Origin of the sequence: Halobellus captivus (assembly GCF_007655485.1) — an archaeon.
Taxonomy (GTDB): Archaea; Halobacteriota; Halobacteria; order Halobacteriales; family Haloferacaceae; genus Haloquadratum; species Haloquadratum captivum.
Genome location: NZ_VJXQ01000001.1, coordinates 316,556 through 374,226, shown reverse-complemented (window position 1 = coordinate 374,226; position 57,671 = coordinate 316,556). Strand labels below are relative to the sequence as shown.

Annotated in this window: 49 protein-coding genes (1 of these 49 cut by a window edge); 29 read left to right on the top strand and 20 right to left on the bottom strand. The window is 62.1% G+C overall.

What is annotated here, in order from left to right:
- Positions 1-653 carry the 5' portion of a 2-keto-4-pentenoate hydratase gene (locus FJT57_RS01735; RefSeq protein WP_144901083.1) on the bottom strand. It extends 133 nt beyond the left edge of the window, so the window shows 653 of its 786 coding nt (coding positions 1-653); the start codon lies at positions 651-653; the stop codon falls past the left edge of the window.
- Between the two features lie 174 nt (positions 654-827).
- Here FJT57_RS01735 and FJT57_RS01730 point away from each other — a divergent pair, with 174 nt between their 5' ends.
- The 3 genes from FJT57_RS01730 (at position 828) to dmpG (ending at position 4,547) form a co-directional block, all read left to right on the top strand.
- Complete coding sequence (locus FJT57_RS01730) at positions 828-2,312, top strand: aldehyde dehydrogenase family protein (RefSeq protein WP_144901082.1); 1,485 nt, start codon at positions 828-830, stop codon at positions 2,310-2,312.
- 248 nt (positions 2,313-2,560) lie between these two features.
- Complete coding sequence (locus FJT57_RS01725) at positions 2,561-3,505, top strand: acetaldehyde dehydrogenase (acetylating) (protein ID WP_144901081.1); 945 nt, start codon at positions 2,561-2,563, stop codon at positions 3,503-3,505.
- Entirely contained in the window at positions 3,498-4,547 is a 1,050-nt protein-coding gene (dmpG, locus tag FJT57_RS01720; protein WP_144901080.1) for a 4-hydroxy-2-oxovalerate aldolase, read from the top strand. Before FJT57_RS01725 ends, dmpG begins: the two co-directional genes overlap by 8 nt.
- Before the next feature lie 60 nt (positions 4,548-4,607).
- On the opposite strand, the gene FJT57_RS01715 is transcribed toward dmpG, so the two are convergent.
- Positions 4,608-4,994 carry a VOC family protein gene (locus FJT57_RS01715; RefSeq protein ID WP_144901079.1) on the bottom strand — a complete coding sequence of 129 codons (387 nt, stop codon included), beginning with the start codon at positions 4,992-4,994 and terminating at the stop codon, positions 4,608-4,610.
- A 196-nt stretch (positions 4,995-5,190) separates the two neighbouring features.
- Between FJT57_RS01715 and FJT57_RS01710 the strand changes: the two genes are divergently transcribed.
- Entirely contained in the window at positions 5,191-5,970 is a 780-nt protein-coding gene (locus tag FJT57_RS01710; RefSeq protein WP_144901078.1) for a 2-keto-4-pentenoate hydratase, read from the top strand.
- Between the two features lie 47 nt (positions 5,971-6,017).
- On the opposite strand, the gene FJT57_RS01705 is transcribed toward FJT57_RS01710, so the two are convergent.
- The 3 genes from FJT57_RS01705 to FJT57_RS01695 all read right to left on the bottom strand — a co-directional run bounded on the left by FJT57_RS01705 (position 6,018) and on the right by FJT57_RS01695 (position 10,346).
- Positions 6,018-6,965 carry a VOC family protein gene (locus tag FJT57_RS01705; protein ID WP_144901077.1) on the bottom strand — a complete coding sequence of 316 codons (948 nt, stop codon included), beginning with the start codon at positions 6,963-6,965 and terminating at the stop codon, positions 6,018-6,020.
- 226 nt (positions 6,966-7,191) lie between these two features.
- Complete coding sequence (locus tag FJT57_RS01700) at positions 7,192-8,862, bottom strand: aldehyde ferredoxin oxidoreductase family protein (RefSeq protein WP_144901076.1); 1,671 nt, start codon at positions 8,860-8,862, stop codon at positions 7,192-7,194.
- A gap of 86 nt (positions 8,863-8,948) precedes the next feature.
- Positions 8,949-10,346: an SLC13 family permease gene (locus FJT57_RS01695; RefSeq protein ID WP_144901075.1), complete on the bottom strand. Its 1,398-nt coding sequence runs from the start codon at positions 10,344-10,346 to the stop codon at positions 8,949-8,951.
- Between the two features lie 371 nt (positions 10,347-10,717).
- Here FJT57_RS01695 and FJT57_RS01690 point away from each other — a divergent pair, with 371 nt between their 5' ends.
- A complete protein-coding gene (locus FJT57_RS01690) occupies positions 10,718-12,130 on the top strand; it encodes an MATE family efflux transporter (protein ID WP_144901074.1) in 1,413 nt (470 codons plus the stop codon).
- Positions 12,131-12,728: 598 nt separating this feature from the next.
- Here FJT57_RS01690 and FJT57_RS01685 read toward each other — a convergent pair.
- Positions 12,729-13,517, bottom strand: coding sequence for an ABC transporter permease (locus tag FJT57_RS01685; RefSeq protein ID WP_144901073.1), 789 nt, complete (start codon positions 13,515-13,517; stop codon positions 12,729-12,731).
- Between the two features lies 1 nt (position 13,518).
- On the bottom strand, positions 13,519-14,325 hold the full coding sequence (locus FJT57_RS01680) for an ABC transporter ATP-binding protein (RefSeq protein ID WP_144901072.1): 807 nt from the start codon (positions 14,323-14,325) through the stop codon (positions 13,519-13,521).
- A gap of 382 nt (positions 14,326-14,707) precedes the next feature.
- On the opposite strand from FJT57_RS01680, the gene FJT57_RS01675 reads away from it, so the two are divergent.
- The 4 genes from FJT57_RS01675 (at position 14,708) to FJT57_RS01660 (ending at position 19,125) form a co-directional block, all read left to right on the top strand.
- On the top strand, positions 14,708-16,048 hold the full coding sequence (locus FJT57_RS01675) for an aminomethyltransferase family protein (RefSeq protein WP_203229070.1): 1,341 nt from the start codon (positions 14,708-14,710) through the stop codon (positions 16,046-16,048).
- 119 nt (positions 16,049-16,167) lie between these two features.
- Entirely contained in the window at positions 16,168-17,244 is a 1,077-nt protein-coding gene (locus FJT57_RS01670; protein ID WP_144901071.1) for an ABC transporter substrate-binding protein, read from the top strand.
- Positions 17,245-17,269: 25 nt separating this feature from the next.
- Positions 17,270-18,031, top strand: coding sequence for an ABC transporter permease (locus tag FJT57_RS01665; protein ID WP_144901070.1), 762 nt, complete (start codon positions 17,270-17,272; stop codon positions 18,029-18,031).
- A 188-nt stretch (positions 18,032-18,219) separates the two neighbouring features.
- Positions 18,220-19,125 carry an EamA family transporter gene (locus tag FJT57_RS01660; RefSeq protein ID WP_162524296.1) on the top strand — a complete coding sequence of 302 codons (906 nt, stop codon included), beginning with the start codon at positions 18,220-18,222 and terminating at the stop codon, positions 19,123-19,125.
- A gap of 25 nt (positions 19,126-19,150) precedes the next feature.
- On the opposite strand, the gene FJT57_RS01655 is transcribed toward FJT57_RS01660, so the two are convergent.
- The 4 genes from FJT57_RS01655 to FJT57_RS01640 all read right to left on the bottom strand — a co-directional run bounded on the left by FJT57_RS01655 (position 19,151) and on the right by FJT57_RS01640 (position 22,346).
- On the bottom strand, positions 19,151-19,876 hold the full coding sequence (locus FJT57_RS01655; RefSeq protein ID WP_144901068.1) for an SDR family NAD(P)-dependent oxidoreductase: 726 nt from the start codon (positions 19,874-19,876) through the stop codon (positions 19,151-19,153).
- Between the two features lie 101 nt (positions 19,877-19,977).
- Positions 19,978-20,496 carry a universal stress protein gene (locus tag FJT57_RS01650; protein WP_144901067.1) on the bottom strand — a complete coding sequence of 173 codons (519 nt, stop codon included), beginning with the start codon at positions 20,494-20,496 and terminating at the stop codon, positions 19,978-19,980.
- 104 nt (positions 20,497-20,600) lie between these two features.
- A complete protein-coding gene (locus tag FJT57_RS01645; RefSeq protein ID WP_144901066.1) occupies positions 20,601-21,410 on the bottom strand; it encodes an ABC transporter permease in 810 nt (269 codons plus the stop codon).
- A 138-nt stretch (positions 21,411-21,548) separates the two neighbouring features.
- Positions 21,549-22,346, bottom strand: a complete 798-nt coding sequence (locus FJT57_RS01640) for an ABC transporter ATP-binding protein (RefSeq protein WP_162524295.1) — start codon at positions 22,344-22,346, stop codon at positions 21,549-21,551.
- 372 nt (positions 22,347-22,718) lie between these two features.
- Between FJT57_RS01640 and FJT57_RS16545 the strand changes: the two genes are divergently transcribed.
- From FJT57_RS16545 to FJT57_RS01625, 3 genes are all read left to right on the top strand, one after another.
- Complete coding sequence (locus tag FJT57_RS16545; protein WP_203229069.1) at positions 22,719-23,957, top strand: substrate-binding domain-containing protein; 1,239 nt, start codon at positions 22,719-22,721, stop codon at positions 23,955-23,957.
- Positions 23,958-23,964: 7 nt separating this feature from the next.
- Positions 23,965-24,786, top strand: a complete 822-nt coding sequence (locus FJT57_RS01630) for an ABC transporter permease (protein ID WP_144901064.1) — start codon at positions 23,965-23,967, stop codon at positions 24,784-24,786.
- A gap of 131 nt (positions 24,787-24,917) precedes the next feature.
- Positions 24,918-26,636 (top strand): thiamine pyrophosphate-requiring protein, encoded by a 1,719-nt coding sequence (locus FJT57_RS01625; protein ID WP_144901063.1) that lies wholly within the window; start codon positions 24,918-24,920, stop codon positions 26,634-26,636.
- A 213-nt stretch (positions 26,637-26,849) separates the two neighbouring features.
- Here the strand turns inward: FJT57_RS01625 and FJT57_RS01620 are convergent, their stop codons facing one another.
- Complete coding sequence (locus tag FJT57_RS01620; protein WP_144901062.1) at positions 26,850-28,289, bottom strand: aldehyde dehydrogenase family protein; 1,440 nt, start codon at positions 28,287-28,289, stop codon at positions 26,850-26,852.
- A 154-nt stretch (positions 28,290-28,443) separates the two neighbouring features.
- Here FJT57_RS01620 and FJT57_RS01615 point away from each other — a divergent pair, with 154 nt between their 5' ends.
- The 3 genes from FJT57_RS01615 to FJT57_RS01605 all read left to right on the top strand — a co-directional run bounded on the left by FJT57_RS01615 (position 28,444) and on the right by FJT57_RS01605 (position 32,234).
- Positions 28,444-29,433: an amidohydrolase family protein gene (locus FJT57_RS01615; RefSeq protein ID WP_144901061.1), complete on the top strand. Its 990-nt coding sequence runs from the start codon at positions 28,444-28,446 to the stop codon at positions 29,431-29,433.
- A 185-nt stretch (positions 29,434-29,618) separates the two neighbouring features.
- Positions 29,619-30,962 carry an aminomethyltransferase family protein gene (locus FJT57_RS01610; RefSeq protein ID WP_144901060.1) on the top strand — a complete coding sequence of 448 codons (1,344 nt, stop codon included), beginning with the start codon at positions 29,619-29,621 and terminating at the stop codon, positions 30,960-30,962.
- Positions 30,963-31,469: 507 nt separating this feature from the next.
- A complete protein-coding gene (locus FJT57_RS01605) occupies positions 31,470-32,234 on the top strand; it encodes an IclR family transcriptional regulator (RefSeq protein ID WP_144901059.1) in 765 nt (254 codons plus the stop codon).
- A gap of 122 nt (positions 32,235-32,356) precedes the next feature.
- Here the strand turns inward: FJT57_RS01605 and rdfA are convergent, their stop codons facing one another.
- Complete coding sequence (rdfA, locus tag FJT57_RS01600; protein ID WP_144901058.1) at positions 32,357-32,974, bottom strand: rod-determining factor RdfA; 618 nt, start codon at positions 32,972-32,974, stop codon at positions 32,357-32,359.
- A gap of 58 nt (positions 32,975-33,032) precedes the next feature.
- Positions 33,033-34,979: an archaea-specific SMC-related protein gene (locus FJT57_RS01595; protein ID WP_144901057.1), complete on the bottom strand. Its 1,947-nt coding sequence runs from the start codon at positions 34,977-34,979 to the stop codon at positions 33,033-33,035.
- Positions 34,980-35,956: 977 nt separating this feature from the next.
- Here FJT57_RS01595 and FJT57_RS01590 point away from each other — a divergent pair.
- From FJT57_RS01590 to FJT57_RS01580, 3 genes are all read left to right on the top strand, one after another.
- On the top strand, positions 35,957-36,718 hold the full coding sequence (locus FJT57_RS01590) for an IclR family transcriptional regulator (protein WP_144901056.1): 762 nt from the start codon (positions 35,957-35,959) through the stop codon (positions 36,716-36,718).
- 269 nt (positions 36,719-36,987) lie between these two features.
- Positions 36,988-38,676: an acyl-CoA synthetase gene (locus FJT57_RS01585; protein ID WP_144901055.1), complete on the top strand. Its 1,689-nt coding sequence runs from the start codon at positions 36,988-36,990 to the stop codon at positions 38,674-38,676.
- 58 nt (positions 38,677-38,734) lie between these two features.
- A complete protein-coding gene (locus FJT57_RS01580; RefSeq protein ID WP_162524294.1) occupies positions 38,735-40,045 on the top strand; it encodes an ABC transporter substrate-binding protein in 1,311 nt (436 codons plus the stop codon).
- 174 nt (positions 40,046-40,219) lie between these two features.
- Here the strand turns inward: FJT57_RS01580 and FJT57_RS01575 are convergent, their stop codons facing one another.
- Positions 40,220-40,924, bottom strand: coding sequence for an ABC transporter ATP-binding protein (locus FJT57_RS01575; RefSeq protein WP_144901053.1), 705 nt, complete (start codon positions 40,922-40,924; stop codon positions 40,220-40,222).
- Entirely contained in the window at positions 40,921-41,646 is a 726-nt protein-coding gene (locus FJT57_RS01570; RefSeq protein ID WP_144901052.1) for an ABC transporter ATP-binding protein, read from the bottom strand. The genes FJT57_RS01575 and FJT57_RS01570 overlap by 4 nt, the downstream gene beginning before the upstream one ends.
- A gap of 96 nt (positions 41,647-41,742) precedes the next feature.
- On the opposite strand from FJT57_RS01570, the gene FJT57_RS01565 reads away from it, so the two are divergent.
- From FJT57_RS01565 to FJT57_RS01535, 7 genes are all read left to right on the top strand, one after another.
- Entirely contained in the window at positions 41,743-42,597 is an 855-nt protein-coding gene (locus tag FJT57_RS01565) for a branched-chain amino acid ABC transporter permease (protein WP_144901051.1), read from the top strand.
- The gene (locus tag FJT57_RS01560) at positions 42,594-43,613 is read left to right on the top strand and encodes a branched-chain amino acid ABC transporter permease (protein ID WP_144901050.1); all 1,020 of its coding nucleotides are present in this window, start codon (positions 42,594-42,596) and stop codon (positions 43,611-43,613) included. Before FJT57_RS01565 ends, FJT57_RS01560 begins: the two co-directional genes overlap by 4 nt.
- Positions 43,614-43,719: 106 nt before the next feature.
- Positions 43,720-45,666 (top strand): 3-hydroxyacyl-CoA dehydrogenase/enoyl-CoA hydratase family protein, encoded by a 1,947-nt coding sequence (locus FJT57_RS01555; RefSeq protein WP_203229068.1) that lies wholly within the window; start codon positions 43,720-43,722, stop codon positions 45,664-45,666.
- Position 45,667: 1 nt separating this feature from the next.
- Positions 45,668-46,858: a thiolase C-terminal domain-containing protein gene (locus FJT57_RS01550; RefSeq protein WP_144901048.1), complete on the top strand. Its 1,191-nt coding sequence runs from the start codon at positions 45,668-45,670 to the stop codon at positions 46,856-46,858.
- On the top strand, positions 46,855-47,391 hold the full coding sequence (locus tag FJT57_RS01545) for a Zn-ribbon domain-containing OB-fold protein (RefSeq protein ID WP_144901047.1): 537 nt from the start codon (positions 46,855-46,857) through the stop codon (positions 47,389-47,391). The genes FJT57_RS01550 and FJT57_RS01545 overlap by 4 nt, the downstream gene beginning before the upstream one ends.
- Before the next feature lie 4 nt (positions 47,392-47,395).
- On the top strand, positions 47,396-49,021 hold the full coding sequence (locus FJT57_RS01540; RefSeq protein ID WP_144901046.1) for a long-chain fatty acid--CoA ligase: 1,626 nt from the start codon (positions 47,396-47,398) through the stop codon (positions 49,019-49,021).
- Positions 49,022-49,074: 53 nt separating this feature from the next.
- Positions 49,075-50,226: an acyl-CoA dehydrogenase family protein gene (locus tag FJT57_RS01535; RefSeq protein WP_144901045.1), complete on the top strand. Its 1,152-nt coding sequence runs from the start codon at positions 49,075-49,077 to the stop codon at positions 50,224-50,226.
- A 168-nt stretch (positions 50,227-50,394) separates the two neighbouring features.
- Here the strand turns inward: FJT57_RS01535 and FJT57_RS01530 are convergent, their stop codons facing one another.
- Entirely contained in the window at positions 50,395-51,639 is a 1,245-nt protein-coding gene (locus tag FJT57_RS01530) for an FAD-dependent monooxygenase (RefSeq protein WP_144901044.1), read from the bottom strand.
- A 228-nt stretch (positions 51,640-51,867) separates the two neighbouring features.
- Entirely contained in the window at positions 51,868-52,191 is a 324-nt protein-coding gene (locus FJT57_RS01525; protein WP_144901043.1) for a hypothetical protein, read from the bottom strand.
- A gap of 276 nt (positions 52,192-52,467) precedes the next feature.
- Between FJT57_RS01525 and FJT57_RS01520 the strand changes: the two genes are divergently transcribed.
- Together FJT57_RS01520 and FJT57_RS01515 are read left to right on the top strand one after the other, a co-directional pair.
- Complete coding sequence (locus FJT57_RS01520; protein WP_144901042.1) at positions 52,468-52,911, top strand: MaoC family dehydratase; 444 nt, start codon at positions 52,468-52,470, stop codon at positions 52,909-52,911.
- A 104-nt stretch (positions 52,912-53,015) separates the two neighbouring features.
- A complete protein-coding gene (locus tag FJT57_RS01515; RefSeq protein ID WP_144901041.1) occupies positions 53,016-54,374 on the top strand; it encodes a methyl-accepting chemotaxis protein in 1,359 nt (452 codons plus the stop codon).
- Between the two features lie 28 nt (positions 54,375-54,402).
- Here FJT57_RS01515 and FJT57_RS01510 read toward each other — a convergent pair whose 3' ends face one another.
- A complete protein-coding gene (locus FJT57_RS01510) occupies positions 54,403-54,801 on the bottom strand; it encodes a universal stress protein (protein ID WP_144901040.1) in 399 nt (132 codons plus the stop codon).
- Between the two features lie 226 nt (positions 54,802-55,027).
- Between FJT57_RS01510 and FJT57_RS01505 the strand changes: the two genes are divergently transcribed.
- Together FJT57_RS01505 and FJT57_RS01500 are read left to right on the top strand one after the other, a co-directional pair.
- Positions 55,028-55,540 carry a gamma carbonic anhydrase family protein gene (locus FJT57_RS01505; RefSeq protein ID WP_144901039.1) on the top strand — a complete coding sequence of 171 codons (513 nt, stop codon included), beginning with the start codon at positions 55,028-55,030 and terminating at the stop codon, positions 55,538-55,540.
- 296 nt (positions 55,541-55,836) lie between these two features.
- Positions 55,837-56,604, top strand: coding sequence for an IclR family transcriptional regulator (locus FJT57_RS01500; RefSeq protein ID WP_144901038.1), 768 nt, complete (start codon positions 55,837-55,839; stop codon positions 56,602-56,604).
- Positions 56,605-56,704: 100 nt separating this feature from the next.
- Here the strand turns inward: FJT57_RS01500 and FJT57_RS01495 are convergent, their stop codons facing one another.
- Positions 56,705-57,601: a UbiA prenyltransferase family protein gene (locus FJT57_RS01495; RefSeq protein WP_144901037.1), complete on the bottom strand. Its 897-nt coding sequence runs from the start codon at positions 57,599-57,601 to the stop codon at positions 56,705-56,707.
- Positions 57,602-57,671: the final 70 nt, after the last annotated feature.

Here is a 57,671-nt window from a genome sequence, read left to right as displayed (position 1 = left end):
TCGCCGAGGCGCTCGGCGAGCCACGCGACCGGCCGTGCGGGGTTGCCCATAATGTCGCCGCCAACGCCCGTGGATTCGAGTTCGCCGTTGACCGAGACCGCGACACTCTCCATCTTCAGGTCGACGTCCGTGACGTCGCGGTACTGCTCGCCGACGATGACCTTTCCAGCGGAGGTGAGGTCGGCGATGACGTCCTGTGCGGAGGGGATCGACCAGCCCTGGAACCGACTTTCGAGGATCTCGACGACGGGGACGACCGCGCGCGTGGCCGTGAGGACGTCCATCGTCGAGACGGGCGGTTCGAGGTCCTCGTCGAGGATGAATCCGATCTCGGCCTCGATCCGGGGCGCGATCATCTCGTCGACCCGGACGGGTTCGTTTTCTAACACGGTCTCGTGGGCGACGTAGCCGAAGATCGGCTCCGGAATGCCGAGTTGTTCCTGCTTGGCCTCGCTGACGAGCCCGAGCTTGTGGCCGACGACGTCCTCGCGTCCGCCCGCGCTGAGGCGATCGAATACCTCGAACTGGATGCGATAGGCGTCTTCGGTGGAGAATTCGGCGTCGTCGGTCAGCGGTGCGATCGGCTCCTTCTGGTCGTAAGCCTCGTAAAGTTTCGTCGCGAGATCGTCGACCTCCTCTGAGCTGAGTAGCATACATCCGCTACGTTCGCTGGTGTACTCATTATACTTTCGACAGGCGGATTCCCCGCAGCCGAGACGAGCGAAGAGCGTAACTGATACTGGTTACTCTTATACGATCAACGTATAATGAACAATCGGTTCCGGGGTCGACATCATTTTACTCGTGGGTCCCGTCATTCCGAGTGTATGTCAGAACCCGATCACGGTCAAAACATCTCCATCGACGCGCCTTGGAACGCGCTCTACATCGACGGCGAGTGGATCGCCCCCGGCGACAGAGACGGTATCGACGTCCGCAACCCGACGACGCAGGAGTCGATCACGTCCGTCCCCGCGGGGACGGTCGAGGACGTCGACCGCGCGTTCGAGGCCGCGACCCGCGCCCAGGAGTCGTGGGCCAAGACGACGCCCGACGAGCGGGCCGCCGTCGTCCGCCGCGCGGCGAACGTAATCGACGAATACGAAGCCGAAATCAGAGAGATCCTGGCGGTCGAGACCGGTGCGGCGAAACCGCGACAGGATATCGAACACGGCGGGACCGTGACGTTCGTCCACGACGCGGCGTCGTTCGCGTTCCGCTCGTCGGGCGGGCACAATCAATCGAAGATCCCCGGCAAGGAGAACATCATCCAGCGGGAGCCCGTGGGCGTGGTCGGCGTGATCTCGCCGTGGAACGTTCCGCTGAAGCTCTCGATTCGCGCGGTCGCGCCCGCGATCGCTCTCGGGAACAGCGTCGTCCTCAAGCCCGCTCAGGAGTCGTCGATCTCCGGCGGCCTGCTGCTCGCGAGGATCTTCGAGAAGGCCGGACTTCCGGAGGGCGTGCTCAACGTCGTCACCGGGAAGGGATCCGTCGCTGGCGACCGGACCGCGGCACACCCCGACTGCGACGTCATCGCCTTCACCGGTTCGACCGGCGCGGGGCGACTCGTCGGCGAGAACGCGATCAAACACTTCGCGTTCCCCGCACTGGAACTCGGCGGCAACAACCCCCACGTCGTCCTCGAAGACGCCAATCTCGACCAGGCCGTCGCCGCCGGGACGTTCGGCTCGTTCTGGAACCAGGGACAGGTGTGTATCTCGATCAACCGCCACCTCGTCCACGAATCGATCTACGACGAATACGCCGAACGGCTCTCCGAGCGCGCCGCGGGACTCAAGATCGGCGATCCCACCGACGACGACGTCGTCATCGGACCGATCATCAACGAGTCCCAGCGGGACGAGATGCTGGACTATATCGATCGCACGGTCGAGGAGGGCGGAACCGTCCTCACCGGAGGGGAGGCCGACGGCCTGTTCGTCGAGCCGACGGTCATCACCGACGTGACGAACGATATGGCCGCCGCGTGCAACGAGCACTTCGGCCCCGTCGCGCCGATCATCCCCTTCTCGGACGACGACGAGGCGGTCGAACTCGCGAACGCCACCGAGTACGGCCTCGCTGGCTCGGTCCACTCCGTCGACCGGGGTCGCGCTCGCGACGTCGCGGACCGGATCGACGTCGGGATGATCCACGTCAACGACCAGCCGGTGAACGTCGAACCTCACGTTCCCTTCGGCGGCGTGAAGGAGTCGGGCCTCGGCCGCTACAACGGCAAGTGGATCATCGACGAGTTCACCGAGACCAAGTGGACGTCCGTGCAGCGCGAACCGCGCGAGTATCTCTTCTGAAGATTCGCGGGTTTCCCCGCACTCACGGACTATGGCTTCGCGTTCTCCCGCGCTCTCGGTCTGAGGATTCGCGTTCTCTCGCTCTCTCGATCTACGACTTCGCATTCTCCCGCGCTGTCAGTATCGGAGCATCTTCGGTACCGATTTCTCGGGCTTTTCTTCTCGAAAACACCGAAACGCGGAGGATTACGCCCGTCTGATACGGGTGCAAGCGAAGTTATTTGTACGATAGATTCTTATACCAATATATGTCGTTAGATGCGGCGATCGTCGGTCCGGGTAACATCGGAACCGACCTGATGTACAAGATACTCGACCGCGGGGAGGAGATCGACCTCCAGCGGATGATCGGAATCTTCCCGGTCGAGGAGAGCGAGGGGCTCCAAGCGGCCGTCGACGAGGGCGTCGACGTCGGCACCGACGGTATCGACAGCGTCAAAGAGTACGCCGACGAGTTCGACCTCGTCTTCGAGGCCACCAGCGCGGGCATCCACGAGCAGCACGCGCCGGTCTACGAGGAGCTGGGTCTGTTCGCCGTCGATCTCACACCGGCGGCGATCGGCCCGTACACCGTCCCGGTCGTCAACGCCGATGAGGTCGTCGCGAGCGGCCACGAGAACATCAATATGGTCACCTGCGGCGGGCAGGCGACGATCCCGCTCGTCCACGCGGTCGACCGCGTCGCGGACGTCGAATACGCAGAGATGCTCTCGCATATCGCCTCGAAGAGCGCCGGTCCGGGAACGCGAAAGAACATCGACAAGTTCACGCAGACGACCGCCGCGGGCCTGGAGAAGGTCGGCGGAGCCGATCGCGGAAAGGCGATCATCACGCTCAACCCCGCCGAACCGCCGATTATGATGCGGAACACGGTCTACACGATGGTCCACGAGGACACCGACGTCGACGAGGTTCGCGACTCGGTCTCGCGGATCGAGTCCGAGGTTCAGGGGTACGTCCCCGGCTACGACGTCACGCTCGAACCGACGGTGAAAGATCAAGCGGACGTCGCCTTCGACCTCGGCGACTCGATCATCCTCACCACGATGCTCGAAGTCGAGGGCGAGGGACAGTATCTTCCGCCCTATGCGGGTAATCTCGACATTATGACAAGCGCAGCACTCGGCGCGGCGGAACGGGTCGCACAGCAGTCAGTTGACGCGGACGCCATCGGAGGTGTGAGCGATGACTGACGCCGACGTCCGACTCGTCGATATGACGCTCCGAGACGGGATGCACGCCGTCGACCACCAGTTCACGCCCGAGGAGATGGCCGAGGTGGCCGCCGCGCTCGACGCCGCGAATATGGACGTCGTCGAGGTCTCCCACGGCGACGGGATGGGCGGCTCCTCGATTAACTACGGCTTCGCCGCGGCCGACACCGAGGAGTATCTCGACGCGGTCGTTCCGGAACTCACCGACACGCAGCTTTCGGTGCTGCTCCTTCCGGGGATCGGAACGGTCGAGGAACTCGATATGGCCGTCGACCGCGGGGCCGACATCTGCCGGATCGCGACCCACGTCACCGAGGCGGACGTCTCCGAGGACCACTTCGAGTACGTCAAAGACCGCGGGATCGAGGCCAATGGCCTCCTGATGCTCTCGCATATGGCGGGACCGGAACGGATCCTCGAGGAGGCGAAGCTGATGGAGGAGTACGGCGCGGACGCCGTCTACCTGATGGATTCGGCGGGCGCGCTGCTCCCCACCGACGTCCGCGAGCGCATTAGCCTTCTCGTCGACGAACTCTCGATCGACGTCGGCTTCCACGCGCACAACAACCTCGGACTCGGCATCGGAAACACGCTCGCCGCGCTGGAAGAGGGGGCGGTGACGACCGACGGCTGTCTCCGCGGCCTCGGTGCCGGATCGGGCAACGCACAGATCGAAGTGCTCGTCGGCGTCTTAGAGAAGGCGGGCTACGACATCAACCCGGACTTCTTCGGCGTGATGGACGCCGCGGAGGACGTCCTCGTGCCGATGATCGACGACGACGAGATGCCGAAACTCGATAACGATTCGCTGATGCTCGGCTACGCGGGCGTGTACTCCTCGTTCCTCCGGCACACGCGCCGTGTGGGGAAGAAGTACGACCTCGATCCCCGCGAGATCCTGGTCAAACTCGGTGAGATGGAGGTCGTCGGCGGTCAGGAGGACCTGATCACCGACGTCGCCTCGCGACTCGCCGAGGAGCGGGACGCGGGCGCGGCCGCCGAAGCCGCGTCGGACGACTGAACCTCCCGTTTTCAGCATTCGTTCGCGGATCGTTTTGACTGTTGAGAAGAGCCGACCGTCTCAGAGGTCGTCGCGGGGCTCGATCAGTTCGATCACGTGTCCGTCCGGATCGGTGATGAACGCGATCCGCCCGCTGACGCCCGTCGAATCGAGCGGTCCTCGGAGCAGTTCGCTGTCGGTCTCCTCGGTCAGCCGCTCGACCAGCGCGTCGGTGTCGTCGACTTCGAGCGCGAGGTGGTCGAACCGCTGGGTCGACGGCTCGCCGAGGTCGTGATCCGGCTTGTGCTTGAACTGGATCTCCGTCTCGCTCTCGCCGCGGACGTAGACGTTCCGGGCGTCGTCGCCGCCGACGAAGTCGTTGGTCTTCTCCAGACCGAGTTCCCCGACGTAGAAGTCGAGCGTCTGTTCGATGTCCGAAACCCAGATGGCGCTGTGAATGACGTCCATAGTCGGGGTCGGGCGGGGTGTCGCATAAATGTCGGGGATCCCCATCTCGAGGCGGGTCCGAGTCTCCGTGGAGAGAATCGGTTCGACCGGCCCCCATCGATCCGACTGTCGCGAACGATTCGACCGGCGCGACCGTCTCGACCGACCAGCCCACCGGATCACCAACCTATTTGATGCCTCCGGCGGAAGCGAGCCTATGGCAGCAGAAGACACCCGCGAGGAGTTGGCCGAAGCGCTCTACTCGGCGCTGCGGACGCAGGAACCGATCGGGCGGCTCACCGCCGAGCACGACGTCTCGATGGAAGACGCCTACGACATCCAGACGCGGTTTATCGACCGGCGGCTCGACGACGGCGCGGAGATCGTCGGCCACAAGATCGGCCTGACGAGCGACGGGATCCAAGAGCAGTTGGGCGTCGACGAGCCCGACTTCGGTCGCCTGCTCGATACGATGTTCGTCGAGGGGCGCGAGATCCCCGGCGAGGATCTGATCCAACCGCGGATCGAGCCCGAAATCGGCTTCGCGATGGAGGAGTCGCTGGAAGCGCCGGTCACGTACCTCGACGTCCTCGACGCGACGAGCGCCGTGCTTCCCGTGGTCGAAGTCATCGACAGCCGCGTCCGAGACTGGGACATCCGCATTCAGGACACGATCGCGGACAACGCCTCCTCGGCGCTGTACGTCGCGGGAGAACAGACCAGCCTCGCCGACACCGACCTCTCCTTAGAGGGCGTCAAGCTCTACAAGAACGGAACGCTCGAGTCCTCGGGCGTCGGCGCGGCGGTTCTCGATCACCCCGCCCGCTCCGTCGCGTGGCTCGCGAATACGCTCGCGGATCTGGACGAGCAGATCGAGGCCGGTCACGTCGTTCTGAGCGGGTCGCTGACTCCCGCGGTCGATCTCGCGCCGGGCGACGTCGTGTCAGTGGAGTTCACGTCGATCGGAACGGTGAACGCTCGACTCGCCGACGAGTAAGGGTACGAAGGTAAGAGAAAGAATTCCCGGGCTGACCGGGATCGACCTCAGCGGTCCGTGTACGGAACGCCCTCGAGACTGTACTGCGTCCCGAACCACTGGTGGTCGTCCTCGGAGCCGATGTTCTCCTGCCAGACGACCGTCTCCCAGTCCGGCTCGAAGTTGAGGTAGCCCGGTCCGGCGAACAGTTCCAAGCGGATGCCGCTGGCGGGATCCTTGACGTAGAGGTAGTTCGCGTTCGTGATGGCGTGCTTGCCAGGGCCACCGTCGATCTCGACGTTGTTCTCCGCGAGGATATCGGCGGCGTCCCACAGGTCCTGCAGGTGGTCGAGGTGGTAGGCGATGTGGTGGAACTCCGTCTCCTCGCCTTCTTCGAGACGGTGAACGGCGAGGTCGTGCGGGAGCGGCGTCGTCGCGTGCCACCAGCCCCAAATGGTGCCGTCGGCCGATTTGAAGACTTCGTTGAGGCCCATTCCGAACTCCTCCTCGAAGAGTTCCGAGGTCGCTTCAGGCGTGTCGTCCTGGACGTGCGCGTGATCGATCCGCTGCGGATAGACCCGGTTGGCGAACTCCGGACTGTACCGGCGCATCGGGATGTTCGAGCGCTGCTTCCCGTCGATGTCCGGCTTCTCCATCTCGTAGTAGATCTCGAAGCGGTGGTCCGCCTCCGTCTCGAACATAATCGAGTCGCCGATCCCCGCCTCGTGACCGTCTTCGGTCCACCAGACGTCGTAGCCCTTCTCCTCGAGGATTTCGGCGTACTCCTCGACGGATTCGGGGTCGGCCGCGCGAAGTCCGACGTGATCGATCGCGCCCCGCTCGCCCTCCGTGAGACTCATCGTGTGGTGCTCGTAATCCCGAAGCGCACAGAGATACGCGGTGTCGTCGTCGCGCTCGACGACCTTCATTCCCATCAGGTCCCGGAAGAACCACAGCGACTCCTCGAGATCGGGCGTCTCGAACGCTATGTGTCCAAGTTTGGCAAGTTCTGCCATACAGAATTCGTTCGTAGTTCTCTTATATACATTTAGCGATCCCTCCAAGGAATCGGATCATCAGATTCGGAGTGTCAGCCCGCGACGAAAGGGATCGAAACGGACAGTCGTCGCCAGCGCGTCGAATCTCGGTTCGTCGGTATGATGCCGGGGTCAATTCGTCGGTGTAAAGCCGGAGTCAATTCGTCGGTGTAACGTCGCGCAGTCCACTGGTACGGAGTCGACGTCAGTCCGCTTGCGCGAAGTCGGCGACGAGGTCGCCGGGGACGATTCCGTCGTCGGTCCAGCCGCGGTGCTCGTAGTATTCCTGAATCGAGGACTCGAGGTCCGGCAGGTCGTACGGCAGGTAATCGTCCGAGGCGTCGCGACCGCGCTGGTTGCTGAAGTGGCGCTCGAGGTTGACGACACGGTCGCCGACCGCGAGGATGTCCTCGTACGGTTCGTCGAAGAGCGCCTCGAAGACATCCTCCTCGATGACGCGGCCGAGGCCGAACTGGCAGAGGACGGCGCTGTCGCGCACGGCGTTGCGGTTCTCGTGGTCGATGAGGAAGTCGGCCTTCCCGGCGGTGCCCTCGGCGGGAATGACGTCGTTGTACTCGGGGATCATCATCGTCGAGTACATGTGGTCGCCGCCGCGGTTCGCCACCGCGTAGGAGAGTCCCTGCCCGTGAACGACGCGGCCGTCGTGGGCCGCGAAGTCCATTCCTTTGACCGTCCAGTTCTCGACACCGAGGTCCTCGTGGATGCGGTCGATTCCCTCGGCGAGCGTGTCCCCGACGCCCTCGCGGTGGGCGATCTTCTCGATGAGCTCGTGGATCAACTCGACGTTGCCGAACTCGTCCTCGCTGGCGAGGTAGGCGGCGATGGTGTTGCCGCAGGAGATGGAGTCCATCCCGAGGTCGTCGCAGAGCTGGTTGGACTTCATAATCTCGACGATGTCGCCGACTTCGGAGTTGCTGCCGAAGGCCATCACGGTCTCGAACTCGGGGCCTTCGGTCTCCAAACCGGTCGCTTCGTCGCGGGTCGGAAGCTTACAGGCGAATGCACAGACCGAACACGCCGCCTTCTTGTACTTCTTCTCCTCGACGCGATCGCCGTTGATCTTCTCGGCGTGCTCGAAGGACATCTCCGAGAAGTACCGCGTCGGCAGCGAGAAGTTGTCGTTGAGGATCTGTACGAGGTGAGTCGTCCCCTGACGGCGGAAGATGTCGTCGCTCGTCGCCGCCTGGCGGTGCACGTCCATCTGCACGTCCTCGTTGGGCAGTTCGATATCGGGTGCGGAGTCGCCCTCGAAAGTGAGGCACTTGACGTTCTTCGATCCCAGGATCGCCCCCAGTCCGCCGCGTCCGAACGCGCGCTCGTCGTAGGTCATCGCGGCGGCGAACCGAACCTCGTTCTCGCCCGCGGGACCGATCGACACGAGGTTTTCGCTTTCGAGCCCGTACCGTTCGTTCATCTCTTCGGTGACCTCGGGGACGGTCGCGCCCTCCAGTTCGGGGACCTCCTCGAACTCGACGCCCTCGTCGGTCACGTGAACGGCCAGTAGTTCCTCGCTCTCGCCTGCGACCTCGACGACCGAGTGGCCCGTCCCGATGAAGTTACGGGAGAGATAGCCCCCGGCGTTCGAGGAGAGAAGGCCGTCGGTCAGCGGGGAGAGGCCGGTCATGTTCATCCGACCGGTGAAGCTCATCGATGACTGCTGGAGCGGACCGGACGCGAGATAGACGCGGTTCTCCGGGCCGAGGGGATCCGCGTCGAACGGGATCCGATCGTGTGCGAGTTTCGTCGAAACGCCGCGTCCGCCGATGAACTCCGACAGTTCATCGTCGATGTTCGTCGTCTCCGCTGTCCGGTCTCCCACGTCGACCGTCAGCAGCGAACCGTTGGCGTGTAGCATCGTACATAGATACGTAAGCGAGTACAAAAACCCGTCGCACATCGTCGATATCGCGCCGACGGCAACGTCCCCGCAGGCGGTGGGTTTCACCCGAATATGGCCAGGATTCCGAGTTGCAGCGGGATCAACAGAAGCACCGTCGCCAGCGCGATCGCGGAGACGACCCGAATCAACTCCGTCGCGTCGACGATGTCGTACGCGAGGATGACCACGAGCACGGCCGATTGGTACGGAATGAACGGAACGCTGAGCGCTGCCGACGTCGCCAGTACCATCGGAACGAGGGGGGCACCAGCGTCAGAGGCGACCGCGACGACGATCGGTGTCGCGACGCTCACCGCCGCGAGCCCACCCATAACGACCATCAGCACCACCGTCGAGACGAACACGATCGAGAGAATGACGAACAGCGAGGCGTCCGTCGGAACGAGCGCGAGGAGCTGTTCGGCGAGCGCTCCGGCGACGTTCGTCTGCGTCAGCCCCTCGCCGATCGCGAGCACGGCGGCGACGAAAAACAGGATCGAGAAGTCGACGTCGCCGACGGTCTCCTCGAAATCCGCGATGCCGACGCGCGGGAGAAACACGAGGACCACGACCAACAGCGCGCCGAACACCGGGTGGAATCCGTGGATCGCATCCGTCACCCAGACGGCGACGCCAGCGGCGAGAAACACGAGCATCCGACGCTCGGAGCCAGCCATCGGCGGCAGCTCACCCGACGCCGACGCCATCTGCAGCCGATCCGGCGGTCGATACATCGCGTAGACGATACCGACGATTAAAACCAGTCGCCCGAGGCCCATCACCGGAAACATCAGTACGAACCATTCAGTCCACGCGATCGACATCCCGGCAACCGATTCGAGGATGCCGAGGACGATGATATTCGGTGAACCACCGGTGAGGATCGCGTACGCCCCGAGATAAGTCACCAGAATCGGGCCGAAGAACAACCCCAGTTTGACCCGCTGAGAGTCGAATCGATCGCCCACTTCCAAGACGATGGGCGCGAGGACGAGCACGCGGACGATGCCGACGGGAATCACCAAGACGAGTAACAGTCCCGCGACCGAGAGCCCGACTAAGAGTCGACGGTACGTTCGCTTCGGGGTCTTCGACGGCGAGTCGAGCGTGGTCCGGTGGATGACCCAGCGGCCGCCCCACTCCGCGAGACCGCTTCGCCGCGTCGCCTCGCCCATAACGAGACCGAACGCGATGAGCCACGTTGCCGGCGACTGAAACCCGGTGAGCGCGAGATCCAGCGAGAAGGCGAAGCCGATGAGTCCCAACGCGAGCACGCCGGTGTAGGCGGGTGTGATGAGATTACCGACCCACAGGACGATACACAGCGTCGTGATAGCCAGCATCGTCGCACCCGCCGGATCGAACGGCGCGGCCAGGTAGACCGCGACCGCCCCGACGATCGCGAGGGGAACCGAAAGCGCTGACGGGGTCGGGATCCACCAGTCCTGCGTCCTCGTCATCCTCCGGCGTGAACTTGTGCCTTCGTTCTCGATCGATCCATATCGGGATGTCGATGATGTGTAGTATATATGTTCTGTCTCGGTCGACGCTCCCCGACGGTGCATCGTCAATCCGACAACGTGCCCGACAAATTTATCAGCACCATCGCCGTCTGTCGGCCGTGTTCGAAACGGACGCCTCTCGGAAACGCACGAAAGCGGCGTGTCTCGACGACGGCGAAAGCGGAGGGGACGACGCCAACGGCTGCGCCACGGGGGAAAGCCGCGGCCAGAGAAATCCGCACGGCGGTCGAGTTAGATCACCTGGGGTTCGACCCGATGGTGAGTGGTGAACCTCCGTGCGACCTGTCTCGCGATTCCGACGGTGGCTGATGGGTCTCGTATCGCGACTGTTCGATTGGATCGCCGACGCACTCGAACGGGCGGACGTCATCGCGCGTGACCGGCTGCGGGCGACGTTCGATCTGGCGTGGCCCCGCGTCGTCACGGGGTTCTCGCGGATGTCCCAGCAGACGGTCGATCTGGCGATGGTGGGTCTCGCCGTCGGTCCTGCGGGGATCGCCGGACTGGCCTTCGCCTACGCGTACTGGCAGATCGGCAATAAGATCTCACTCGGAATCTCCGGCGGGACGATCAGCCTCGTCTCGCAGTATTACGGGGGCGACGATACCGAACGTGCTGATCAAACGATCACCCAAAGCTACGTTCTGGCCACCGTGTTCGGAATCCCGCTCGCAGTCGCGTTTTACTTCTTCTCGACGCCGCTTATCGCGCTAATGGGCGCGGGCTCAGAGACGGTCCAGTACGGTGCCGTGTATCTCGCGACTCTCGCACCGGCACTCGTCTTCGAGTTCTACACCAAGATCGCGAGCCGCGTGTTCGCGGGCATCGGCGACACGGTCACACCGATGATCATTCGAACCGGTGGGGCGATCGTCAACGTGTTCCTCAACGCCGTGTTTATTTTCGGGCTCGGTTGGGGTGTCGTAGGGGCCGCTCTCGGCACGGCGATCGCGACCGGGGTGGTTTCGATTACGTTCTTTTGGGGGTTGTACGCGCGCTCGTATCCGTTCTCCGAGGCGATTCCCGTGGGCTTCGCACTCGGCGATTCGTTCTTCGATCCCGATCTCGCCCGGCCGTTACTGCGGGTGAGCACGCCGCTCGTTCTCCAGGAGCTCTCACGGGCTGTCGTGGTCTTCCCGCTGCTGGCGATCGCCGCCGTATTCGGCCCGACGACGGTCGCGGCCTTCGAAATCGGCCGTCGTATCAGAGATCTGGTCAACAGTCTCGCGTGGGGCTACTCGATCGCCGCGAGCAGTTTGGTCGGGCGGTATCTGGGTTCCGATGCGGAGGGAACTGCCGCCGCGTACGGCCGCGAAATCATCCGGTTGACGGTTCTGTCCTTCGTGATTCTCGCAGTCCTCGTCGCCGTGTTCGCGCGCCCCATCGCGGGACTGTTCGCGAACGATCCAGGCACGATCGAACAAACCGTCCCGTTCGTTCGCATCGGTGCCGTTGCGGCGATCGCCCTGGGAATCGATCGATCGGCGACGGGAGCACTCCGTGGCGCCGGTGATACGAGCTGGCCGTTCTACGGTTCGTTGATCGGTCTGTACGCGTTCGCGCTCCCCGTCGCGTACCTGTCCGTCGTAACGTCGCTCGGCATCGCCGCCCTGTATCTCGCGCTCCTCGTCGAGACCAGCGTCCCGGCTGGTATCACGCTTTACCGGTACCAAACGGGGACGTGGCGCTCGATTAGTCGCTCCATCCGACAGGCCCACTGAGCCGACCGGGTTATCGGCCGCTGCCACCGTCCGTTTGCGTGTGAGTCGTATTGTCTCGGTCTACGCGACGTGTCCACTGGCTCCGTGCGGTTTTCACTGCTCCTATGAGAGTTATCACACGAACCTAGTACGTTTCGAGTGCGAAAACAGCTTTCAGAGAAGATCTACCGGATCCTGGCTCGTATCTATTTTGATACGGCTCGTGAATTCGGAATATATGTACACTGATTAGACGAAATACTGTGTGTATATACGGTATCTACAGTAGATTGCACCATATGTCGTATTCCCATAACTGTTCGGTCGCGTCAAACTCCCGCAATTTCCATATCAGACAGTTATCCTTTTGAAAACGCCTCTCGGAATAGACGATGACTGATTGTTACGCCTGCCGCCCAAAATCTGTTTCAACACATCGTGTCTTCCTCGATAATTGGGAGCACACAACTTATCGCGGATACTCTGTTATGTGTTGAACTGCTATTTCGTCCACCGTTCACGTACTGACCTCTTTCCGCTGTCAACAAGCTGCAGTGTTTGCAGCCGATTAGATCTGTTCTCCGTCGATGACGTGCGATCGAGGGTTCAAATGCGATGTTCACTCCGTGACTCTCACCCCTTCTGCATCTGGTCGCCATTCCATCACGCGCTCGTGAAGCGGGGCCAGGACGCCGTACTCGACGATAATCAGGAAGATTACGAAGATGATGAGCCAACTCATCATCGTCGGGAGGTCGTAGTTGTCGAAGTAGCGTTTGAACATGAATCCGACGCCCCGCGTGAGTAAGAACGCCTCGACGAGGAGAGTGATCTTCCAACCCACCGAAAGGCCCGAACGGAAGCTGGCGAACAGAAACGGAGCGAGCTGTGGGACGATGATATCTTTGAACGTTTGAATCCGCCCAGCACCGAAGAATTCCGCCATTTCCGCGAGGTCTGTGTCAAGGGTGCGAGCGCCCTCCCACATATTCAGCGCGATAAACGGCGTGATGACGACAGGGACCGCGAAGTATCCGCTGTTAGCGTTGAATCCGATCCAGATCGCCGAGACGAAGACGATCACGAGCGAGGGAATCGCCAGCCATCCGTAGATCCACATCGAGAGCGTGCTCTCCAGCGTCTCGTTTCGACCGAGTGCGATACCGAGGAACGTTCCGGCGATCATCGAGACGATGAGCGCGGCAAACAGCATCTCGATGGTCTTCCACACGTGGAAGTAGAACATGTTCCCGTACGGTCCGGGTTCCGTGAGTACGACGATGAGGGCCGAGACCGTTTCCGGCAGTCCGGGGAGGACCTCCGGGAACGCGATGCCACCGGCGTACCACAGCGCTAGCAGCGCAGCGATCGAAGCGGCGGTGTACGACGATCGTTGGAGCCGATTCATCTCAATGCACCACGTTCTCGTGGAACTCTCTGTACAGTTCCGTCTCGCGCTGTGCAATCGCCGGATCGTCGTACTGGCGGGGGCGGTCGATGTTGACGTTCCGACGGGCGAACATCTCCCCCTGGGTGTTCATCATATAGATGTAATCGGAGAGGAACACCGCTTCGTTGATGTCGTGCGTGACGAATAGAATCGTCTTCTCTTCCTGTTTCCAGATGTCGAGTAACTCCTCTCGCAGATCCCTGGCAGTAATCTCGTCGAGGCTGCTGAACGGTTCGTCCATCAGAATGATCTCCGGTTCGATGGCCAGCGCCCGAGCGATGGCGACGCGCTGTTTCATCCCCCCCGAGAGTCGGGTCGGATAGTTGTCTCCCTCGTCGCCCAACCCGACCATTTCGAGGTACCGGTCGGTTCGCTCCTGCCACTCCGACTCGGGGATGTCCCGGGCCTCGAGGGCAAACTCGATGTTTTCCGAGACGGTTTTCCAATTGAGTAATCTCGGCTCCTGAAAGATATATCCGAGCGAGAGGTCTCCCGGTGCGACGTCTCGACCCCCGCGGCGCATCGTCCCTTGGTCCTGCGTAACGAGTCCGGAGATCACGTTCATCAGAGTAGTCTTCCCGCACCCGGATGGGCCGAGCAGCGAGACGAATGCCCCACCTTCTACATCCAGATCAACGCCGTCCAGAACGAGGATTTCCCCCTGTCCTGGTTTCTCGAAGCGTTTGACAATGTTGCGAAGCTCAAGTGTGTCTACTGACGTACCCGATGATTCGGCGGACGGTTGGTTTTCTTCTGCTGCCGTCATTGCAACCCTCGTTGTTCTGTCAACTGTAGAATGTTTTCGCACGTATACTGGTGGAACATAGATCGTGTGAACACGTCACACAAGAGGAACTGCGTATAATAATCTTTCTATGGGTGCCACTATCGATCGTTGGCATATTGTCAGGAACTTTCCAATTAGAAATAACCGCCAAACGCATTCGAAAGACTCTGTGTTCTTCGCAGAAAACCCGCTCATCAATGGGAATGCGTATGCGATAGTAGCTATTTATTAATATATACTCAGTCGGCGGTACGGTGTCGTACGGTTGGGTCTGGTCAGATACAGACGCTCCGGGAGAATTCCACGCGCTTCGATAGTCCGAATCTTTATTCGGTCGGGGAACGCGGAGCAATGCGATAGAATGAACCCTCCCAACGAATCCGGTACCGGAGACGATCATCTGGCAACGATGCGAGCGGCGAACGGACGAACGTTTGGGCTCCGGCGCGGGCGAAGGGAGTTCACGAACTGGATCGACGAACAGCTTTCCTGGAAAGAGACGTGCTATATCGGTGATTGGTCGTTCCTGGCAAACCTCAGACTGCAGGGGGAGGACGCAGAAGAGCTGCTCTCCAGGCTGTCAGTGAACACCTTTGATTCGTTTAAGATTGGACAGGCGAAGCACCTCATCCAGTGCTCGGCGAACGGCAACGTGATCGCGGAGGGAGTTCTCGCTCGGACCGGCGAGGACGAGTACGTCGTACACGGTCTCCCGTGTTACTGGGCGGCATACAACCTCGAAGTCGGCCGAGACGGTCAGTTCGACGTCGAGGCGGAATGGCGAGATACGTTCAACTTCCAGGTACAAGGGCCCCGTTCGATTCAGGTACTCGAAGAACTGACTGATCAGCCGTTGAAAGATATCGAGTTTATCCACTTCGACACGATTTCCATCGACGACGTCGAGGTGACTGCCATCCGGATGGGAATGGCCGGAGAGCTCGGATTCGAGTTACAGGGTCCGGCAGCGGACGCCGACGCCGTCTGGGACGCCATCGTCGAAGTCGGCGAGGAGTACGGGATTCAGCGGTTGAGCGAACGGACGTCGTCGATCAACCATCTCGAAGCGTGCTTCCCGACGCGAGGGCGCGATTACATCCCGGCGATCTTTTCGCCGGAGATGGGGCAGTTCAGAGCGTGGGTTGACACCCACGCGTCCCGTGATATCCTCACTTATCCGATCGAAGGGAGCTTCGATGCCGACGATATCAGTGCGTGGTATCGAACACCCGTCGAACTCGGATGGGATCGAAATATCGCTCTCGATCACGACTTCGTCGGCCGCGAGGCGCTCGAAGCCGAACTCGCGAACCCGGAACGAACCATCGTGACGTTGGTGTGGGACGATGACGACGTGATTGAGACGTACGCGTCCCTCTTCGAGGAGGGACTCCACCACAAATACATGGATATGCCTCATCAGCAGAAGCGAGCGATGATCGCCGATACGGTGGTCGGAGACGGCAGCGCCGTCGGTGTTTCCACGTGCCGTGGGTACAGCTATTACTTCCGCGAGATGCTCTCGTTGTGTACGATCGACGTCGATTGGAGCGTTCCCGGGACGGAGGTCACGGTCGTCTGGGGAGAGGGACAGAACCCGCGAAGCCCGACGACAGACTCGCACGAACCGATGGAAATTCGCGCAACGGTTGCCCCCGCCCCGTATAAAGAAGACAATCGTCGGACTGATCCCACGCAGTGATGACATAAATTTGATAAATTCGCAATTATTTGGGGATTCAACCCTCGTGTCGACTTTGTTAACGCGGTGACCGTTGCCGAAACTTATATATGTGTGCGAGAAGCAGTTGCTGAGGAACAATGATAACAAATAGCAGACGAGAGATGCTAAAAGCCGCTGGCGTCGTCGCGACTGCTGGCCTCGCCGGGTGTTCGGGGTCCGGAGGAGATGACGGCGGTAGTGGTGGTGACAGCGGCGGTGGCGACAGCGGCGGCGACAGTGGTAGTGACAGCAGCGGTGGTGGAGATGATCTGACACCTGTGACGATACAGTTCCCCGAAGGAACCGTGTTCTATCCGATGTGGGAAGCCGCCCAGCAACAGGGCATCTTCGAGGAGGAAGGCATCGACGTCACTGTCGAGTATCCGCCGTTCGATGCGCAGGTACAGGGCGTCACGAGCGGTGAGGTCGAGACGTCGCATCCGTCTGTACTCCCCTACATCAATAACCGAATCAACGGTGAAGACCTCGTCACATACGGGTTCAGTGGCGGCCTTCAGTCCGTGAACGCGCTCTACGTTCGGGCCGATAGCGAGTACGAATCCGTCGAGGACCTCGAGGGACAACGGATCGGCGTCTGGTCGTGGGGTTCATCGACTGTCCAAGCGTTCCAGGCCGTCCTCGCCGAACAGACCGGCCTCAGACTCCGCGAAGACTTCGAGACGACGACCGCCGCACCACCGGCACTCGTCGGCCTCCTCAACGACGGCGAGATCGACGGCGTCATCAACGTGAGCGGGCTCACGATCACGATGGAATCACAGCCGGAGAACTACCGCAACCTCGTCCAGCTCAACGATCTCTGGACCGACGTGACCGGTCACACGCTGCCGCTCACCTCCTGGTGGGCGTACTCGGACTGGTACGACGACAACACCGACGTTGCGGCGTCACTCGTCCGGGCTGGCGCAAATGCCGTCGAACATTGGCGTAACAATACGCGCTCGATATTGGAAGAGTTCGGCGGACCGGCAAGCATCGACAACGACGCGAAGATACAAGTCGTCGAAGACTGGGCGAGCAACGGAGAGGTGTTCCACGGACGGGCCGAAGAGTCCTATGTCGATTCCGTGTGGCAGTTCCTCGATCTGATGGAAGAGCAAGAGTTCATCGACAGCGTCCCGTCTCAGGACGACGTTCTCAGAAACCCATTCTAGACGCGGTTATTTGGCGAAACACCCTATGAATTCCTACATTCAAGACCGGAATATCGAAAAGAAAGCGGCCGTGGCGTTGGTTCTGCTTGGCGCGTGGCAAGTCGCCTCGCAGTTTTTCCCGTTCTACGTGTTCCCCGGCCTTTTCGAGTTGTTTTCGGCCATACGGACGGTGATCGTCGATCCTCAGTTCGGCACGTATTACAGTAACGTCTTCGACACCTTTCGCCGTCTCTTCGCCGGGTTCGCAATCTCCGTTGTGGTCGGGACGGTCGTCGGGACGGCAATGGGCCTTCGAAAGGACGTGGAGGCCTTCCTCCGCTCGTGGATCGTAATCGCGCTCTCGGTACCGTCGATCGCGGTCGCGTTCGGTCTGATCATCGCACTCGGAATCACTGAGTGGGTGCCGGTGCTGACGGTCGTGATCATCGGCGTCCCGTTCGTCATCCTGAATATGTGGGAAGGCACGCAGGACCTCGATCAACAAATCACGGAAATGGCCGACTTCTTCGGCGCAGGCACCTATCAGCGGTACCGTGATATCATCCTCCCCCAGGTCCTCCAGTACCTGTTTCCGTCGATGTACTGGGGCCTCGTGGTCTCTTGGAAGGTTCTCTTCGTCGCCGAGGTGTTCGGGGCGGGATCCGGCGTCGGTTATATGGTCAGCTACTGGTTCCAGCAGCAGCGAGTCGATCTGCTCTTGGGCTGGGTCGTGATTCCCGTCATCCTGATTATTATCAGTCAAGAGAGCCTCCGCGCCGCAGAACACCGCCTGATGCGGTGGCGGTAACCCTCGCCTACGGTGCTCCTTCCTTCTGTACGCGTTAATTGTCACGTGGGCGATTTCCGCGCCCGTATTGGATGACAACTGTTATATCATAACATATCCACCTCGAAGACGATGATATGCGGTACCCTCGTGAGGGTAGACTCACTGACTAGTAGCGACATCGGGTCACAAACGGGAGCCGTCGAATGATGCTCGGCGGTGAGATACTCTCGGTGGGCGTGTTCTTGGCCGCATTCGGTGCGTGTGCCTTGGCGGTACAGTCCCTCTCGGTGCGCTACGGGACGATCACCAGTTCCGCTTCCGACGCGCTGATCGTCGGGCTCGGCATTAACGTGCTGGTGCTCGTCCCGGCGGCGTTTCTGCTTGGATCGCCGATAGAGAACCTGACGCTCCGATCGCTTGCGGCGTTCACTGCCGCGGGACTGCTCGGGACGATGGTCGGACGCGCGATGCATTTCGAGGGGATCAAACGCATCGGATCGAGTCGGGCGGAGCCGATCAAGGCCTCACAGCCACTTCACGCGTCGCTCATTGCGGTCGTCGTCCTCGGCGAAGTCGTCACCGGCGGACACGTGCTCTCGATGATCGCGATCGTCGTCGGCATCGCCGTCATCACCTACGAACACGGGCGCTCCGACGACGATACCTCCGACTCCGGCTACATCGGAATCGCGATTCCCTTCGTGGCGGCGTTCTTCTACGGCATCGAGCCCACGTTCGCGAAGCTGGGACTTGCCGAGGGGACGGCGGTACTCACGGGACTGATGATCAAGACAGTAAGTGCCGGGCTCGGATTTCTCATCTACCTCTGGTGGACGGAGGGGCTTCCGGACCCGCGAACGTTCGAGCGGAGTGAAGTTCCGTGGTTGGTCGCCGCGGGCGTCGCGAACACGCTCTTTCTCCTCGGGTACTACGGCGCGCTGGAACTCGAACCGGTCTCGCTCGTCGTCCCGCTCGTCCAATCGAGTCCGCTGGTCGTCATTCTTCTTTCGGTTCTGTTGGTCAGCGACGACCTCGAACGGATCACGCCGCGTCTCGCCGCTGGCGCGCTCATCGCGGTGGCCGGTGCGATCGGCGTAACGCTCCTGAGTTAACACGTGACGTGGGACCGATTTCCGTTCAGTAGTAGGAGAGTCCCGGATCCGCGTTGACGGCCTGTCCGGTCATAATTCCGCTGTCGGCCCCGGCGAGAAACGAGACGACGCCCGCGATGTCGTCCGGTTCGACGACTCGGTCCAGGTCCTGCTTGTCGACGTAGTCGTCGAGATACTCGTCACCGGCCTGCTGGGATGCCTCTGACCAGGTGAATCCCGGCATCACCGCGTTAACGCGGACGCCGATATCGCCGACTTCGGCCGCCATCGCGCGCGTCATTGCGAGCACCGCACCTTTCGATGCGACGTAGTGCAGAAAGCCCGGAACGCCCATCGTGACGACGGACGAGGAGATGTTCACGATGCTCCCACCGTCGTCGAACGCACCCAGCGCGTGTTTCGAAGCGAGGAACGTTCCCTTCGTGTTGACTGCCAGAACTGTGTCCCACTCTTCGGCGGAAATCTCATCGAAGCGTTTCTTGTCGGTGACGAGCGGCGCGTAGTAGGCGGCATTGTTGACCAACACGTCGAGATCGAGACCCTCGAACAGCGACCGCATCGCGTCCTCGTCAGTCACGTCGGCCTCGCGGAACTCGGCGGATCCCCCCGTGCGCTCGATTCGCGATACCGTTTCGCTCCCGTCAGCGATGTCGGAAACTACGACGTGTGCGCCGTCGTCCGCCAGCCGTTCTGCGATCGCCTGCCCGATTCCGGTCGCCGCACCCGTCACCACCGCGGTTGTGTCGTCCATTTCGAGTCACCGATTTTCTCCGAGGTGGCATAACCGTTCGGTCGTGGCCTCTGGAAAGCTGTCCACCGAACTCAGCGATCGCCACCGCCGAGAACGTTCGATTATCCGTCAGACAGTACGGTCACGACAGGCAGGTCGGACTCGAGTAGCACCGATTGTGTGACGCTGCCGAAGATCGCTTTCCCGACGGGGGTTCGTTTTCGCCCGCCCACGACCAGATATCGCGGGTTCTCGGCGTTCGCGACCGCGAGTATCTCCTCGGTGACGTCACCGATGCGCCCGAGGTAGGAGACCTTCTCGAGGTCGCCGACCGTTTCTTCGGTGACGTCGGCGGCGACCCCCGCGGCGTCCCGCTGGGCGGCTTCGAGCGAATACCGCTCGTCGCTGCCTCCGGGTTCCCCGGTCTGATCGCCCAGCTCCCGGTAGGTGATCTCAGGTGCGAATGTCAGTGCGAGGTCAGACGTGCTCTCCACGGATGATTTGCGTTGTGACTCGAAGACGTCTCGCGGTATGACGTGAAGCACGAGGAGTTCCTCGCCGAACTGTTCGGCGAGTTCGGCTCCGGTTTCGACCACTCGGTCCGGGACGATCGTCCCATCTGTTGCAGCTAGAACCGCCATACGAATCGTGTTCACGTGCCACGTATATAACATCACGTCCCGGCGGATCGTCGAAACCGAAACGAACGCAGCAAAAGCGGATCGCAGTACCGAGGTCGTGCCGGTCAGAGGACACCGAAGTCCGCTTCTTCTCGGTACGCGAATACCTTCCGTTCGAGGGGGCGAAGGATGCCCATCTCCAGGATGAAGACGACGACCACGAAGACGGCGGCCCACGCCATCGCCGTGTCGTACTGGTACCGCGAAAACGCCTCGATCGCACGGTAGCCGACGCCGGTGTTCGACGCGAAGATCTCCGCCTGGGTCTCGACTTTCCACGAGATCGCCAGCCCGAATCGGATCGCGGTGAACAGCGCCGGTGCGACGCTCGGGAGGATCATCCGTCTGAGCAGTCGCGACCTCGAAATATCGAAGGAACGGCTCATCCGAAGGAGGTTTGGATCGATGTTCTCGACGCCTTTCCAGATCCGCAGCGAAATGTACGGGAAGACGGTGACGGCCGTCGCCAGGACGGGTGCAGCGACCCCGAATCCGAAGATGATCGTCGTGATCGCGGCCCAGGCGATCCCTGGAATCGACAGCGCGATCACGATGATCGGCGTTGAGAAGTGTTCACCGAAGTTGTTGATCCCCATAATGATTCCGAGTGCCGCACCGACGAGGAACGCCCCGATGAACCCGAGGAACGTCCGGAAAAACGTCGCTTGCATATGCGTCCAGACTACCCCGGAAGCAATGATTTCCCACGAGGCGTTTACCGTCGCGACCGGTCCCGGGAACAGTCCCCGCGGGAAGAGCACCGTGACAATCCACCACGCCGCAAGACCGATGACAACCCCAAATATGCGCGCAGCCCATTTGTCACCGACCATCGAACGGATCGGCGTTCGGAATGAGCGGTTACTCGTCGCCATTTGGACTACTTCCCCCCTCCGCTCGGGAGCATCACTGACTCCGAGACGGGCGAGTATGTCACGTACATAGCGCTCACTGTCGATCGAGCATACTTAATCATTTGGTTTTCACGCCTTGCGCGCAGACATTCACTCATATCAGGTGATCGCGTGGAACCGGTTGATCGCGTCCTGTCGGACCTTCAAAAACTCCTCAGAATCGACGTCTCGTGGGCGTTCGAGGTCGATGGACATATCGTCGAAGATGCGTCCGTCGCCGAGCATCAAGATTCGATCGGAGAGTTCTATCGCCTCGGTGATGTCGTGCGTGACGAAGAACACGGTCTTTCCGAGTTTCTGCCAGATGTCGATGAGTTCCTCGCGGAGCGCCTCCGCGGTAATCTCGTCGAGGTTGCTGAACGGCTCGTCCATAATCAGTATCTCGGGGTCGATACTCAGCGCACGGGTGATTCCGACACGCTGTCGCTGGCCGCCGGAGAGCTGTGAGGGGTATTTATCGTAGTGTTCGGTGAGACCGACGAGGTCCATGTACTCTTCGGCGAGGTCACGCGTGTACTCCGGGTTGTTCTCGTGAACGTACTCGATGTTCTGCACGCAGGTGTTCCACGGGAGGAGACGCGGCGATTGGAAGACGTGACCGAGCGTGACTTCGTCGTTTTGCGTTCCCTCGAACTCTACGGTGCCCGCCGTCGGTTCGAGGACGTTACTGATGATGTTCAGCATCGTCGACTTGCCGCTCCCGGAGCGGCCGATCAACGTCACGAACGAACCGGGTTCGATGTCGAAACTCACGTCCTCGAAGACCGTCTCGGTTCCCTCTTCGGTGTCGAAGACCTTCGTGAGGTTTCTGACGTGGATGGCTCCCGCCGCCGAAGTCCCGTGTGAAACGCCCGCCACGTCGTCCGCGTCAGTCGCCTGCCGCGTCTCAGAGGCCACGAAGACCACCCCTGATCACCGTGGCGTTTCGGTGTGCCCGGAGACCTACTGCGTGAGAATGATTCTCTTTCATCGCTGTAACCACGTATTGAGAATGGGTGTACTTTAGATTTGCTACGTCACACCAACACAAAGATCCAATAGAGGTTGAATGTTTGATATATTGCCACGCGGAACTGGTGACTGAGTTCTCGGTGAGGATTCACAATGAAAATAGGAGATCCACCTGAAAGCCCAATATAGCGCGCCTCAGAAAGAAAACCACGATCATTCTGGACGCCGGTATCTCGATAGTCGGGTCGAACGGGCTCCACCTGAGACTGTATCATACAACCGATGGGTTTTTAATCATAGATCCTGATGTGACATCGTATGCCACGCGATAAAGAGGCAATCCGAACAGTCAGCGGTGTAAACAGACGGAGATTCATTAAGGCAGCCGGGGCCAGTGCGGCCGCGGTCACCCTTGCGGGTTGTACAAGCGGTGGAGACGGTGGCGGCGACAGTAGCGATGACAGCGGGGGGGACAGTAGCGGCGACAGCGGGGGGGACAGTGGCGGCGACAGCGGGGGAGACAGTGGCGGCAGCGAGGATCTCACGACAGTTTCGTTCGCGACGCCGCCGGTCGGAATGCCCGTCAACATCGTGATGGAATACTACCTCGCGGAGAATGATCTCATCCAACCGCGGTTCGAGGAGGACGGCTATGAGCTCGATTACGAGCTCACCTTCGAAGATGCGACGCTCTTCGCGTCCGGCCAGATCGATATGGGCACCGTGAGCTGGGTCGAAGACGCGCGCCTCGGCGTCGAGCAAGACCAGCAACTCGTCGCATTCGGTAATATCGAGGGTGTCGTTTCGACGCCGTGGGTCGAGGTCGGCGGACCATACGATCCCGACGAGACCGGCGGCGTTCAGGAGTCGCTCGACAAGATCGTCGACGAGGGTGCCCGGTTCGGCATCCCCGGGTGGGCCGCGGGCGCGGTTCCGCACCTACAGAACATCATCCAAGAGAAGTACGGCTACACTCTGGCGCAGGACGGTGGCGACTTCAACGTTCAGACGACGGAGCGCGGGACGATGCCACAGCTCACCCTGCGCGGTGACCTCGCGACGGCCGTTCACTCGGCGTCCTCTGCCGGTCTCTCGGAGGTCGTCAACGGGGAGCTCAAACCGCTCCTGTGGATCTGGAACGAGTACCTCGATCAGGGGTGGGGGCGACCGCCGCTCGTGAGCCTCTCGACGCGGCTGGACTTCGCCGAGGAGAACCCCGAAGTCCTGTTGAATATGATCGATATGTGGAGTGAAGGGTTGAACTACGTCCAAGACAACATTCCGGATATCGCCGCCGACCCGGCCGGTCAAGAAACGCTCGAAGCCGAAAACGAGGAGGAAGCGCGCTTCCTGATGGACCTCTTCGCCGGAAACGAAGTCGAACAAATCGAGAGTCTCCAGCGCTCGGCGCTGTACTCCGAGGTGGGTCTCGACGACCAGTCCGTCGAGGATGCGATGAACGTCCTCGGCGTGATGGAGGAACTGGGTCAGATCCCCTCGGGCTGGGAGGATCAAGTCACGTTTATGACGCGGTCCGATCTCGAGGATATGGTCTGAGGATCAAATGAGCACGACACAGCTACGTGGGACGATCGGGCGGGCGTTCGTCAGTAACCGGAGAGTCATCTTCGTCGAGTCGGTCGTCGCGTTGTTACTCGTGTGGGAACTGAGCGCCCGCATCTTCGGTATCACCGACCTGATCGCCTCGCCGATCCTAGTCGGCGGTGGGATCTACGAGCTCCTGTCGGGCGACGAGTGGGTGATGCACTTCGTCGCTTCGATGCAGCGCATTCTCCTCGGATTCGGCGCCGCACTTGTCGTCGGAATCATCGGCGGCGTCGTGCTCGGCGTGAGCAACTTCTGGGGGAAGGTCCTTCGGTACTACGTACTCGTCGGGATGGCGGTTCCCGGGCTGTTCGTCGTCATCTTCACCGCGATGGCGTTCGGCATCAGCGACACCACGCCGATGCTCGCGACTGCGGTCATCACCGCGCCGTTCGTCGTTGACATCATCCAAAGCGGGGTCGAGAACGTCGAATCCGACCTGCTCAATATGTCGAGCGCATTCGGCGTCTCACGGAGTCGCGTCTACCGCCGAGTACTGTTTCAGTCGATCCTTCCCGAGATATTCTCCGCGATTCGGTTCACCTTCTCCGTCGCGTGGAAGGTGACGATCCTCGCGGAGGTCGTCATCTCGAACGTCGGTATCGGTTTCCTCATCGCAGACAACATGAGCCGGTTCTCGATGGTCGGTGTGCTCCAGTACGTCGTCCTGTTCGTCATCCTGATGATGGTCATCGAGTACGGCATCTTCAGCAAGATGGAGGAGTATCTGTTCTCCTGGCGAGAAGACATCAAATCGTCGATGGGGACCGGCCCCCGATAACCCGGCTGTCACGGCACCCCTCTCTCTGGGCATCGACTTTTTCCACTTCGACGCGGTTCTTTCGCGACGTCTCGTCGATATAGTTATATCCGGGTCGCCTGTGAATACCTCACGTTAGAGGAGCCACTTCCGTGTCAGAATCAGAAACCACCTCACCGACAGCCGATCGTACCGCCGCTGAGAGATTCCTCCGCGCGTTCCACCAGCAGGGCGTGGCGCGCATTTTCGCTAATCTCGGTACCGACCACACACCGCTTCTGGAGGCCGCGGCGGACGTCCGACGCGCCGGTGACGGAGACCAGATTCCGGAGATAATCTCGTGCCCGCACGAGTTCGCCGCGATGAGCGCGGCCCACGGATGCGCCGCCGTGACGGGGGACCCACAGGTCGTGCTGGTACACGTCGACGTGGGGACCCAGAACCTCGGCGCGGCGATGCACAACGCACACCGCGCTGGCGCCCCGGTGTTCGTGCTCGCGGGGCTCGCACCGGTCACTGACGCCGGGCACTCCGGATCCCGGGATCACCCGGTGCACTACTTCCAGGACGTGTTCGACCAGCCCGGAATCGTGCGCGAGTACTCGCGGTGGATCGACCAGTACCGGCCGCCCGCGGATCCGGCGGAGACTGTCCGCCGCGGCTTAGAGCGGGCCGTTTCGGAACCGTCGGGCCCGGTGTACGTGACGGCGACGCGAGAGGCGCTCAGCGGGACCGTCGACGCGACCCCGTCGACGGCGACCGTCCGGCGGGTCGGCCCCGGCGGTGCCGACACCGCGTCGATCGACCGCCTGGTCTCCGAGGTCGAGCGCGCGGAGCGCCCGGCGGTGATCACGAGCGACCTGGGTCGATCTCCCGCTGGAGAGCGCGTCGACGCGCTCGTCTCCTTCGCGGAGGCCGCCGGTGCCGGAGTCGTCGAGCAGACGCCGACAACGCTTTGTTTCCCGCGCGACCACGAGCAACACCTCGGCTACGACCCGACGGTGGCGCTCGAGCGCGCGGACCTCGTCGTCCTCGCCGACGCCGACGTTCCGTGGATTCCGGGGCCCGAGACGTCCGAGAGTGACGCGACAGTCGTTCAGATCGATCCCAATCCGACCAAACCGGCGTACCCGCGGTGGCCGTTCGCGATCGACGAGACCGTACAGGCCGACGCCGCTGCGACGCTCGAAGCCGTCGAGGCCAGACTCCATACGGATGCCGATTCGAGCCGGGCGTTCTGGCGCGACATCGCCGCGGAACGACGTGCGGACGCAGCCGATCGCTTGGCGGCTGATACGAGGGAGGGACGACTGACGCCGACGGTTCTCTCGAACGCCGTCGAGTCGATCGTCGACGGGGAGACCGTCGTCGTCGAAGACGCGGTCACGAGCCGACCGGCGATAATGTCGCAGATCGAACTCTCGACGCCGGGCAGCTACTTCTGGAAGGGAGGCGCTGGACTTGGCTGGGCGGGCGGAGCAGCCGTCGGTGCCAAACTGGCGAATCCGGACAACCGCGTGATCGCGCTGGTCGGTGACGGTTCGTATCTGTTCGCCAACCCGTCGGCGTGCGCGTTGCTCGCCGCCGAGTACGACGCCCCGACGCTCACGGTCGTCTACGACAACCAGGGGTGGAACGCGGTCGAAGGCGCGACGACGGCGCAGTATCCAGACGGCGCGGCGGCCGAGGAGTCGGTTCCGGAGAGTCACTTCGGGACAACGATGGACCTCTCTGCACCCGCGAGCGTCGTTGACGCGCACACGCGCGTGGTTCACGACCCAGACGAACTCCCCGCGGCGCTCGAAGAGGCGGCCGCAGCCGTCGATGCGGGGAGACCAGCTGTGCTTGACGTCAAGGTAGAACGCCCGTAGTCACTATCCTCACGTACAACACCGCCCCGAAAATTTGAATCTCCGGAATCACCGGTAGCGCTTCGGTTTTCATCGCGTCCTCGACGGCGATGAGACACGTCAGTGACAGGCGGAGGTGAGACGAGTCGACGGCAGATAATAGCGAGACGGATCGATGACGGGCGGAAATGAAACGAGTCGACAGCAGGTAATAGTGAACGGAATCGACAGCAGTTACTCGTCGCCAGCGATGTTAACGTTGACCGTCTTCAGTTGCGTGTAGTGATCGACGGCCTGCATTCCCTTCTCGCGGCCGAGGCCACTCTTCTTGTACCCGCCGAAGGGCGTCTGCGGTCGCGAACCTGCGTACTGGTTGACCATCACGCTGCCTGCCTCGATGCCGTTGGCGACGCGGTGGGCCCGGTCGAGCGTGTTCGTCCAGACGGTCGCATACAGGCCGAACTCGGTGTCGTTCGCCCGCCGAATAACTTCCTCCTCGTCGGAGAACGAGTACAGGTTGATGACCGGTCCGAACACCTCCTCACAGGAAATCTCCGCGTCGTCAGCGGCCCCCTCGATGACCGTCGGTTCGTAGAAGTTCCCCTCGCGGTCGACGGCCTGACCACCGGTGAGTGCGGTCGCACCGCTCTGGACGGCGCTCTGCACGTAGCTGTCGATCTGCTCGACGGCGTCCGCGGAGATGACCGGTCCCAGATCGGGGTTTTCCACCCCCGGTCCCAGCGTGATCGATTCGACCGCGTCGACGTACCGCTGTTTGAACTCGTCGTAGACGTCTTCGTGGACGAAGATCCGGGTGGTTGCAAAGCACACCTGCCCGTTGATCAGCGTTATCGCCTTCATCGCGCCGTCGACTGCCGCGTCCAAGTCGGCGTCGTCGAAGACGACTCCCGGGCTTTTGCCCCCGAGTTCGAGAACGGTCGGGATGACCCGATCGATCGCCGTTTTCCCGACGATCTGGCCGGTGGAGACCGATCCGGTGAACGTGATCTGATCGACCCGCGAATCGGTCGTCAGCGATTTACTGGTCTCGACCAGTCCGGGAACCACGTTGAACAGGCCGTCCGGGAGTCCCGCCTCGCTCGCGATTTCGGCGAGTTTGAGAATGACGCCCGGGGCGAACGGAGACGGCTTAACGACGACCGCGTTGCCCGCCGCGAGCGCGGGCGCAACGCCGCGGAAACAGAGGAGTACGGGGGCGTTCCACGGCACGATCTGTGCACTCACCCCGATCGGTTCCTTTCGACTGAACGCCTGGTTGGACGGTTTCAGGGGGAAGCTCTCGCCCTCGATTTTGTCGGTCATTCCGGCGTAGTAATCGAGGTAGTCGACGGCGTTGGCAACCAGGTGCTTAGACTGGCCGAGCGGGCGACCGATCTCCCGACTGGCAAGTTCGCCGACCTCGTCGACGTGCGCTTCGAGTCCGCGGGCCACCTCGCGCAGAACGCGCCCTCTCTCAACGGGGTCCATCGCCGCCCACTCGGCCTGTGCGCGTTCGGCCGATTCGAGCGCGGCGTCCACGCCGGAGCTGCCAGCGGCGGTCACCGAGGCGATCACGTCGCCCGTCGATGGGTCCTCTACATCGAACGTCTCGTCCGTCTGCCGATACGTGCCGTTGATAAACATCCCCCGCTGCTCGACGCGTTCTTGAGACATACCACGTTGTACACAGGCAGACAGTATTAGGCTTTGCGCCCCGCTGTCAAACGCCGTGTCTCGTTGTCTGCCTGACGCGTCGGGGGGTGAGCGACTACGAACATTCACCCGAGGCACACAATGATTTAAGTACGATTGCGTCAATCGACGAACGATGCCTGAGATCATAGACGCGACCTCCCACATTATGACAGAGGAGGCGCTCAGCGAAATCGAGAAAGTCCATCCGACGTCCGAACTGGACAGCCTCCGCAACGCCCCGCGAATGTTCGAGATCGACGGTCGACTGGACTACCTCGACAAGAACGCGATCGACAGACAAGTCATCAATCTCTCCGCGCCGATGCTGTGGCAGGGAATCGATCCCGACGACGCCCTCGAAGCCACGCGCGTCGCGAACAACGAGATTCGACGGATCGCCGACAAGCACCCCGACCGATTCATCGCGACGGGGACGCTGCCGTTCCTCACCGATGAGTACGTCGATGAGGCCCGCCGCTGTGTCGAGGAACTGGGGATGCACGGCATCCAAATCTTCTCGAACATCGACGGCAAGATGCTGGACGACGACGATTTCGAGGAGTTCTACGCGACCGTCGACGACCTCGACGTACCCATCTGGATCCACCCGCAGCTGGCGGATTGGCACGACTACGACAACTCCCACACGTGGATTTACAAGATGCTCGCGTGGCCGTTCGATACCAACATCGCGCTCGCGCGGCTGATTTTCTCCGGCGTGCTCGACCGCCACAAGAATCTGGACATCATCTCTCATCACCTCGGCGGCTCGTTCCCCTACCAGATCGGACGGATCCGCTCGTGGTACCAGACGCGGACCGAGGAGCCCGAACTGTATCAGAACCCGGCGATCGCCGACCTCTCCGAACCCCTCGACGCCTACTTCGATCGGATCTACGGCGACACCGCCGTCAGCAGCCAGGGCGAGTCGTACCCGCTAGAGTGCGGCCTCGAGTTCTTCGGCGCGGACAACGTCGTCTACAGCGCCGATTACCCGTTTGGCCCCGACAAGGGCCAATACTGGGTGACGAAGATCCTCCCGATCATCGATGAGCTCGATATTTCGGAGGCGGACAAAGAGAAGATCCTCTCGGGGAACATCAAGCGTCTCCTCGACCTGTAACGACGCTCCGAAGCGACGATTCGAGCCAACCGAGGTACCCACTCCTCGAACCGCCCAATCTCTGCAGTCGCCCCGGTATCGTCACCGGTGAGCTGGTTTTCATATAATTTGACGATTATCTGCGAATATATCCGTTTGTTTCCGAGTAAGGTATATTTAAGTATGTGGGGTGACCCTCTCGCAGTATGGACCCCGAAGACATTCAGGCGTCCGGTAACCCTGTCGAAGTACTGCGTCAGAAAGGCGGCAACTACACGGACAACTTCCCGGTCGTTCCGAACGAGATCACGAACTGGCTGGACGAACAACGGTCGGTCACCGAAACGGTCTCGTTCGCGAACCTATCGCACCACATGACTGCGCTGCGCGTCACCGGTCCCGACGCGCGGGAGTTGCTGCGCGACCTCAGTGTCAACAGCTTCGAGAACTACGAGATCGGTCGCGCGAAACAGCTCGTGATGTGCAACCCGAACGGCCACATCATCGGTGACGGCCCGATGCTTCGCCTCGACGACGAGGAGTACTACAGCGCCGGAATGCTGTCTGCGAACTGGGTGCGCTACAACCTCGAGACGGGGGATTACGACGCCACCGTCGAAACCGAACCCCGGACGTCTGCTCACGAGGGAGACCCCGAGAACTTCGTGTTCCAGGTGCAGGGCCCGAACGCGCGGGCGGTCCTCGAACAGGTCACGGACGCCGACCTCGATTCGATCCCGTTCTACCACTTCGAGACGATCGACCTCGCGGGCGTCGAGACCATCGCGCTCGGGCACGGCATGTCGACGGAGTTCGGCTTCGAGTTCATCGGGCCGTTCGAGCAGTCCGAACAGGTTCGCGAAGCCATCGTCGAGGCCGGTCGCGAGCACGGTCTCAAACAGCTCGGGTCGAAGTCCTATCACACCCTCTCGGTGAAGCTCGGGTGGGTCCCGCCGGGCGTCCCGCCGATCTACGACGTCGACGAGATGAGCGGCTACCGCGAGTGGCTCGACGCCGATAGCCGAGAGGCGACGTACTCCATCGACGGCAGCTTCGTCTCCGACGACATCTCCGAGTACTATATGGACCCGATCGAGCTCGGTTATAAGAAGCTCATCAGCTTCGATCACGACTACGTCGGGCGCGACGCGCTCGAATCGATGGTCGAAGATCCCGAACGAACGCTCGTGTCGCTCGCGTGGGACGAAGAGGACGTCATCGACGTCTACGCGTCGCTGTTCCGCGACGGCGAGACGAAGAAGTTTATGGACCTGCCCCGGATCGGATGGGGGCGGGCGAACTACGATGAGGTGTTGGTCGACGGCGAGCGAATCGGACTGTCGCACTCGCGGTCCTACGAATACGACGCGGGCACGATCATCTCTCTGTGCAGCATCGACGTCGATCACGCCGACCCCGGCACGGAGGTCACGCTGATCTGGGGCGAACAGGACTCGCCGAATCCGAAGGTCGAACGACACGCCCAGTGTGAGATCTCGGCCACCGTCGGCAAGGTTCCGTACTCCGCGGACCGTCGGAAAGGCGAATAGTCGACGACAATCCGTAAGCTCTCGTTCCCACTCGCACGCCGTCTCTTTGTGTGGTGATTTTCACGTCTTCGCCTCCGTGAGCGGTTCGCAACGGCGTCGGCTGGATGAGATCTCGCTCAAACCTTCCGATACTATCGGATCATTTGATGTGATCAATGATTAGGGATAGTGGAGTAAACTACTTGGATAACATATGTACGGGTGTTATTTTAAGTTGTTATATGCCGAGGTTCGTCGAGAACGCGATCCGTTAATGCAGCGTGATATTTCGAGATAGGCGGATTTACAGATATCCGATGGCAAACAGCCTGGTACTACGATAGACGCATCCTCCTCGGGGGATCGCTGAGCGAACCGCGGCCAGATTCGGGTCGGAACGGGCCTACATCGCCCGAATCGGTGGACTGTGAGCCGTCGGGCCGGAGATGGTTGATCCGACAGTTTCGAATTGAGTCCTACTCGTCCGGGACCGCAAACCTAAGGTCCAGCGGCTTCTTATCTGCCTCTATGACAATGACAAACGGGACCATTAAACTACAATCGGTCCAGCGGGTCTCCGAGATTGTCGAATTGATTCAATCACGGGGTCCGCTGGGTGCGACGGAGATAACCGAGGCGCTCGACGTCCCCACGAGCACCGCTCACGACTACCTCTCGTCGCTACACGACTTAGAATACCTCGTAAAAACCGACGGGAAGTACGATATCGGTCTCCGCTTCCTGGATCACGGGATCAAAGCCCGGGATCGACACGATATCGCCACGGTCGGCAAGCGAACGATCAAACAGCTTGCGAGAGAGACCGGCGAAGCCACCTGGCTCGTGACCGAAGAGCACGGGCGCGCGGTGTACCTCGACTACGCACTGGGCGAACAGGCCGTCCAGACGCACGCACGCATCGGAACGCGCTCGTATCTCCACCAGCTGGCGTCGGGAAAAAGTATCCTGGCGTACCTCCCCGAAGCGCGCGTCGACGAGATCATCGACAGGCACGGTCTCGAACAGCGGACGCCTCATACGATCAACACGCGCGAAGAACTCTTCGAGGTACTGGAGCGCACGCGCGAACGCGGCTACGCGATCAACGATCAAGAGGCGGTCGAGGGAGCGCGGGCTATCGGGAAAGCGATCATCGTCGGCGGCGAGGTCGTCGGAGCGATAAGTGTCGCCGGACCGGCGAACCGACTGACCGATCAGCAGCTCGCCGACGGAATCATCGATCAGATCAGGGGCGCGACGAACGAACTGGAGTTGAAATTGAGCCAACGGTGACTCGGACGGTCGGTAGTGATTTCTCGTCGTCGACTGTGATCTCTCGTCTTCGATTGTGCGCTCTCGGCGTCGAGCGCGTCACAGACGGAGCGATCGGCGACGAATAGTTTCAATCGGCCGCGTCACTCCCGCTGACAATCACACCCGCGATTTTCGAGGAATTCAGCGACGGAGTATTGGTCTCCGCAGCGCTGACAGAGCACCTGCATATCGAGTAACACCTCGAACTCGTCGATATCGATCCGACCGGTCTCTCTCAGCTTCTCGATCCGTTCTTCTGTCACCGATAGCGTCCGCGTCATCAACCGTTGGATGCTTTGGAGGTCTTTTTCGACCTTCTCCTCGTCGGAGAGCTGGCGGTACTCCGCGTCGCGATACTCCGTGAGATACGATCTGATCGCCTGATAGCTGACGAAGTTGGATTCGAGGGTGTCGACGTCGACACCGTTCTGTTCGAGCCGACTTCGCGCGTCGGTTCTGACACCGGTACTGACCTCGTCGTCGGTGAGGTTCTGGTACGTCGTCGAGACGTCGCTCTCGAGGGCGCTCATTCCGGCGTCGATGAGCGTCTGTTCGAGCAAGCGTTCGTTGAAGTGATCGGCGAGGTCACGGAGACTCATCCGCTCGACCCCGTTGCCCGTCCATCGAGCCTCAAGCTCGTCTCCCAGCCCTTCGAGCTCGTATTCGGCGATGAGCCGCGCCACCTTGCTCGACGGTCGGTTGTCGGTCGTATCTGGCATTGTCACCCCTTCGCCGAACGGGCTCAAAAATGTACTGGGGTCTGTCGCCAGCGACGTCTCAGATGGACGTCACTCGGGTGAAGTCGTCGTCGAGCGCCTGGGCGTCCTCGGGCAAGAGCGCCACCACGAGGAAGTCCGCGTAGTCCGCGAAGTACTCGACGAGAGCCGCGATCCGGTCCGAGTCGATCGCTTCCAGCGAGTCCAACAGCATAAACGGCACCGACTCGTGGAGATCGTGGACGAGATAGCCCGCCAGCGCGAAGATCAGTCCCGTGACTTCCCGCTCGCTTTCCGAAAGGTGATCGATCGTGTCCTCGTAGGCCGCCCCGTTCTCAGTCGTCCGCACGATGTGCAGCTCGAAGCGCGTCTGCCCGTCACTCGTCCCAGCGCCCTCGATCCGCTCGATCCAGATCCGTTCGATGTTCTCGTAGCCTAAGAGTTCGAGAATCGACTCCATGTGCTCGTTGAACGACTCGACGGCTTCCGCCTCGATCTGGTCGATCTTCGTCCGCTGGTCGGTCAGCGCGTCGACGAGCTCCGTCCGCTTCTCGCGGAGCCCTTCGGCCCGCTCGATGTCGTCTTCGATCTCTTCGATCTCTTCGGTGACCGAATCGAGATCCGATTCGAGGCTGTCGATCTCGAATTCGAGCTGGTTCGCCTCCTTGTGCAGCGAGAGGATCTCCTCGAAGTCCGCCGATTCGAGGTTTTCCACCTCTGATTCGAGCGATTCGACGTCTTCGGTGAGCGATTCGCGGTTCTCCTTCAGCGCGTCGATCTGCTCGTCGCGGCGGTCGAGTTCCGCGTCGATGTCGTCGAGTTTGCGCTCGATCTCCGTGCGCTTGCGCTGCTTTTTGGTCGCCTCCTGCTGCTCTCGTTTCTTCTCTTCGAGCGTGCTCTTGATCTCGTTGAGTTCCTCGACCTTCTCCGTGCGGAGCGATTTCAGCCGTTCGATCGTCGATTCGATCTGCTCGCGTTCGACGGAGGAGCCGCAGGTCCAACAGACCACGGTCTCGTCGTCCGAGTCGACGAGCTGGTCCGTCACGGAGCCGTCGCCCTCTGCGGCGGCCGCGCCGCCGTCCTCCAGCAGTTCGTAGTCCTCGGCTTCCAGGCGTTCCTCGTTGTACTGGATGAGGCTGCGGAGTTCGTTGATTGCGGTATTCAGATCCTGGCGCTCGGTTCGGAGGCGATCGATTTCGGTGTCGAGATCCTGGTGGTCGCCCATCGGGGTCTCGGGGAGCTCGTCGAGGTCGCCTTCGAGTTCTTTCTGCTCGCGCTTCAGCGAGGAGATGCTCTCTTCTTGGCGTTCGATCTTGCGGCGGATCGATTCGAGTTCCGAGCGGGTCGAGCGGAGTTCCTGCAGCTTCTCTTCGAGTTCGGCCTGCTCTTTGCGGCCCTCCTCAACGTCGCGGCTGCTGTCGTCGATGTCGTCTTCGAGGGCGGCGAGTTCCTCGCGCTTGTCCTCGATGTTGCCTTTGAGCGTGGTGCGGCGCTGTTCGAGTTCGGGAAGTTCCCGCTTTTTGGATTCGATGCGGGCCAGAGTATCGTTAATGTCGCCTTTCTCCTCTTCGAGACGGCGGATCTCCGAGCGGATGGCATCGACGTCGACGGGGCGCATAATGACATCGCGGAGTTGCTCGCCGCGGGCGGCCGCTTGTCTGGCGTCGTTGGTCTCTAAGAGGAACGCGAAGAGGTCGGCGACCTCGGGGTCGTCGAGGTACGCGTCGCCCTCGAAGGAGACACCGTCGCCCGCGCGGGTGAGCGTTCGCTCGTAAGTCGTGCCGTCGAGAGTGAGTTCGACGCGCCCCTCGTCGGCGTCGCCTTTCAGCGAGACGCGCTGGCTGCCCATCGCGGCCATAATTGATCGCAGAAACGAGGTCCTGTTGGTAGCATTCTTGCCGGTGAGAACGGTGACACCGGGCGGAATGTCCACCTCGGTGTTGTCGATACCGCCGACATTCTCCACAGAGAAATGAGCGGATTCAGCTAGTTGTTCGGAAGTCGCCATACAAAACCTATCTGCACTCGTGTATATATGCTTTGTGCAGCGAGTCGACCCGGTGTTCGAGAGTATCGACCGCCCACCCGTTCGATATCGCCGTACTACTCCGTCATCGAACGCGTCGTCATTCGGAGTGAACCGATTGCGTCGGGTCCTCTCAAGAAACCGCGGGTTATGTACGAAATTTGACCTATATATTGCCGATCGAAGGTTCATTTTTGGCCGATAACGGTCCCGTTTACGAGCTACTCAAATCATTCTACCGCAGATATGTATCTGAAGTTATCTTTCGACAGCGAGGCCGCTCGGTTGACCGAATACGAAAAAGGCCGAGATCGCTCGATCGAATTCGGATACGGCATAACAGTCGTACTTTCGTTATTCGAACCGGTGACTCGTTGGTTCCGTGGAGTCCGTCCCCCGGTCCGTATTTGGTATCGTGCGGCCTGGCGAATCAAACACGTGCCAGTGGAACTCAGTGAACGCGCGATGACTCTTCCGATGATCCGAACCACCGTTCGATTTACTCGCACAGATTATTCAGGCGGGCGCTCAGTAGTGCCGGTATTTCAGACTGATCTGAAGAGTACTACAAACAGCGGAAAGCGTGTGGATATCGAACGGCAGCGTCCAGGAGACCGGGCAGCTACGCGTGGATTGAGCAGCCGCCGCGGTGGTTCGAAGTCGGAACCAGCACGCCGAAGCAGTGATGTCTCTGAGCAGCGGGACGTACCGACCCAACCCTCGGAGTGCTGGTGGCTGAAAACTGCATATTTGAACCCGGACCCATTGGCGTACAGCGCCTGAGACGCCGAGATAATCTACGTTAGCGGAGGTGGTATGGCCTGCGCTCGAAGTGGCGGTATGACCTGCGTTCGAGGGGACGACTGGGCTGTGATTGAGAGGGGCCCTCTCCAGGTCTCGGTCGGTGTTCGAAATAACCGCAGTATTTAGGTTCGTGCAGTGATATCATCCGCGTAGAGATGACCGACACCACGCCGCCGCTGAAAACGATCCAGCGGGCGTTCGAAATAATGGACGTGCTCAAAGAGCAGAAGGAGGTCGGCGTCGCGGAACTCGCTCGACGGCTCGATCTCCCGAAGAGTACGGTCCACGACTACCTCCGGACCCTGCGAACGATGGGCTACGTGATCAACGAGGACGGTACGTACCGGTTGGGCTTTCAGTTATTGGAACTGGGCGGGCAGGTCAAATACCGCAATCGGCTGTTCCACGTCGCCAAGCCCGAGTTAGACCGACTGGTCGATAGTACGGGAGAACTCGTCAGCGTCAACGTTGAGGAGCGGGGACAGTTCGTCATTCTGCACACAGAGTTCGGATCGGAGTCGCTTCGGTTGGGGATCTATCCGGGGCTCAAGACCCCGATCCACACGCACGCGGGTGGAAAAGTGATACTCGCGTTCCTCGGCGACGAGCGGATCGAATCGATCATCGACGCGCACGGCCTCACCGCCCGGACCGAGCACACGATCACGGACCGCGAGTCGCTCGACGCGGAACTGGAGGCGATCCGAGAGCAGGGTTACGGAATCGACCGGAACGAGCAGGTCGTCGGGATGGGCGCTGTCGCCGCCCCGGTCCGCGTCGGCGACGAGGTGCTCGGATCGATCGGCGTGGTCTGTCCGTCCGATCGACTGCGCGATGCGGAGTACAGAGAGGAACTCGCCGACGAGGTGCAGAAGTCCGCGAACATCATCTCTGTCAACTACCAGTACGCGCCGTAGCGTCCGGACCGGGTCTTGAGTGCGGTGATCTCGCAGTCGTGGTGTTGCAGTCGTCGTTTCGTTGTCGTGGTGTTGCAGTCGTCGTCTCGCAGTCGTAGTGTTGCGGTTCGCGTATCGCTGTCGGTGTGTCGAAATCGTTGAGTCGTGGTCGATGTGTCGCAATCGTCGTGCCGAAGTCGCTGTCTCGTCCGATCGATCGGCGACGTCCCCGATCTGAGCGAGGGACGCACACTGCATTTTTAATATCGATCGTTATGTTCACGTGAACGATGACCGTACCCACGGAGTTGGAGAAGTACTACTTCCACCAGCAGGCATTCGAGACGCTCGAAGAGATCAACGAGTGGTTCTCCTGGGAGGTTCCGGAGACGTTCAACATCGCCCGGTACGCCTGCGAGCGCTGGGCGGAACGCGAACCGGATCGCGTGGCGCTCTCACTCGATCGACTCGATGGCGAGCGATCCGAATACACGTTCGCGGAGCTGAACCGCTTGGCAAACAGATTTGCGACGTTCCTCACCGACGAAGGAGTCGGCGCGGGCGATCACGTCGCGGTCAACGGAACGCAGTGCGTCGAGTCCCTCGTTGGGCATCTCGCCGCGTTCAAGATCGGTGCGATCTCCGTTCCCCTCACCGTCCTGCTCGGCTCCGACGGACTCACCTACCGACTGCAAGACTGCAGTGCGTCGGTGTTTCTGGCCGATGAAGCCGCGATCGACGCGCTCAGATCGGTGCGTGATGCCGTCGACTCGCTCGACCTGATAGTCACGTACGGCGACTTCGATCGGGGCGACGAGGTCAACTTTCACGAGGCGATCGACGGCGCGTCCGCCTCGTTTGAGACCCGGCCGACCAGCGCCGACGACGAGGCGTTCATCATCTACACGAGCGGGACCACGGGAGAGCCGAAGGGCGTCGTACACGCTCATCAACACCTCCTCGGCGAGTTGCCGCAGTTCCTCAGCCTCCAGTGTCACCGGACGGACGACGAGCAAGTGGTCCGAACCGTCTCGGAGTGGTCGTGGATTATGTCGCTTCCGGGGATCGTGCTCCCGGCGATGTTTTACGGGATTCCGGTCGTCGGCTACGCCGGTCGAGAGTTCGATCCCGAGCGGGAGTTCGAGTTGATCGACCACTACGGCATCACCCACCTCAACCTACCGCCGACGGCGGTTCGAATGATGATGCAGATCGACACGCCGGGAGACCGGTACGATCTCACCAGCCTCCAGTCGCTCACGACTGGCGGCGAGGCGGCCGACGAACGGATCATCGAGTGGGCGACGGACACCTTCGAGAACGCCGCATTCCTCGAGGGGTACGGAACCTCCGAGATCGGCGGGCTCATCTGCGACGACCCCGCCGTCGGTCTCGATCACCGACTCGGATACTTCGGGGTCCCCTCTGCGGGGCACGATGTCGCCGTCGTCGATCCCGACACGCTCGAACCGATCGACGAACCGCACGAGATCGGCGAACTCGCCGTCCGGTACGGCGAGGATCCGATGCTGTTTCTCCGCTACCACGGGCTCCCGGAACGGACCGCGAACACCATCCAAGACGGGTGGTTGCTGTCCGATGACCTCGTCTCGAAGGACGAAGACGGCTACTTCCGGTTCCACTCCCGCTCGGACGACATCATCATCAGTTCCGGCTATCGAATCGCACCTAAAGAGATCGAGGAGGTCCTCCTGACGCACCCGGCGGTCCAGCACGTCGGCGTCATCGGCGTCCCGCACGAGACCCGAGGTGAGATTCCGAAAGCCTTCGTCGTCCTCGCGGACGGCTACGACCCGGACGAGACGCTGACCGACGAGCTACAATCGCACGTCAAAGACCGTCTCGCGAAGTACGAATACCCCCGCGAGATCGAATTCACCGACGACATCCCCACGACGACGACGGGGAAAGTCCAACGGCAGTCCCTGCGGACGCGAGCGGGTATCGAAGAGAATTGATCCCTCTCGCGCTCGTGTAGTAGAAAAATATAAATATTGACGATTATGAATGATCAGTATGCCATCTGGTAACACCAGTGAGCGGAGTGCGACTGACAGGCGGAACTTCCTGAAGCTAACGGGCGCGAGCGTCGTTGCCGGATCGCTCGCGGGATGTATGAACAATGGCGGCGGCGATGGCGGCGGGGACGGCGGGGACGGCGGTAGCGATAGTGGCGACGGCAACGGTGCGACCGCGGGTGACAGCGGCGGCGAAGGCGACATCGTTATCGGCGGGCTGCAGCCCTACACGGGCCCGTACGCGCAGACCACCCAGCAGTTCGTCGACGGACTCAACTTCCGGATCAACGAGATCAACGCCGACGGCGGCGTGCTCGACCGACAGCTCGCGTTCGAGGACCGCGACACGCAACTCGATCCGGCGGAGGCGACGAGTATCGCCACGGAACTCATCGAAGCGGAGGACGCGGTCGTGCTTACCGGATCGATTTCGAGCGACATCGGACTCACCGTCGCACCGATCGCCGAAGACAATCAAGTTCCGCACATTCCGCAGTTCGTTGGGAGCTCGGAGTTCCTGACTCGGGACTCGCGCTACAACTTCCGGATGGGACTCGCCCCGGCCCCGACTAACGCCCGCGCGGTGAGTCAGTTCATCGAAGATCAGGGCTTCCAGAACGTCGGCGCGATCATCGCCGACTACTCGTACGGACGGGCCTGGGAGCAGAGCATCAACGCGATCTTCCCGGACGACGTCGACGTTCACATGGAGGTCGCCCCGTTCGGGGAGGACTCCTTCACGACGTACCTCCGGGCGATGCCCGAGGACCTCGATCTGCTCATCACCGCCAGCCACCCGCCGGGCGTGTTCACGATCTACAACCAGCTCCAGGGTCTCGACGACGTCAACCCCGACTACGTCATCGGGCGCAGCGACGCGAAACTGTCGGCGAACGCGCTCGGCGACTCGGTCACACAGGGCTTCATCGCGCAGACGCAGCCCGATCCGTTCGCCGACCAGTACGCGGAGGTCGGACAGCGGTTCTACGACGAAAACGACGACTGGTTCGGCGTGCTGAACGCCGTCGGATACGTCGTCGGCGATCTCATCGGGGCCGCGATCGAGGACGCTGGAGAGGCGGACCCGGTCGCGATCGCCGACTCGATCCGAAACATCGAATTGGATACGCTGTTCGCCTCGCCGATCCAGTACACTGAGTGGGGCGAGCTGGAAAACCTCGTCCAGCTTATGGTCGGCTTCGAATCGGGGACGCCCGACTACTACCCCGACGGTGAGATTGGACTCACCGAGGAGTTCCGCTCGGAGCCGCTCCCGGCGTACGACCCATCGAGCGATCTCCTCTCGTAAACTTCCCTTCCCTACTCGCTCACGGCTGACGCCGTTCGGTCCCTGCGGTAGGGATTTCCAGGTTTATCACGCGCGTTGTAGATCTCGTGACCGTCGTATCCCTCCAGACGCTCAATCCGTCGTTCGTCGAGGAGGGATCTCCGGGTCGCAGTTCGGATGAAAAAACGCGCCGCGCTACCCGCGGAGGTAGCCTTCTTTGATCGCGTCGCTTTCGAGCAGTTCTTCGCCGGTTCCCTCCGTTTCGATTCGTCCGTTTTCGAGGAGGTAGCCGCGGTCCGCGAGCGTGAGCGCTCTGTCGACGTGCTGCTCGACCAAGACGACCGTCACGTCGTCGCTGATCGTCTCGATCGTCCGAAACACCTGCTCGGCAAGTTGCGGCGCGAGCGCGTTGGAGGGCTCATCGAGCGCCAGTACCTCGGGCTCGGCCATCAGCCCGCGACCGATCGCGAGCATCTGTTGCTCGCCGCCGCTGAGCGTCGACGCGTGTTGGTCGCGGCGGTCCTCGAGCACGGGGAACATCTCGAACACCCTGTCACGGTTCTCCTCGAAGGTGTCGCGCTTGGTGTATGAGCCCATCCGGAGGTTCTTTTCGACGGAGAGGTCCCCGAACAGGTTTCGCTCCTCGGAGATGTGAACGAACCCGCGGTCGACGATATCGCTCGCGGGGACGCTCGCGACGTCGGCTCCGAGCACCTCGACGCGACCGTCCGTCGGCGTGAGAATTCCCGAGAGCGTCTTCAGAAGCGTCGTCTTCCCGGCCCCGTTCGGGCCGACGATGGTGACCACCGAGTCGTCCTCGCGGACCTCGAAGGAGACGTCCCACAGCACCTGGAGATCGCCGTAGTGAACGTCGAGACCGTCGACGTCGATCAGGCTCACGAGTCGACCTCCCCGAGGTACGCCTGGGTAACGCGCTCGTCAGTTTGGATCTCCGCGGGCGTGCCGTCCGCGATCTTCTCGCCCTGATTCAACACGATGATGCGGTCGGTGACGCTCATAATCGCCTCCATGATGTGTTCGATCCAGAAGACCGAGACGCCGCGCTCGTCGCGGACGCGTTCGAGCGTTCTGGTGATTTCGTCGATTTCCGTCGGGGTCAGGCCCGCACCGATCTCGTCGACGAGGATGAGTTCGGGATCGGCCGCGATCGCCTTCGCGAGTTCGAGCTGTTTTCGGTCGGCGATCGTCAGTCCCCCGGCCTCCTCGTCGCGGCGATCGTCGAGGCCGACGAACGCGAGCGCGTCGCGGGCGCGGTCGGTCGCCTCGTTCATCGAGACCGACTCGTCGTTGCCGAAGACGGCACCGATCATCGCGTTGTCGAGGACGGTCGATTCGTTGAACGTTCGGACAGCCTGAAAGGTTCGCGCGATGCCGAGCTTTGCCACGTGGTTTGGCTTCTTGCCGACGAGTTCCTCGCCGTCGAACGTGATCGATCCGGTGTTGGGCGGGTGGACGCCGGTGATCGTGTTGAACAGGGTGGTCTTCCCGGCCCCGTTCGGGCCGATCAACCCCACGATCTCCTCGTCGCCGATAGCGAAGTCGACCTCGTCGACGGCGACAAGACCGCCGAACTTCTTGGTGACGTTGGTGGCGGTTAACACGGTCCGAGGTTGCTGACGATTATATATAAATAATTCGGTGGCGGGAGAACTGGTCTATCCACAATGTTTATGAATTCCCTCTCACGATGCAGGAGTATGTTAGCACAGGGGTTAGAACTGCTTATCGACGGCCTCGCCAGGGGCGTGATTCTGTCGCTGTTCGGCCTCGGGATCACGCTCGTGTTCGGACTGGGAGAGATTCTCAATCTGCTCCTCGGCGTGTTCGCCGTCGTCGCCGTTATCGCGTGTTCACTACTGCTGGGGGCGGTTCCCGGACTGGCGATCGCCGGCTTGCTCGCCGTCGCGTTCGTGGCGCTCTTCGCGTTGGTGTTAGACCGAACGGTGATCTCGCTGGTGTATCGAGAGGAGGGAGAAGATCGGATCCTGCTCGGGATCTTCGTCACGCTCGGCCTGTCGCTGTTCTTCGAGGGGTTACTCTTCATTTACTACCCGGGGAGCGTCTTCCTCGACGTCGGCGTTCCGTCGATGACTGTCGCGGGCGCGAGCCTCACCGGCTCCTCGATCGCGGTGATCGCCGCCGCGGCGGTGTTGTTCGGACTCATCTACTACTTCTTCAATTACACGTACCTCGGGATCGGCACGCGGACCGTGATTCAGGACGAGACCGGTGCCGTCCTCTGCGGGATCCCACCCCGACGGGTACAGGCGATCGTGTTCGTACTGAGTGCCGCCATCGCGGGCGTCGCAGGCGTGTTCTACGCACTCGAAGCGGAGGTCACTCCCGCGAGCTCCTTCACCTTGACGTCGTTCGCGATCATGGTGTCGATCGTCGGCGGCGTCGACAGCATCTCGGGGACCGTGGCGGCCGGAATCGTGCTCGGAATCATCATGACGGTCGCCGGGTCCCTGTTCGGATCGTACCTTGCGACCGTCACGCTGTTCGCGGCTGCGATCGCCGTCCTGATCTATAAACCGGAGCAGATATCATGAACGCAAACAACCCCCTCTCGTCGCTTCGTGGTCAACTGCCAGTCATCGCGGTGTTCGCCGCACTCCTATTAGTGCCGCCGCTGTTCTTCGATCCGTCGACGACGTACCTCTCGCGGCGGTTCATCACCGTGATGATCTTCGCCATCTTCGCGATGGCGCTCAACATCATCTTCGGCGAGACCGATCAGCTGATCCTCTATATGGGCGGTATCGCCGCGCTCGGGACGTACACGACCGTCCTGACGGCCCAGTACTTCGAGATCTCGCCGTGGCTCACCCTCTTTGTGGGGGCGTTCGTTTCCGGCGTGTTCGGCGCGCTCGTCTGCTATGTGGCCGCCCGTCGGCAGTTCACCGTGATCGTCCTCGCGATCGTGACGTTCGCGTTCCAGATGATCATTATGGAGGTGATCGTGGGGCTTCGAGACATCACCGGCGGCACCACGGGAATCCCGTTCCGCGACCTCGACCTCCCGGCCGTCGAGAGTGCGCTCGGAATCGGGGCGTTCGCGCTCCAATTCTACGTGCTCGTCGGGATCTTCGCGGCCGTCTTCGCCCTGTATATGTGGTTGACGAACTCGAAGTACGGATTGGCGTTCGCCGCGATCCGGCAGGACGAGTTCGCGGCTCGCGCGACGGGGATCGACGCCATCAGGCTGAAAGTGTTCGCGGGCTTCCTCAGCACGTTTATCATCGGATTCGTCGGCCCCTTCTACGCGCAGACGACGGGAATCGTGATCCCGGGGCTGTTCAGTTTCAACGGCGTCGACGTCCTCGTGCTGATCATCCTCGTCCTCGGCGGGCTTCGATCGCGGTTCGGTCCGCTCGTCGGCGCGGCCATCGTCATCTACCTCGACAACCTGCTCTCGCAGTTCGGTCAGTGGCGGACGGTCACCTTCGGCCTGCTCCTGACGATCCTCTTCATCTACTTCCAGGACGGGATTCTGCCGATGGCGCAGTCGATGTACGAAGAGCGAGGGATCCGCGACCGGCTTGCGGGGCTCCGAAGCGGCGAGTAAACGCGAGACTGTTTCGAGGTTCCACCCCTTCACGGCGTGGCCCGTTTTTCTTGTTCGGTGGTAGCACACCGGTACTTTCAATAGCTGCGATCCGAAGTGTAACGTGATGAACGCAGCTATCGAGAGCGTCGCGGTTCTCGGCGCGGGCAGTATGGGCCACGGGATCGCCGAAGTGGCCGCCATCGCCGGGTACGAGGTCGTGATGCGCGACATCAAAGAGGAGTTCGTCGAAAACGGTTACGAGCAGATCGAGTGGAGCCTCGGCAAACTCGCCGAGAAAGGACAGATCGACGAAGACGCCGACGACGTCTTAGATCGCGTCTCGACGACCGTCGACCTCGAAGCCGCAGTGTCCGATGTCGACCTCGTGATCGAGGCCGCGCCAGAGGACCTGGACCTCAAGCGCGACATCTTCGCCGACGTCGACGCCGCGTCCGGCGACGAGACGATTATGGCGACGAACACCTCGAGCCTCCGCGTCAGCGACATCGCGGACGCGACCGACCAGCCCGAGTACGTCTGCGGGATGCACTTTTTCAACCCCCCGGTGAAGATGGATCTCGTCGAGGTCGCTTCCTGCGAGCAGACCGATCCGGCTGTCGTCGACGACGCGATAGAGTTCGTCGAGTCGATGGACAAGACGCCGATTAGAGTTCGAAAGGACGTCCCGCAGTTCGTCGTCAACAACGTCCTGACACCGCTGATGGGCGAGGCGGGCTTCATGCTCGACGAGGGCGACGTCACGATTCGGGATGTCGACGCCGCGATGGTGTTCCAGCGCGGTTATCCGATGGGGCCGTTCGAGCTCAACGACTTCGGCGGACTGGACATCTTCACGCACTCGCGCGACCAGTGGGACCTGCCCGTGCCGGACTCCATCCGCTCGCGGGTCGACGCGGAGAACCTCGGCCGGAAAACTGGGAAAGGCTTTTACGACTACGAGGACGACGAGGGCGTGAACTACGAACCGACAGACGGCGAGGGGATAGACACGCTACGCATCGAGGCGCGGATGATCAACGAGGCGGCAAAACTGATCGGCGACGACGTCGCCGACCCCGAGGACATCGACATCGGGATGCGCCTCGGCGGCGGCCTCCCCGAGGGCACCTGTCGGACCGGCGATAAGCTCGGTCTCGACAACGTCCTCGAAAAACTCCGCGACCTCCACGAGCGTACGGGCGCGGACCGCTACGAACCCGCCGACTACCTCGTCGAACTGGTCGAGAACGGCCACACCGGCGAGAAGGCGGGGCGCGGCTTCTACGACTACCGCGACGGCGGCCCGTATCATTTCATCAGCCACGACCTGAGCGACGACGGCGTCCTCACCGTGCTCTTCGACCGCGAGGAGCGGCTCAACGCCTTCTCGACGGATATGTTCGACGAGGTCAAGCGCGTGCTCGACACCGTCGACGACGAGGAGGTCGCCTGCGTCGTCTTCGAGGGCGCGGGCGACCGCGCGTTCAGCGCGGGCGCGGACATCACTGGGTTCACCACCGCGGAAGCAACGGACCTCGCGAAGGTCGACGAGACCGTGCAGACGATCTACGAGTACCCGCGACCGACGATCGCGAAGATCGACGGCTTCTGTCTGGGCGCGGGCCTCGAAATCACGCTCGCGTGCGACCTCCGCTATGCGACCGAGGGCTCGACGCTCGGGAGCCCGGAGATCGACCTCGGGCTGATCCCCGGCGGCGGCGGCACCCAGCGACTGGTTCGGCTCGTCGGCGAGCCGAGAACGAAAGAGATGGTCTACCGCGGGATGCAACTCTCGGCGGAACGCGCCGAGGACTGGGGCATCCTCAATCGCGCCGTCGAGGAGGAGGAGTTCGAGACGCTGATCGACGACGTGACGAGCGACCTCGCGACCGGGCCGCAGACGGCCCTCGAAGTCGCGAAGAAGGTCATCCAGCAGGGGCAGAACGCCAGCCTCGACACCGGGCTGACGCTGGAGAGTCAGGGCTTCGGGCTGCTCGCGACGACCGACGATATGCTCGAAGGCGTCGCGGCGTTCAACCAGGATAGAGAAGCCGACTTCGGGGGCGAGTGAGATGACGCGGAACGTCGGCATCGTCGGCGGCGGCCACACGAAGTGGGGCGTCCGCGAGGCGAGCTACAAGGATCTGATCCAGGAGGCGGGCAAGGCGACCTTCGAGGACGTCCCGGACGTGACGCCCGACGACATCGAGGGGCTCTTCGTGGGCTCCGTCCAGCCCGAGCGGTTCGCCTTCCAGACGCACGTCGCGCCGATGGTTGCTGAGCTGCTCGGCATCGACGTCGATAGTATGATCGCGCGCACCGAACTGGCGTGTGCGAGCGGTCAGGCGGCGCTGCGCTACGCGTGGCTCGCGATCGCCGCGGGGCAGATCGACACCGCGCTCGTCCTCGGCGTCGAGAAGATGAACCTCCCGCGGGAGTACACGCCCGAGGCCCAGACCAGCATGGCGAACGTGATGGACCGGGAGTTCGACGGCGTCAACGGCTTCAACGCGCCGCCGTACTTCGCGATGATCGCGCAGCGCCATATGCACGAGTACGACACCACGCGCGAGCAGCTCGCGCTCGTCGCCGCGAAGAACAAGACCCACGCCGCGAACAACGCGTTCGCGCAGTTCCAAAAGGAAGTGTCCGTCGAGGACGTCGTCGACTCGTTCCCGCTGTCGCCGCCGCTGTGTCTGTTCGACTGCAGCGGCGTGACCGACGGCGCTGCCGGGCTCATCCTGATGAGCGAGGAGAAAGCCCGCGAAGTGACCGACGAGGCGGCGTGGATCACCGGGAGCGGACAGACCTGCCTTTCGAGCAACTCCATCAACAACCTCCCGTCGATGTCGGCGTGGCCGCAGGCGACGCAGGCGGCCGAGCAGGCCTACGAACAGGCCGGGATCGACGACCCCCTGAAGGAACTCGACGTCGCGGAGGTCCACGACTGCTTCTCGATCAGCGAGATCGTCGAGTACGAGGATCTCGGTTGGGTCGAGAAGGGAGAGGGAGGACAGTTCGTCGAGGACGGCCGCAGCGAACTCGACGGCGACATCGCAGTCAACCCCCGCGGTGGGCTACTCGGCTGCGGACACCCGTTAGGTGCGACCGGCGTCTCGCAGGCGCTGGAGGTGTTCAATCAGTTCCGCGGCACCGTCGAACCCGAACGACAGGTTCCCGACCCCGAGACCGGCTTGATTCACAATCTCAGCGGCAGCGCCTCGGTACACAGCGTGATGACTCTCGCGCGAGGACGACAATGAACGAGCACAACGACGAGAACCGAACGGAGCGACGAGGCGGAACCGAGATCGCGACCGACGGCGGGAGCGACAGAGACGTCGTCGAACTCCCCCACCAGATCGAACTCCCGCGGCTGCTCGACTTCTACGAGCTACAGACCGAGGAGACGACGAAGATCAGCGAGTTCTACGACAACCTCGCCGACGGGCAGTTGACGACGACGCGGTGCACCGAATGCGACGAACTGCACTTCCCGCCGCGCATCGTCTGTCCGGAGTGTCACAGCGACGACCTCGAATACGTGGACCTCCCCCACGAGGGCGAGTTATTCGCGTTCTCGACGGTTCGGGCGGGCGCGCCGATGGGAATGGAGGACGAAGTGCCGTTCGTGCTCGGCATCGTTGACCTCGGCGACGTCAGACTCTCCGCACACGTCGACAACGCGGAGTACGAGGACCTCGAAATCGGCGACGCCGTGGAGATGAAGATCGTCGAGATCGACGGGCCCGTCGATCACGAACGGGTTTTTTACCGGTTCGAACCACAGGAGTAAGCAAATGAAAGACTACGAACTCACGATCACGAAGTTCCTGCAACGGGCGGTCGACCTCTTCGACCACAAGGAGATCGTCTCGAAGCTCTCGGACGGATCGGTCCACCGATACACGTACGGCGACGCCTACGATCGAATCTGTCAGCTCGCGCACGCGCTCGACGATTACGGCTTAGAGATGGGCGATCGTGTATCGGTGATGGCGGTCAATCACTACCGCCATTACGAATTGTACTTCGGCCCCTCCTGCAGCGGGCGGAGCATCCACACGACGAACCACCGGCTGCCGGAACACCACCTCGTGGAGATCATCAACGAGGCCGAGGATCGGATGCTGTTCGTCGATCCCGAATTCCTCGACACGGCCGAGGCCATCGCCGACGACCTCGAAACCGTCGAGCAGTACGTCGTCCTCGCCGACGAGGTGCCGGAGACCGGATTGGAAAACGTCGTCGACTACGAGTCGTTCATCGCGGGCTACGACACCGAGTACGACTGGCCCGAACTGGACGAGGAGCGGGAGTTCGCGCTCTGTTACACCTCCGGAACGACCGGTCTCCCGAAGGGCGTCCAGTACCGCCACCGGCGGATGTTCTTACACACGCTGGTCCACGGCCACGTCGACGTCTTCGGCGTCAGCGAGAACGACACGGTGATGCCGGTCGTGCCGATGTTTCACGTCAACGGGTGGGGGTTCCCCTACTCGGGGACGTTCTACGGGTCGAAACTCGTCCTCCCCGGACAGCACACCTCGCCACAGGAGGTCGCGGACCTGATCGACGCCGAGGACGTGACGGTCGCCGCCGCGGTCCCGACCGTCTGGATCGATATGGACGGCTACCTCGAATCCGTCGACGGCGAACCGCTCGCGAGTCTCGACCGCGTCCTCACCGGCGGGAGCGCGCCGCCAGCGTCGCTGATGCAGAAGTACGAGGAAGTGTACGAGGCACCCATCTACCAGGGATACGGGATGACCGAGGCCTCGCCGCACCTGGCGAACACGTTCGAGACGACCCAGATGCGCGGCCTCGACGAGGAGACGCGCTACCAACTCAAGCGGAAGGCGGGGATTCCGGCCCCCGGCGCGCGGATCCGCCTCCGAGACACCGACGGCGACCCGGTCCCGCACGACGGCGAGACGCCCGGAGAGATCCACGCGCGGTCGCCGTGGCTCACCGACGGCTACTTCAAGCGTCCGGAGGCCAACGAGACGTCGTTCTCAGAGGACGGGTGGTTCAAGACCGGCGACGTCGCCACCATCGACGAGTTCGGCTACCTCGACATCGTCGACCGCATCGACGACGCGATCAAGAGCGGCGGCGAATGGATCTCCTCGGTCGAACTGGAGAACTCCATCATCGACGCCGACGGCGTAGCGGAAGCCGCGGTCGTCAGCGTCCCGCACGAGAAGTGGCAGGAGCGGCCGGTCGCCTTCGTCGTCGTGAACGACCCGAGCGTGGACGAGGCGGTGCTCCGAGAGCACTTACTCGAAACGTTCCCGAAGTGGTGGCTTCCGGATGTATTCCGGTTCGTCGACGAGATCCCGAAGACGACGACGCACAAGTTCAACAAGAAGAATCTACGGGAGCGGTTCACCGACGAACACGGCGAGCTTCCGCTCGAGGAGTGATCCCGTCGGCGACCGCCGAACGTCTCTGAAATCGAAATAGATCGAATACACCTATGAAATCAGACATACTCACACCGACTGTCGTTCCCGAGGAGGCGCACGAACCGAAATCCCGCGCGCGGTCGTTCGCAAACGAGCGGATGGCCCCGGTGGCCGCGGAGTACTTCGAGTCCGGCGCGTACCCAGACGACGTCGTCGACGCCGCCCACGAAGCCGGACTCGTGGCCCAGGAGATCGATACCGAGTACGGCGGTCCGGGGCGTTCGCTCGAAGCGATCGTCGCGACCGTCGAGGAGTTCTTCCGCGCGGACGCCGGACTCGGCCTCGGGGTCGTCAGCCAGAGCTTCGGGACCGAGATCCTCCAGGAGTTCGGCACCGAGGCGCAAAAGGACGAGTACCTCCGGGCCGTCGCCGCGGGCGAAAAGCGCACGGGGATGGCGATCACCGAACCCGACACCGGGAGCGACCTCGCGGGGATGGAAACTGAAGCAAAACTGGAGGGCGACGAGTGGGTGCTCAACGGAGAGAAATACTGGATCGGCAACGGCGTCTCCGGCGATTACATCACCGTCTACGCCCGCACCGAGGACAGCGACGACCGCCACAGCAACCACTCGCTCGTTCTCGTTCCGACGGACGCGCCCGGCTACGAGGCCGAACCGGTACCGGAGAAGATGGCCTACCGTGCGTCCGAACAGGCGCACATCGTCTTCGACGACTGTCGGGTCCCGAAGGAGAACCTCGTCGGGGAGCGCGGCAACGGGTTCAAGATGGTCGCGGAGTTCTTCAACTCCGGCCGAGTGCGCGTCGCCGCGCACGGGATCGGAATCGCGGCGGCCGCCATCGAGGAGGCGTGGGACTTCGTCCACGGCCGCGAGGAGTTCGGCCGGTCGGTCGCGGACTTCCAGTCGGTCCAGCACGACCTCGCGGAGATGCGGATGGAGTTCGAGAGCGCCCGCGCGCTGCTGTGGCAGGCGGTCGATCACGTCCAACGTGGCGAGGACGCCGAGCGCTGGGCCGCGATGGCGAAGGCGAAAGCCACCGAGGTCGCCGCCGACTGCGCCGAGACGGCGATGAAACTCCACGGCGGACGGGCGCTGCTGGACGGCGAGCGCGTGACCCGTGTCTACCGCGACGTCCGGATGCCGATGACCTACGAGGGCGTCGGCGCGATTCAGCGCGATCTGATCTACCGCAACTTCTGAGCGAACGCTCGCTTTGACGTTGCGATACGTACCGTGAGAACGCGGCTTCTATCCATTCTGTGGACTGTCGTTCGCCCGAACGACAGAGAGTGCGGCAGACAAATTCACTGCTCGGGACGGAACGATGAGAAGCGGTCCGCGACGCCGTCTCGGTGGGTCGCGGTCGATTCAGTAGTTACCCGTCGAGGCGATCGGCGGGGCGTCGTGCGGGCCGTACGGCGCGTCGTCGAGGTACTCACCGGCTGGCTCGAAGTACTCCGCGAGCGACGCGGCGACTTCCTTTCGGAGGACGGTGACCGGCGTGTCGCCCTGCAGGTAGTCGAGCGCCTCCCCGGCGGCGGCGATGTTGTACTCGGCGGCCCGCTCGCGTCGGGCGGCGTACAGTTCGACCTCGTTGCGGGCGACGGCGTCCTGTCGTGCGCGCGCGGCGACCGCGATGGCCGAGGCGGCCTCGTCGGCGTCGGCGACGCAGGAGTTCATCCCGCGGGCGCCGAACGGCGCGAGCAGGTGTGCGGCCTCGCCCGCGAGGAGCACGCGGCGGTGCTCGTCGACGAAGGAGTCGGCGATCACCTGCAGGAACTTGTACGTCGAGGTCCACTGGATGTTGTCGACGTACTCTTCGCCCATAATGTCGCGGACCAGTTTTCGCATCTCCGCGTCGCTGGATATCTCCTCGGGGTCGTCGTCGCCGAGACACTGGATGTCGAGCCGCCACCCGCCAGCGAACGGAACGAGCATCACGTTGCGGCCGCCAGCGGCGGGGTCGTCGTAGTGGAACAGCCGCTCGAACGGGATCGGCTCTTCCTCGATGGTGTTGCCGTCGAGCGTCTCGACGTCGACGATGATGAAGGAGTTCTCCGACTGGTCGCCCTCGAACTCCGAGCCGATCTCTTTTCGCACCTGCGAGCCGCCGCCGTCGGCGCCGATGAGGTACGGCGTCTCCCACTCTTGTCCGTCGGCCGTCTCGACGTGAACGCCCTCAGGCGTGGTTTCGACGGACTCCACGCCAGCGTCCCAATGGATCTCGATGCCGAGGTCGTCAAGCGCCTCGTGCATGTACTTCTCGGTGGTGACCTGCGGGAGGCTCGCGAAGTGGGGGAACTCCCCACTGCCGCCGGGGTTGTCGTACGTGCGTCGGAACACGGTCTTGCCGCGCCACATCGTGTGGCGGGTCGGCCAGACGAGCCCCTCGTCGACGAGGTCCTTCCCGAGGCCGGGGTAGTTTCGTTCGAGCGTCTTGAGCGTCGAGCCGTGGACGTAGATCGCCCGGCTCCCGGCGCGGTCTCGGTCCTCGGAGTCGGCCTCGAGGATCGCCGCGGGAATGCCGCGGGCGTGAAGCGCGAGCGCGGCGGTCATCCCCGTCGGTCCGGCACCGGCGATCAACACGGGCTGGTCGATGTCAGTTGAGCTCATCGTGTCTACGTGGACGTTATCGCACAGACTTCATAATCGTTGTGGTTGCACCGGCGATAGAGCGCCGGAGACGTCCGTTACCGCGGAATAGAGCGCGAGCTACGCCGTCCACAAACGTCCTCCGGGCGTCCCCACAGGCCGACGATCCCTGGACGTCCGGCTGACCGACCGCCTAGTCACACACGCCGATGAGTCCAGTCCCCCGCAGAGGTCGAAGGGACGTTCGGCTCAGTTCAGTCCGAGCTTCTTGCCGACCCAGTGGTCGCGTCCGGCAAAGACGAACTCCTCTTCGCTCTCGAAGATCGTCGTCTCGGAAACGAACCCGTCCCACGCGCCGCGGGGAATCTGTTCGAGGTCGTCCGCGGAGGTCGCCTCCGAGGGGCTCGCAGCGACCATCTCGTCGAACGTCTCGAACTCGGTGTTCTCCTGAATGAACTCATCGTCGAAGATCTCTCGGAGCGGGATTTCCTCGTCCTCGCCGACGACCTCTCGCGGATCCGGCAGATCCGTGGCCAGTTCGGCAGCCTCTTCCAGATTTGACTCTCGGGACATATTTCGGCGTTCGGACCACTGTACATAAATCCTTGCGGTACGCCGGTGAGATCGTTCTCGAACGACACCGGACTTCAGGAAGACTCGGGACGAACCGATTCGGACCACGACCGACAGGGATCACGAACCAACTTGGAGCACGAACCATTTCGGATCACGAATCACTTCAGATCAGAGACCAAGCCGCGTCCCGATGGGCGGCCCGTCGAACCGCCCTCGACACGCGCACACGTCGGCGAACGAAGGATTTTCTACGGGCGCTTACGTGGCTGACGTATGCGATATTTCGAGGACGTCGAGGTCGGATCGACCGCGACGTTCGGAGGCTACGAGGTGACGGCGCGGGAGATCAAAGAGTTCGGCGCGCAGTACGATCCCCAACCGTTTCACACCGACGACGCGGCCGCAGCCGAGTCGATGTTCGGCGGACTCGTCGCCTCCGGGTGGCACACGATGGCGATGTGTATGCGGATGATCACCGAACAGCCGGACCCGCTGGCGGCGCTCGCGGGCGTCGGCGCTGACAATATCCGCTGGCGGAAGCCGGTCCGGCCGGGTGATCGGTTACACCTCCGCACGGAAGTACTCGAAAAGCGGCCCTCCGAAACGCACGACGACCGCGGATACGTCACGACCAGGGGCGAAGCGATCAACCAGGATGACGCGGTCGCGGCGAGTTTCGAGGTCATCGCGCTCGTCAAGCGGCGAACCCACGAGTAGGCGCTCCTTTGAGCCGGGACCGTCCGGCCGCTGGCTCCAACGAGGTTCTCACTAGTGATAACTAGACGAACCAATTATATGCTGACACGATCCACACCCTCGCAATGGCACACCAACTGGCCGCCCCCGAATCAGCGTCCCTCGCCCCCGATCTCTCGGACGATCTAAGCGAGTCAGAACGATACCGCGCCGAACGGGACCACTGGCGACACATGTTCGATCAGCTCGCCGCGGAGTTCCCCGAACCGGTGATCGTCGTCGACGACGACGGGCGATTGACCCACTGGAACGAGGAACAGGCGTCGTTCGTCGGTCTCGCGGCGGAGGAGGCGCTCGGCCAGCGCGCCCACGAGGTCATCGGAACCGAGGCCGTGACAGAGACGCTCGCGGAGAAGGTCGCGCGCACTGGGGAGACGATCAGAGAGCGGGAGGTTCGAACGATCACCAACACCGCGGGCGAGAAGGGACACGGTCGAGCGATGGGCGTCCCCCTCAGCGCGCCCGACGGATCCGTCGTCGGGTCTTTCGAGGTGCTCTATCAGGTGACTGATCTGGTCGAGCAGCGCGAGTCGATGGAACACGTGCAGACGCAAGTTCGCGAGGAACTCGAACAGACGGTCGGGTGGCTCGAAGACGCGTCTTCGCAGGTGACCGAAAACGTCGACGTCATCGCCGAGGTGGCAGAGCGGGAGGCGGCTCACGTCCGCGAGGTCGACGACGAGATTCAGACGTTCAGCGCGACGACCCAAGAGGTCGCCGCGAGCGTCGAAACGATCAGTACGCAGAGTTCGGAGACGGCGGATCTCGCGACCGATTCCGAGGAGTCGACGACGGGGTTGCTCGAAACCGTCGAGGACGTCGCGCGGGCGAGCGATCGGATGGCGTCGGACGCGGAGGACCTCGCCGACCGAGTCGCGGAGATCGATGACGTCGTCGCCGTGATCGACGACATCGCCGACCAGATCAACATCCTCGCGCTGAACGCCTCGATCGAGGCCGCGCGTGCCGGAGAGGCCGGAGCGGGTTTCGCCGTCGTCGCCGATGAGGTCAAATCCCTCGCCGCGGAGTCGAAGACGGAGGCCGACCGGATCGAAGAGCTCGTCGAATCGATCTCCACCATCGCGGCCGACACGGTCGAGGGGGTCGAACAGACGACCGCACGGGTCGAGGAGATCGAATCGCAGATCGAGACGGTCAACGAGAACCAGCGCGAGATCCAGGCCTCGATCGCGGACGTCTCCGAACAGCTCGAACAAATCGCGACCGCGACGGACGAACAGGCGACGAGCGCGGAGGACATCTCGGCGATGCTCGGAACGACGGTTGAGGGCGTCGAACGCATCGCGACCGAGGTCGCCGAACTCGCGGCCGCGAACGAAAAGCAGACCGAAGAGGTCGCCGAGATCCGTCAGAGCGTCGAGGCGCTGGAACGAAACCTCTCCTCGGTGGTTCAAACCGAATAGCGCCGGACCGAGGCTCGGCTCTCGCCCCCTATTCGACGCTGCTACCGCAGACGAGTACCGGTCGGTGCGTCCCCAAGATCACGTCCTGTGTCACACTCCCGAACAGCGCCTTCCCCGTGGGTGAACGCTTGCGCCCGCCGACGCAGATCTGATCGACGTTCAACTCCTCAGCGTACCGGAGGATCTCGTCCGACGGTGACCCGCTCGCCTCCAGCAGTTCGACGTCCACTCCGGCGTCTTCCAATCGGTCCGAGGCCACTCGGACGGCTTCGACCTGGTGGACGGAAGCCCCCTCGGGGTTGTCGCTGAAGACGTGGAGGATATACACCTCCGCGGCGCTCGCGGTCTCGACCATAGCCTCGATCGCGTTCGTCTGTGCCTGTGCCTGCGGTACGTCGTCGTCCAGTGCGAGCAGTACTCGAACCATATCGGTCAATCGATGGGCCATCTACTTATAACTCCACGCCGATTCCCGCCTCAGTAGCGCGGTTCACTGTCCTCGTTGGACCATCTTTCGTCACCTGTTCGATACTGTCGAATAATCTGTTCACGGAATACGGCCGCTCGCAGCCGACCCGTCGCTCGAATCAGCGGTTGACCGGACGTCCACAGCGGCACCTGGATTTATCCCCCCGGGTCCCCGTACGGACGGTATGCTGCGACCGTTCGAGGACGCGGAACCCGTAGTCGCCGGGGACGCGTTCGTCTCGGAGATGGCGTATCTCGTCGGCGACGTCGACGTCGCCGAACGAGCGAGTATCTGGCCGTTTACGTGCCTCCGGGGACACGGCACCGCCGTCGAAGTGGGACCCGAAACGAACGTCCAGGAGTTCTCGATGCTACACGGCGCGAAACTCGGTGAAGCGGTTACCGTCGGCCACGGTGCGGTGGTCGACTACGCGGAGGTGGCCGATCATTCGCTCGTGGGGATGCAAAGCGCCGTCCTCAAAGGCGCGACTGTCGAAGAGCGCTGCATCGTCGCGGCCAACGCCGTCGTCTCGCACGATCAGACGGTCCCCGCGGGCCACTTGGCGTACGGGACGCCCGCCGAAACCCGACCCCTCACTGAATCACAGTTGGCCCAAATCGACCGGATTCACGAGACGTACGTCGAATTGGCCGCGCGGTTCCGCGAGGCGGGACTTGATACTCGCTCTCGTGAGTGAATTCTGCCTCCCCGTTCGAATTTGACGAACAGGGTTTGACTCCCGATTCACGGTTCCTGTACGTAACCGTCGGGAGATCTTCGGATAACCGTCTCCCGGCATCGAGTCGAAACTCGACCGTTCGCAAAATCCGGACGTTGTGACGGTAACATCCGTACGGTTGTTATCCATTATGTTAGGCGCATTAAATTCGATGAGGTCGAACAACAATTCGCCTGTTGCGATGTCATATTCGTGTACTGCATTCGGGAAACCGCACGCGACACTTACTTGGCTGCCGTTCGCCGAATACGCGTATGGGCCGAGAACCGAACGAAAGTCGAGGGATCAAATCCGACGGGACGTTATTCGACATCATCGAAATCCTTCGAACGCTCGATGGTGCAGGAGTCACGGAACTCGCCGACCGGCTCGACATCGCCAAGAGCACGGTTCACGGGCACCTGACGACGCTCCTCGGCCGCGGATTCGTGGTCAAGCGGGGACAGGAGTATCACCTCGGTCTCAGGTTTTTCGAGTACGGCCAGTACGTTCGGGGACAGCTCGATATCTTCCAATCCGGCCTGGCTGCCGTCGATCGACTCGAACGGGAGACCGGGGAGATGTCGTGGCTCATCACCCACCAGAACGGGAAGGCGATCTACGTGTACGGTCGCGGGGGGAAAAACGACATCAACGTCAACACGATCCTCGGAACGCGGGTTCACATGCACTACAACTCGGGTGGAAAGGCGATTCTCGCACACCTCCCCGACGACGAGGTCGACCGGATCGTCGATCGGCACGGCCTCCCGGCACGCACAAAAAACACGATCACGGACCGACAGCAACTGACCGAGGAACTCGAAGCGATCCGCGAACAGGGGTACGCCCTCAACCTCAGCGAGGATTTGGAGGGCATTCAGGCGATCGGCGTCCCGCTGACCGTCGACGGCGAGGTTCAGGGCGCGTTGAGCGTCGCGGGGCCCGCACACCGGATGTCCAAAGCGCGCTGCGAGGGCGAGATACTCGAGCACCTGCGCGCGGCGACCGACGAAATCGACCTGACGATCGCCTACCGGTGATTTCCGCCTCGGTGCGGTCGGTACACTCCTCTCTTTCCGGATCGATCGGTGAATCCCACTCAACCCCGAACGATACGTACCCGCTCCCCTCCAGTGACGCTCATCTGACGACAGTTTCGATGACGCGTTCGACGAGGACGAATCCGGTGCAGCCGCCGTCACACGCGGCGAAAAAGAGCGCGACTGCGAAGACGTACGTCGACGTCATCTGGACTCGAACGAGCGACTCGTCGTCGAGTCGCATCGTCGCGAGGGCACAGGTCACGGGAGCCGAGGCGGCGGCGAACGCAAATAACGGTCGCGCGGAGACGACGCCGAGGAGTCCGCCGAGGCCGAGGCCGACGACTGCAACCGCAGTGAACGAGAAGACTCCGAGAGCGACCCGATCGGCCCCGCTCGCACTCAAGGCGACCGGGATGGTGCGCTTGCCGATCGATTCGTCGAACGATTCGTCCAGGCGGTCGATACCGATCTTGATCCCCGACAACAGCCCGGCGAAGAGGAGAGCCACGAGGACGACGAGCGGGTCGATCACGTCGGACTGCGTCGCGTAGCCGCCGACGAGGGTGAGCGCGATGCCGAGCGGATAATCGACGGTCACCGTCACGGGGTGTCGATCGAGATACGGCGCGTGCAGCAGCGCGAGCGAGAGGAGCGCAATCGTCGACAGCGCGGGGATCGGTCCCGCCGTCGCCGCGAGGATTCCCGAGAGCAGGAGCACGCCCGCCGACCCGGCGCCGACGCCCCACCGAAACGTCGAAACGCCGAGACGCGGTTCCTCTTCCCCGCGAAGATGCCCGTCGACGTAGCCGTCGCGCAAGTGCGCCACGTAGAGCGCGAGCCCGACCGTCGCGGCGTGTAGCGCTGCGATAGACCACTCGAACGCAATGTTCGGAGCGAGGGCGGCCCCGTAGGCGGACATCCCGACCGCCGGGAGCATAAACGTCGGCCGCACGTGCGCGAGTAGTCCTTCCAGCCCCCGGCGCGCCCGTGTCATATCTCACGGGTTCCGACGCTGCGGTGATAAAGCCGCCGCGTCGGTGACAGTGAGGTCACGAGACTCGTCT

Excerpts from the sequence above, each read along its gene's own strand:
- FJT57_RS01615 (WP_144901061.1), top strand. The coding sequence starts at position 28,444 with ATGCCTGAGATCATAGACGCGACCTCCCACATTATGACAGAGGAGGCG.
- FJT57_RS01660 (WP_162524296.1), top strand. The coding sequence starts at position 18,220 with ATGCTCGGCGGTGAGATACTCTCGGTGGGCGTGTTCTTGGCCGCATTC.
- FJT57_RS01580 (WP_162524294.1), top strand. The coding sequence starts at position 38,735 with ATGCCATCTGGTAACACCAGTGAGCGGAGTGCGACTGACAGGCGGAAC.
- dmpG (WP_144901080.1), top strand. The coding sequence starts at position 3,498 with ATGACTGACGCCGACGTCCGACTCGTCGATATGACGCTCCGAGACGGG.
- FJT57_RS01510 (WP_144901040.1), bottom strand. The coding sequence starts at position 54,801 with ATGGTTCGAGTACTGCTCGCACTGGACGACGACGTACCGCAGGCACAG.
- FJT57_RS01530 (WP_144901044.1), bottom strand. The coding sequence starts at position 51,639 with ATGAGCTCAACTGACATCGACCAGCCCGTGTTGATCGCCGGTGCCGGA.
- FJT57_RS01550 (WP_144901048.1), top strand. The coding sequence starts at position 45,668 with ATGACGCGGAACGTCGGCATCGTCGGCGGCGGCCACACGAAGTGGGGC.
- FJT57_RS01500 (WP_144901038.1), top strand. The coding sequence starts at position 55,837 with ATGGGCCGAGAACCGAACGAAAGTCGAGGGATCAAATCCGACGGGACG.
- FJT57_RS01715 (WP_144901079.1), bottom strand. The coding sequence starts at position 4,994 with ATGGACGTCATTCACAGCGCCATCTGGGTTTCGGACATCGAACAGACG.
- FJT57_RS01690 (WP_144901074.1), top strand. The coding sequence starts at position 10,718 with ATGGGTCTCGTATCGCGACTGTTCGATTGGATCGCCGACGCACTCGAA.
- FJT57_RS01590 (WP_144901056.1), top strand. The coding sequence starts at position 35,957 with ATGACCGACACCACGCCGCCGCTGAAAACGATCCAGCGGGCGTTCGAA.
- FJT57_RS01610 (WP_144901060.1), top strand. The coding sequence starts at position 29,619 with ATGGACCCCGAAGACATTCAGGCGTCCGGTAACCCTGTCGAAGTACTG.
- FJT57_RS01675 (WP_203229070.1), top strand. The coding sequence starts at position 14,708 with ATGAACCCTCCCAACGAATCCGGTACCGGAGACGATCATCTGGCAACG.
- FJT57_RS01645 (WP_144901066.1), bottom strand. The coding sequence starts at position 21,410 with ATGGCGACGAGTAACCGCTCATTCCGAACGCCGATCCGTTCGATGGTC.
- FJT57_RS01560 (WP_144901050.1), top strand. The coding sequence starts at position 42,594 with ATGAACGCAAACAACCCCCTCTCGTCGCTTCGTGGTCAACTGCCAGTC.
- FJT57_RS01700 (WP_144901076.1), bottom strand. The coding sequence starts at position 8,862 with ATGCTACACGCCAACGGTTCGCTGCTGACGGTCGACGTGGGAGACCGG.
- FJT57_RS01545 (WP_144901047.1), top strand. The coding sequence starts at position 46,855 with ATGAACGAGCACAACGACGAGAACCGAACGGAGCGACGAGGCGGAACC.
- FJT57_RS16545 (WP_203229069.1), top strand. The coding sequence starts at position 22,719 with ATGCCACGCGATAAAGAGGCAATCCGAACAGTCAGCGGTGTAAACAGA.
- FJT57_RS01620 (WP_144901062.1), bottom strand. The coding sequence starts at position 28,289 with ATGTCTCAAGAACGCGTCGAGCAGCGGGGGATGTTTATCAACGGCACG.
- FJT57_RS01695 (WP_144901075.1), bottom strand. The coding sequence starts at position 10,346 with ATGACGAGGACGCAGGACTGGTGGATCCCGACCCCGTCAGCGCTTTCG.
- FJT57_RS01565 (WP_144901051.1), top strand. The coding sequence starts at position 41,743 with ATGTTAGCACAGGGGTTAGAACTGCTTATCGACGGCCTCGCCAGGGGC.
- FJT57_RS01655 (WP_144901068.1), bottom strand. The coding sequence starts at position 19,876 with ATGGACGACACAACCGCGGTGGTGACGGGTGCGGCGACCGGAATCGGG.
- FJT57_RS01650 (WP_144901067.1), bottom strand. The coding sequence starts at position 20,496 with ATGGCGGTTCTAGCTGCAACAGATGGGACGATCGTCCCGGACCGAGTG.
- FJT57_RS01585 (WP_144901055.1), top strand. The coding sequence starts at position 36,988 with ATGACCGTACCCACGGAGTTGGAGAAGTACTACTTCCACCAGCAGGCA.
- FJT57_RS01540 (WP_144901046.1), top strand. The coding sequence starts at position 47,396 with ATGAAAGACTACGAACTCACGATCACGAAGTTCCTGCAACGGGCGGTC.
- FJT57_RS01685 (WP_144901073.1), bottom strand. The coding sequence starts at position 13,517 with ATGAATCGGCTCCAACGATCGTCGTACACCGCCGCTTCGATCGCTGCG.
- FJT57_RS01515 (WP_144901041.1), top strand. The coding sequence starts at position 53,016 with ATGGCACACCAACTGGCCGCCCCCGAATCAGCGTCCCTCGCCCCCGAT.
- FJT57_RS01595 (WP_144901057.1), bottom strand. The coding sequence starts at position 34,979 with ATGGCGACTTCCGAACAACTAGCTGAATCCGCTCATTTCTCTGTGGAG.
- FJT57_RS01665 (WP_144901070.1), top strand. The coding sequence starts at position 17,270 with ATGAATTCCTACATTCAAGACCGGAATATCGAAAAGAAAGCGGCCGTG.
- FJT57_RS01535 (WP_144901045.1), top strand. The coding sequence starts at position 49,075 with ATGAAATCAGACATACTCACACCGACTGTCGTTCCCGAGGAGGCGCAC.
- FJT57_RS01710 (WP_144901078.1), top strand. The coding sequence starts at position 5,191 with ATGGCAGCAGAAGACACCCGCGAGGAGTTGGCCGAAGCGCTCTACTCG.
- FJT57_RS01525 (WP_144901043.1), bottom strand. The coding sequence starts at position 52,191 with ATGTCCCGAGAGTCAAATCTGGAAGAGGCTGCCGAACTGGCCACGGAT.
- FJT57_RS01725 (WP_144901081.1), top strand. The coding sequence starts at position 2,561 with ATGTCGTTAGATGCGGCGATCGTCGGTCCGGGTAACATCGGAACCGAC.
- FJT57_RS01495 (WP_144901037.1), bottom strand. The coding sequence starts at position 57,601 with ATGACACGGGCGCGCCGGGGGCTGGAAGGACTACTCGCGCACGTGCGG.
- FJT57_RS01670 (WP_144901071.1), top strand. The coding sequence starts at position 16,168 with ATGATAACAAATAGCAGACGAGAGATGCTAAAAGCCGCTGGCGTCGTC.
- FJT57_RS01630 (WP_144901064.1), top strand. The coding sequence starts at position 23,965 with ATGAGCACGACACAGCTACGTGGGACGATCGGGCGGGCGTTCGTCAGT.
- FJT57_RS01680 (WP_144901072.1), bottom strand. The coding sequence starts at position 14,325 with ATGACGGCAGCAGAAGAAAACCAACCGTCCGCCGAATCATCGGGTACG.
- FJT57_RS01705 (WP_144901077.1), bottom strand. The coding sequence starts at position 6,965 with ATGGCAGAACTTGCCAAACTTGGACACATAGCGTTCGAGACGCCCGAT.
- FJT57_RS01730 (WP_144901082.1), top strand. The coding sequence starts at position 828 with ATGTCAGAACCCGATCACGGTCAAAACATCTCCATCGACGCGCCTTGG.
- FJT57_RS01505 (WP_144901039.1), top strand. The coding sequence starts at position 55,028 with ATGCTGCGACCGTTCGAGGACGCGGAACCCGTAGTCGCCGGGGACGCG.
- FJT57_RS01520 (WP_144901042.1), top strand. The coding sequence starts at position 52,468 with ATGCGATATTTCGAGGACGTCGAGGTCGGATCGACCGCGACGTTCGGA.
- FJT57_RS01605 (WP_144901059.1), top strand. The coding sequence starts at position 31,470 with ATGACAATGACAAACGGGACCATTAAACTACAATCGGTCCAGCGGGTC.
- FJT57_RS01555 (WP_203229068.1), top strand. The coding sequence starts at position 43,720 with ATGAACGCAGCTATCGAGAGCGTCGCGGTTCTCGGCGCGGGCAGTATG.
- rdfA (WP_144901058.1), bottom strand. The coding sequence starts at position 32,974 with ATGCCAGATACGACCGACAACCGACCGTCGAGCAAGGTGGCGCGGCTC.